Origin of the sequence: Streptacidiphilus albus JL83, from assembly GCF_000744705.1 — a bacterium.
In the GTDB taxonomy this organism is placed as follows: domain Bacteria; phylum Actinomycetota; class Actinomycetes; order Streptomycetales; family Streptomycetaceae; genus Streptacidiphilus; species Streptacidiphilus albus.
Map to the genome: position 1 here is coordinate 8518231 of NZ_JQML01000001.1, position 55152 is coordinate 8573382.

54 protein-coding genes, 1 pseudogene and 1 riboswitch (2 of these 56 cut by a window edge) are annotated in these 55152 nt (G+C 72.7%); of the genes and pseudogenes, 34 read left to right on the plus strand and 21 right to left on the minus strand.

Annotated features, from left to right (window positions below):
* The 7 genes from BS75_RS36985 to BS75_RS37015 form a co-directional block, all read left to right on the plus strand.
* A protein-coding gene (locus BS75_RS36985) for an acyl-CoA dehydrogenase family protein (protein WP_034091341.1) crosses the window boundary here: on the plus strand, nucleotides 1-785 show its 3' portion. Its footprint begins 394 nt before the window's first position; only the last 785 of its 1179 coding nucleotides appear in the window; the start codon falls outside the window, past its left edge; its stop codon occupies nucleotides 783-785.
* Between the two features lie 381 nt (nucleotides 786-1166).
* Nucleotides 1167-1691 carry a fluoride efflux transporter FluC gene (locus BS75_RS36990; protein WP_042437884.1) on the plus strand — a complete coding sequence of 175 codons (525 nt, stop codon included), beginning with the start codon at nucleotides 1167-1169 and terminating at the stop codon, nucleotides 1689-1691.
* A complete protein-coding gene (locus tag BS75_RS36995; protein ID WP_081983004.1) occupies nucleotides 1688-2140 on the plus strand; it encodes a DUF190 domain-containing protein in 453 nt (150 codons plus the stop codon). The genes BS75_RS36990 and BS75_RS36995 overlap by 4 nt, the downstream gene beginning before the upstream one ends.
* Complete coding sequence (crcB, locus tag BS75_RS37000) at nucleotides 2140-2508, plus strand: fluoride efflux transporter CrcB (RefSeq protein ID WP_034091342.1); 369 nt, start codon at nucleotides 2140-2142, stop codon at nucleotides 2506-2508. Before BS75_RS36995 ends, crcB begins: the two co-directional genes overlap by 1 nt.
* A gap of 101 nt (nucleotides 2509-2609) precedes the next feature.
* Nucleotides 2610-3587, plus strand: a complete 978-nt coding sequence (locus BS75_RS37005; RefSeq protein WP_052070174.1) for a serine/threonine-protein kinase — start codon at nucleotides 2610-2612, stop codon at nucleotides 3585-3587.
* Between the two features lie 68 nt (nucleotides 3588-3655).
* A complete protein-coding gene (locus BS75_RS37010) occupies nucleotides 3656-4765 on the plus strand; it encodes a nitronate monooxygenase (protein ID WP_034091343.1) in 1110 nt (369 codons plus the stop codon).
* The gene (locus tag BS75_RS37015; RefSeq protein ID WP_034091344.1) at nucleotides 4762-6333 is read left to right on the plus strand and encodes an acyl-CoA synthetase; all 1572 of its coding nucleotides are present in this window, start codon (nucleotides 4762-4764) and stop codon (nucleotides 6331-6333) included. The genes BS75_RS37010 and BS75_RS37015 overlap by 4 nt, the downstream gene beginning before the upstream one ends.
* A 57-nt stretch (nucleotides 6334-6390) precedes the next feature.
* Here the strand turns inward: BS75_RS37015 and BS75_RS37020 are convergent, their stop codons facing one another.
* The gene (locus tag BS75_RS37020; RefSeq protein WP_081983005.1) at nucleotides 6391-7272 is read right to left on the minus strand and encodes a chitosanase; all 882 of its coding nucleotides are present in this window, start codon (nucleotides 7270-7272) and stop codon (nucleotides 6391-6393) included.
* 296 nt (nucleotides 7273-7568) lie between these two features.
* Between BS75_RS37020 and BS75_RS37025 the strand changes: the two genes are divergently transcribed.
* A complete protein-coding gene (locus BS75_RS37025; RefSeq protein ID WP_034091346.1) occupies nucleotides 7569-8135 on the plus strand; it encodes a DJ-1/PfpI family protein in 567 nt (188 codons plus the stop codon).
* Nucleotides 8136-8151: 16 nt separating this feature from the next.
* Here BS75_RS37025 and BS75_RS37030 read toward each other — a convergent pair whose 3' ends face one another.
* The gene (locus BS75_RS37030) at nucleotides 8152-9594 is read right to left on the minus strand and encodes a glycoside hydrolase family 47 protein (protein ID WP_034091347.1); all 1443 of its coding nucleotides are present in this window, start codon (nucleotides 9592-9594) and stop codon (nucleotides 8152-8154) included.
* A 134-nt stretch (nucleotides 9595-9728) separates the two neighbouring features.
* On the opposite strand from BS75_RS37030, the gene BS75_RS37035 reads away from it, so the two are divergent.
* Nucleotides 9729-10511: an FAD:protein FMN transferase gene (locus BS75_RS37035; RefSeq protein ID WP_034091348.1), complete on the plus strand. Its 783-nt coding sequence runs from the start codon at nucleotides 9729-9731 to the stop codon at nucleotides 10509-10511.
* A gap of 19 nt (nucleotides 10512-10530) precedes the next feature.
* On the opposite strand, the gene BS75_RS37040 is transcribed toward BS75_RS37035, so the two are convergent.
* Nucleotides 10531-11889, minus strand: coding sequence for an NAD(P)/FAD-dependent oxidoreductase (locus tag BS75_RS37040; protein ID WP_034091349.1), 1359 nt, complete (start codon nucleotides 11887-11889; stop codon nucleotides 10531-10533).
* A 157-nt stretch (nucleotides 11890-12046) separates the two neighbouring features.
* Here BS75_RS37040 and BS75_RS37045 point away from each other — a divergent pair, with 157 nt between their 5' ends.
* The 5 genes from BS75_RS37045 (at nucleotide 12047) to BS75_RS37065 (ending at nucleotide 16422) form a co-directional block, all read left to right on the plus strand.
* A complete protein-coding gene (locus tag BS75_RS37045) occupies nucleotides 12047-12805 on the plus strand; it encodes a HipA family kinase (RefSeq protein ID WP_034091350.1) in 759 nt (252 codons plus the stop codon).
* A complete protein-coding gene (locus BS75_RS37050; protein WP_034091351.1) occupies nucleotides 12802-13185 on the plus strand; it encodes a DUF3037 domain-containing protein in 384 nt (127 codons plus the stop codon). Before BS75_RS37045 ends, BS75_RS37050 begins: the two co-directional genes overlap by 4 nt.
* A 38-nt stretch (nucleotides 13186-13223) precedes the next feature.
* Entirely contained in the window at nucleotides 13224-13688 is a 465-nt protein-coding gene (locus BS75_RS37055; protein WP_034091352.1) for a MarR family winged helix-turn-helix transcriptional regulator, read from the plus strand.
* A 92-nt stretch (nucleotides 13689-13780) separates the two neighbouring features.
* Entirely contained in the window at nucleotides 13781-15220 is a 1440-nt protein-coding gene (purB, locus tag BS75_RS37060) for an adenylosuccinate lyase (protein WP_034091353.1), read from the plus strand.
* A gap of 176 nt (nucleotides 15221-15396) precedes the next feature.
* Nucleotides 15397-16422, plus strand: a complete 1026-nt coding sequence (locus tag BS75_RS37065; RefSeq protein ID WP_034091354.1) for a terpene synthase family protein — start codon at nucleotides 15397-15399, stop codon at nucleotides 16420-16422.
* A gap of 19 nt (nucleotides 16423-16441) precedes the next feature.
* Here the strand turns inward: BS75_RS37065 and BS75_RS37070 are convergent, their stop codons facing one another.
* Entirely contained in the window at nucleotides 16442-17203 is a 762-nt protein-coding gene (locus tag BS75_RS37070; RefSeq protein WP_034091355.1) for a class I SAM-dependent methyltransferase, read from the minus strand.
* A gap of 71 nt (nucleotides 17204-17274) precedes the next feature.
* Nucleotides 17275-19668 (minus strand): terpene synthase family protein, encoded by a 2394-nt coding sequence (locus tag BS75_RS37075; RefSeq protein WP_063771486.1) that lies wholly within the window; start codon nucleotides 19666-19668, stop codon nucleotides 17275-17277.
* A 270-nt stretch (nucleotides 19669-19938) separates the two neighbouring features.
* Here BS75_RS37075 and BS75_RS37080 point away from each other — a divergent pair, with 270 nt between their 5' ends.
* The 3 genes from BS75_RS37080 (at nucleotide 19939) to BS75_RS37090 (ending at nucleotide 24142) form a co-directional block, all read left to right on the plus strand.
* Nucleotides 19939-22710 carry an ATP-binding protein gene (locus tag BS75_RS37080; RefSeq protein WP_052440051.1) on the plus strand — a complete coding sequence of 924 codons (2772 nt, stop codon included), beginning with the start codon at nucleotides 19939-19941 and terminating at the stop codon, nucleotides 22708-22710.
* 111 nt (nucleotides 22711-22821) lie between these two features.
* Nucleotides 22822-23568, plus strand: coding sequence for a YoaK family protein (locus BS75_RS37085; protein WP_034094540.1), 747 nt, complete (start codon nucleotides 22822-22824; stop codon nucleotides 23566-23568).
* 94 nt (nucleotides 23569-23662) lie between these two features.
* On the plus strand, nucleotides 23663-24142 hold the full coding sequence (locus BS75_RS37090) for a peroxiredoxin (RefSeq protein WP_034091356.1): 480 nt from the start codon (nucleotides 23663-23665) through the stop codon (nucleotides 24140-24142).
* Nucleotides 24143-24163: 21 nt separating this feature from the next.
* Here the strand turns inward: BS75_RS37090 and BS75_RS37095 are convergent, their stop codons facing one another.
* On the minus strand, nucleotides 24164-24973 hold the full coding sequence (locus BS75_RS37095) for an HAD family hydrolase (RefSeq protein ID WP_034091357.1): 810 nt from the start codon (nucleotides 24971-24973) through the stop codon (nucleotides 24164-24166).
* Nucleotides 24974-25061: 88 nt separating this feature from the next.
* Nucleotides 25062-25439, minus strand: coding sequence for a winged helix-turn-helix transcriptional regulator (locus BS75_RS37100; protein WP_034091358.1), 378 nt, complete (start codon nucleotides 25437-25439; stop codon nucleotides 25062-25064).
* Nucleotides 25440-25545: 106 nt separating this feature from the next.
* On the opposite strand from BS75_RS37100, the gene BS75_RS37105 reads away from it, so the two are divergent.
* Nucleotides 25546-25911 carry a DoxX family protein gene (locus BS75_RS37105; RefSeq protein WP_034091359.1) on the plus strand — a complete coding sequence of 122 codons (366 nt, stop codon included), beginning with the start codon at nucleotides 25546-25548 and terminating at the stop codon, nucleotides 25909-25911.
* Nucleotides 25912-25988: 77 nt separating this feature from the next.
* Here BS75_RS37105 and BS75_RS37110 read toward each other — a convergent pair whose 3' ends face one another.
* Together BS75_RS37110 and BS75_RS37115 are read right to left on the minus strand one after the other, a co-directional pair.
* The gene (locus tag BS75_RS37110) at nucleotides 25989-26813 is read right to left on the minus strand and encodes a pentapeptide repeat-containing protein (protein ID WP_034091360.1); all 825 of its coding nucleotides are present in this window, start codon (nucleotides 26811-26813) and stop codon (nucleotides 25989-25991) included.
* Between the two features lie 212 nt (nucleotides 26814-27025).
* Entirely contained in the window at nucleotides 27026-27667 is a 642-nt protein-coding gene (locus tag BS75_RS37115) for a VOC family protein (RefSeq protein ID WP_034091361.1), read from the minus strand.
* A 667-nt stretch (nucleotides 27668-28334) separates the two neighbouring features.
* On the opposite strand from BS75_RS37115, the gene BS75_RS37120 reads away from it, so the two are divergent.
* Together BS75_RS37120 and pgm are read left to right on the plus strand one after the other, a co-directional pair.
* A complete protein-coding gene (locus BS75_RS37120) occupies nucleotides 28335-29561 on the plus strand; it encodes a S53 family peptidase (RefSeq protein WP_034094541.1) in 1227 nt (408 codons plus the stop codon).
* 174 nt (nucleotides 29562-29735) lie between these two features.
* Entirely contained in the window at nucleotides 29736-31382 is a 1647-nt protein-coding gene (pgm, locus tag BS75_RS37125; RefSeq protein ID WP_034094542.1) for a phosphoglucomutase (alpha-D-glucose-1,6-bisphosphate-dependent), read from the plus strand.
* Nucleotides 31383-31412: 30 nt separating this feature from the next.
* On the opposite strand, the gene BS75_RS37130 is transcribed toward pgm, so the two are convergent.
* Nucleotides 31413-32168: a DedA family protein gene (locus BS75_RS37130; protein WP_063771485.1), complete on the minus strand. Its 756-nt coding sequence runs from the start codon at nucleotides 32166-32168 to the stop codon at nucleotides 31413-31415.
* Between the two features lie 320 nt (nucleotides 32169-32488).
* Here BS75_RS37130 and BS75_RS45210 point away from each other — a divergent pair, with 320 nt between their 5' ends.
* The 3 genes from BS75_RS45210 to BS75_RS37145 all read left to right on the plus strand — a co-directional run bounded on the left by BS75_RS45210 (nucleotide 32489) and on the right by BS75_RS37145 (nucleotide 36009).
* The gene (locus BS75_RS45210; protein ID WP_052070179.1) at nucleotides 32489-34177 is read left to right on the plus strand and encodes an LCP family protein; all 1689 of its coding nucleotides are present in this window, start codon (nucleotides 32489-32491) and stop codon (nucleotides 34175-34177) included.
* Between the two features lie 59 nt (nucleotides 34178-34236).
* A complete protein-coding gene (locus BS75_RS45215) occupies nucleotides 34237-34725 on the plus strand; it encodes a DUF1003 domain-containing protein (RefSeq protein WP_052070182.1) in 489 nt (162 codons plus the stop codon).
* Nucleotides 34726-34815: 90 nt separating this feature from the next.
* A riboswitch (M-box (ykoK) riboswitch) is annotated at nucleotides 34816-35001 on the plus strand.
* Nucleotides 35002-35277: 276 nt separating this feature from the next.
* Nucleotides 35278-36009 (plus strand): MgtC/SapB family protein, encoded by a 732-nt coding sequence (locus BS75_RS37145; RefSeq protein ID WP_034091362.1) that lies wholly within the window; start codon nucleotides 35278-35280, stop codon nucleotides 36007-36009.
* A gap of 30 nt (nucleotides 36010-36039) precedes the next feature.
* Here the strand turns inward: BS75_RS37145 and BS75_RS37150 are convergent, their stop codons facing one another.
* From BS75_RS37150 to BS75_RS37165, 4 genes are all read right to left on the minus strand, one after another.
* Nucleotides 36040-37044: a Gfo/Idh/MocA family protein gene (locus tag BS75_RS37150; protein WP_034091363.1), complete on the minus strand. Its 1005-nt coding sequence runs from the start codon at nucleotides 37042-37044 to the stop codon at nucleotides 36040-36042.
* A gap of 283 nt (nucleotides 37045-37327) precedes the next feature.
* The gene (locus BS75_RS37155) at nucleotides 37328-38260 is read right to left on the minus strand and encodes a helix-turn-helix transcriptional regulator (protein ID WP_152645828.1); all 933 of its coding nucleotides are present in this window, start codon (nucleotides 38258-38260) and stop codon (nucleotides 37328-37330) included.
* Between the two features lie 366 nt (nucleotides 38261-38626).
* Nucleotides 38627-38905: a hypothetical protein gene (locus tag BS75_RS37160; RefSeq protein ID WP_034091364.1), complete on the minus strand. Its 279-nt coding sequence runs from the start codon at nucleotides 38903-38905 to the stop codon at nucleotides 38627-38629.
* Nucleotides 38906-39311: 406 nt separating this feature from the next.
* Complete coding sequence (locus BS75_RS37165; RefSeq protein WP_034091365.1) at nucleotides 39312-39563, minus strand: hypothetical protein; 252 nt, start codon at nucleotides 39561-39563, stop codon at nucleotides 39312-39314.
* Between the two features lie 325 nt (nucleotides 39564-39888).
* Here BS75_RS37165 and BS75_RS37170 point away from each other — a divergent pair, with 325 nt between their 5' ends.
* From BS75_RS37170 to BS75_RS37185, 4 genes are all read left to right on the plus strand, one after another.
* A complete protein-coding gene (locus BS75_RS37170; RefSeq protein ID WP_034094547.1) occupies nucleotides 39889-40446 on the plus strand; it encodes a hypothetical protein in 558 nt (185 codons plus the stop codon).
* Entirely contained in the window at nucleotides 40446-41150 is a 705-nt protein-coding gene (locus tag BS75_RS45220; protein ID WP_052070184.1) for a hypothetical protein, read from the plus strand. Before BS75_RS37170 ends, BS75_RS45220 begins: the two co-directional genes overlap by 1 nt.
* A 105-nt stretch (nucleotides 41151-41255) precedes the next feature.
* Nucleotides 41256-41561: a hypothetical protein gene (locus BS75_RS37180; RefSeq protein ID WP_034091366.1), complete on the plus strand. Its 306-nt coding sequence runs from the start codon at nucleotides 41256-41258 to the stop codon at nucleotides 41559-41561.
* Nucleotides 41562-41577: 16 nt separating this feature from the next.
* The gene (locus BS75_RS37185; protein WP_034091367.1) at nucleotides 41578-42024 is read left to right on the plus strand and encodes an HIT family protein; all 447 of its coding nucleotides are present in this window, start codon (nucleotides 41578-41580) and stop codon (nucleotides 42022-42024) included.
* A gap of 49 nt (nucleotides 42025-42073) precedes the next feature.
* Here the strand turns inward: BS75_RS37185 and BS75_RS37190 are convergent, their stop codons facing one another.
* The gene (locus BS75_RS37190; protein WP_034091368.1) at nucleotides 42074-42751 is read right to left on the minus strand and encodes a TetR/AcrR family transcriptional regulator C-terminal domain-containing protein; all 678 of its coding nucleotides are present in this window, start codon (nucleotides 42749-42751) and stop codon (nucleotides 42074-42076) included.
* Nucleotides 42752-42855: 104 nt separating this feature from the next.
* On the opposite strand from BS75_RS37190, the gene BS75_RS37195 reads away from it, so the two are divergent.
* Nucleotides 42856-43320 carry an ester cyclase gene (locus BS75_RS37195; protein WP_034091369.1) on the plus strand — a complete coding sequence of 155 codons (465 nt, stop codon included), beginning with the start codon at nucleotides 42856-42858 and terminating at the stop codon, nucleotides 43318-43320.
* Between the two features lie 103 nt (nucleotides 43321-43423).
* Nucleotides 43424-43825 carry a VOC family protein gene (locus tag BS75_RS37200; protein ID WP_034091370.1) on the plus strand — a complete coding sequence of 134 codons (402 nt, stop codon included), beginning with the start codon at nucleotides 43424-43426 and terminating at the stop codon, nucleotides 43823-43825.
* Between the two features lie 40 nt (nucleotides 43826-43865).
* Here the strand turns inward: BS75_RS37200 and BS75_RS37205 are convergent, their stop codons facing one another.
* The gene (locus tag BS75_RS37205; RefSeq protein ID WP_034091371.1) at nucleotides 43866-44552 is read right to left on the minus strand and encodes a helix-turn-helix transcriptional regulator; all 687 of its coding nucleotides are present in this window, start codon (nucleotides 44550-44552) and stop codon (nucleotides 43866-43868) included.
* A 149-nt stretch (nucleotides 44553-44701) separates the two neighbouring features.
* Between BS75_RS37205 and BS75_RS37210 the strand changes: the two genes are divergently transcribed.
* Nucleotides 44702-45208 (plus strand): DinB family protein, encoded by a 507-nt coding sequence (locus BS75_RS37210; RefSeq protein ID WP_034091372.1) that lies wholly within the window; start codon nucleotides 44702-44704, stop codon nucleotides 45206-45208.
* 7 nt (nucleotides 45209-45215) lie between these two features.
* Nucleotides 45216-45569: a hypothetical protein gene (locus tag BS75_RS37215; protein WP_034091373.1), complete on the plus strand. Its 354-nt coding sequence runs from the start codon at nucleotides 45216-45218 to the stop codon at nucleotides 45567-45569.
* A 33-nt stretch (nucleotides 45570-45602) separates the two neighbouring features.
* Here BS75_RS37215 and BS75_RS37220 read toward each other — a convergent pair whose 3' ends face one another.
* Complete coding sequence (locus BS75_RS37220) at nucleotides 45603-46817, minus strand: FAD-dependent oxidoreductase (protein ID WP_081983006.1); 1215 nt, start codon at nucleotides 46815-46817, stop codon at nucleotides 45603-45605.
* 101 nt (nucleotides 46818-46918) lie between these two features.
* Between BS75_RS37220 and BS75_RS37225 the strand changes: the two genes are divergently transcribed.
* Nucleotides 46919-47500, plus strand: a complete 582-nt coding sequence (locus BS75_RS37225; protein ID WP_034091374.1) for a TetR/AcrR family transcriptional regulator — start codon at nucleotides 46919-46921, stop codon at nucleotides 47498-47500.
* Between the two features lie 11 nt (nucleotides 47501-47511).
* Here the strand turns inward: BS75_RS37225 and BS75_RS37230 are convergent, their stop codons facing one another.
* From BS75_RS37230 to BS75_RS37240, 3 genes and pseudogenes are all read right to left on the minus strand, one after another.
* The gene (locus tag BS75_RS37230) at nucleotides 47512-47817 is read right to left on the minus strand and encodes a DUF5808 domain-containing protein (RefSeq protein ID WP_034094550.1); all 306 of its coding nucleotides are present in this window, start codon (nucleotides 47815-47817) and stop codon (nucleotides 47512-47514) included.
* 221 nt (nucleotides 47818-48038) lie between these two features.
* Nucleotides 48039-48793: pseudogene (locus BS75_RS43665) on the minus strand (N-acetyltransferase).
* Between the two features lie 310 nt (nucleotides 48794-49103).
* Nucleotides 49104-49727, minus strand: coding sequence for a GNAT family N-acetyltransferase (locus BS75_RS37240; RefSeq protein WP_034091375.1), 624 nt, complete (start codon nucleotides 49725-49727; stop codon nucleotides 49104-49106).
* Nucleotides 49728-50104: 377 nt separating this feature from the next.
* Here BS75_RS37240 and BS75_RS37245 point away from each other — a divergent pair, with 377 nt between their 5' ends.
* Nucleotides 50105-51079, plus strand: coding sequence for a hypothetical protein (locus BS75_RS37245; RefSeq protein WP_034091376.1), 975 nt, complete (start codon nucleotides 50105-50107; stop codon nucleotides 51077-51079).
* Nucleotides 51080-51294: 215 nt separating this feature from the next.
* The gene (locus tag BS75_RS37250; RefSeq protein WP_439654048.1) at nucleotides 51295-53331 is read left to right on the plus strand and encodes a glycosyl hydrolase family 18 protein; all 2037 of its coding nucleotides are present in this window, start codon (nucleotides 51295-51297) and stop codon (nucleotides 53329-53331) included.
* A 75-nt stretch (nucleotides 53332-53406) separates the two neighbouring features.
* On the opposite strand, the gene BS75_RS51730 is transcribed toward BS75_RS37250, so the two are convergent.
* Nucleotides 53407-55152 carry the 3' portion of a glycoside hydrolase family 6 protein gene (locus tag BS75_RS51730; RefSeq protein ID WP_034091377.1) on the minus strand. The gene runs 255 nt beyond the window's last position, so 1746 of the gene's 2001 nt are visible here — the last part of the coding sequence; the start codon falls outside the window, past its right edge; it ends in the stop codon at nucleotides 53407-53409.

The following is a 55152-nucleotide window of genomic DNA, read 5'->3' on the forward strand; positions in this document are numbered from 1 at the left end:
GCACCGACCTCGCGGCGCTGAAGACCCGCGCCGTGCTCGACGGCGACTCCTACGTCGTCAACGGCCAGAAGATCTGGACCACCAACGGCGACACCGCCGACTGGGTCTGGCTCGCGGTCCGGACCGACCCCGAGGCGCCACCGCACAAGGGCATCAGCATCCTGCTGGTGGACACCACCGACCCGGGCTACTCGACCACCCTGATCCGGACCCTGGCCGGACACGACACCACGGCCAGCTACTACCAGGACGTCCGGGTCCCGGTCGGCCGCCGGGTGGGCGCGGAGAACCAGGGCTGGCGGCTGATCACCAACCAGCTCAACCACGAGCGGGTCACCCTCGCCGCCCACGCCACCATGGCCAACCGGGCGCTGGACGAGGTCCGCGCCTGGGCCGCCGCGACCGAGCTCTCCGACGGCCGCCGGGTGGTCGACCTGCCCTGGGTCCGCCAGCGGCTGGCCCGCACCCACACCCGGCTGGACGCCGTGAAGCTGCTCAACTGGCAGATGGTCGACGCGGTCCGGCGCGGCGCGCTGACCCCGCAGGACGCCTCGGCGGTCAAGGTCTACGGCAGCGAGGCGCGCCGGGACGCCTACGCCTGGCTGATGGAGGTGGTCGGCGCGGCCGGCCCGCTGAAGGAGGGCTCCGCCGGAGCGGTCCTCCAGGGCAACCTGGAACGCGGCTACCGCAGCGCCGTGATCTTCACCTTCGGCGGCGGCAACAACGAGATCCAGCGCGAGATCATCTCCTGGATCGGCCTCGGCATGCCGCGCGTCCGGCGGTAGCGCGGGGGATCCGACGGGGTGCGTGGGCCGTCCGGCGCGGGGACCGCTATCCTCGTGACTACGGCGGAGGGGCTCGCCGTCAACCGCGACCGGGCGACCGGTCGCCAACGGTCCCTACCTGGCGGTCGCCTGTCCGGCGACCCGGACGACACAGGTAGGAGAGACATGCCCCGATCACAGCACCTGCGGCCCGGCCGCCCCGGGCGGGCCCCTGCCTTCCGGAGGGCCGATGCCCGGACGTGACCCAGCAGGGGGGCAGGTCCGCGCCGACCTTTCCCCCGGCCAGCCCCTGCCCGTCGACCCGGCCCCGGACCGGGGCCCCGACGACCCGGCCCCGGCCCCGGCTCCGGCCCGGCCCCGGCCCCGACTCCGGCCCCGGACGTGTCGCAGGCGCAGCGAGCCCGGCGGCAGTGGGACGTGCCGGCGGTCGTCGCCCTCGGCGGCGGACTGGGCAGCGTGGCGCGCTACGGGCTCGCCCGCGCCTGGCCCACCCCGGCCGGCGGCTTCCCCTGGGCGACCTTCACCACCAACGTCCTGGGCAGCCTGGCCCTCGGGCTGCTGATGGTCTACGTGATCGAGGTCTGGCCGCCCTCGCGCTACCGGCGCCCCTTCATCGGGGTCGGCATCATCGGCGGCTTCACCACCTTCTCCACCTGGATGAGCGAGAGCCGGGGGCTGATCGCCACCGGGCACCTCGCCCTCGCCGACGCCTACGCGCTGACCAGCCTGGTCGCCGGCCTGGCCGCGGTCTGGAGCGGCATCGCCCTGGCCCGGCGGCTGTCCGGGCTGCCGGTGCGGCGCGGCCCCAGCCGCCGCAGCCAGGCCGGGCGCACCGCGACCGCCGCCGCGGCTGCGGCCGCCGCCGCCGCCGCCGAGGACCGATCCGCCGAAGGAGCACCGCGATGACCCCGCACCTGCACCGGCACCGGGCCGACGCCCCTGAACCCGGCCCCGGTTCCGAAGCCGTTCCCGGGCCCGGCGTGCGTGCGGAACTGCACGGCCGGGCGCTGCGCCTGACCGTCCATCTGGCCGACGGCGAGCAGTACCACCACCGTCCCGTCTACAGCGAGATCGTGCACCGGGCGCACCGGGCCGGGCTGGCCGGGGCGAGCGTCTTCCGGGGGATGGAGGGCTTCGGCCGCACCGCCCGGGCGATCCACACCACCCGGCTGCTCGACCTGGCCGACAACCTGCCGCTGCTGGTGGTGATCATCGACACGCCGGAGCGGATCCAGGCCTTCCTGCCCGAGCTGCGCGAGGTCAGCCCGCACAGCCTGGTCACCGTGGAGGAGGTCGGGCTGGTCCCGCCCGCCGACCCCGCCGCTCCGTCGCCGTCCCCCCGGAGGAACCGCTGATGCCCGTCCTGATGGTCTTTCTCGGCGGCATGATCGGGGCCCCGGTGCGCTTCCTGACCGACAGGTTCGTCCAGTCCCGCCACGACGGCGTCTTTCCCTGGGGCACCTTCGCCATCAACGTCTCCGGCGCCTTCATCCTCGGCGCCGTCGGCGCCGGCGTCGCCCACCACCACCTGGGGGCGAACGTCAGCCTGCTGCTGGGCACCGGCTTCTGCGGCGGCCTGACCACCTTCTCGACCTTCTCCTTCGAGACCGTACGGCTGATGGAGGACGGCTCGCTGGCCGAGGCCGGGCTGAACGTCGTCGGCAGCCTGGCCTTCGGGCTGGGGGCGGCGGCCCTCGGCTTCGCCCTCGTCGGCTGGCTGTGACCGGACCGCTCCGCACCCCCTTCGGAGCCGTGGCCGTACCCTGATCGGGAAAGGGGGGCGGCGGCGCAGGGGATCGGACATGTGCCCGCCACAATCGGACGGTGGAGCAAGGAACACTGATCCAGAACCGGTACCGGCTGATCGGCCTGCTGGGCCGGGGCGGTATGGGGGAGGTCTGGCGGGCCGAGGACGAGGCGCTGGGGCGCAATGTCGCGGTCAAGTGCCTGCGGGCCGGTGTGGCCGTGCACGACCCCAAGCAGGCCGAGCTGCAGCGCGAGCGGTTCCGGCGCGAGGCCCGGGTCGCGGCCGGACTGCAGCACCCCGGCATCACCGTGGTCCACGACTTCGGCGAGTCGGACGGGGTGCTGTTCCTGGTGATGGAGCTGGTGGACGGCCGCGACCTGGGCCAGATCCTGGACGACAGCCCGGGGCGGCGGCTGTCCGTGGACGCGGCCGTCAACACCGCCCGGCAGATCGCCTCGGCCCTGGCCTACACCCACGCCCGCAATGTGATCCACCGCGACCTCAAGCCGCCGAACCTGATCCGCACCAGGGACGGGGGGTTGAAGATCTGCGACTTCGGGATCGCCCGGCTCGGCGGCGGCGTCGGCATCACCGCCCGCTTCGGGGACGGCAGTCCGGTCGGCACGCCGTGCTACATGTCCCCGGAGCAGATCGACGGCAGCGACCTCGACGCCCGCAGCGACCTCTACTCCTTCGGCTGCGTGCTCTACGAACTGCTGATCGGGCACCCGCCGTTCTCGGTCGGTGACCCGCTGTTCATCATGCTGGACCACCGCGACACCCCGCCCCGGCCGCCGCGCGAGCTGCGCCCGGAGATCCCGGAGCCGCTGGCGCGGATCGTGCTGGACCTGCTGGCCAAGCGGCCGGAGGACCGGCCGGCGGACGCCATGGCGGTGCTGCGCAGCCTCAACCCGGTGGCCGCGACGCTGCGTGCCCGCCCGGCCGAACTGCCGGACTGGGCCCGGGGGATGGGTCCGGTCCCGGTCTCGCTGCTGCGGCTCGCGCCGGAGCTGCGGAGCGTCTCCGAGCTGACCCGCAGCTGGCCCCGCGGCTGACGGACTGAATCTGACTATCAGTCAGATAATCTCTTCCGGTCTGGCGACCGCTGCGTCATGCTGCCGCCATGAGGACGGAACTCAGCGAACGGCTCGGTATCGAGCACGCCATCTTCGGCTTCACGCCCTTCCCGGCCGTGGCCGCCGCGATCACCAGGGCCGGCGGACTCGGCGTCCTCGGGGCCGTCCGCTACGGCGCGGCCGAGGAGCTGGCCAAGGACCTCGACTGGATGGACGCCCATGTCGGCGGCCTGCCCTACGGGGTCGACGTGGTGATGCCGGCCCGCAAGGTCGAGAACGTCACCGTCGCCGACGTCGAGGCGATGATCCCCGAGGGGCACCGCGCCTTCGTCCGGGAGACCCTGGCCCGCTACGGCGTCCCGGAACTGCCCGAGGGGCAGCGGGCCGGCTGGCGGATCACCGGCTGGATGGAGGAGGTCGCCCGCTCCCACGCCGACGTCGCCCTCGAACACCCGATCAGCCTGCTGGCCAGCGCGCTGGGCCCGCCGCCCGCCGACATCATCGACCGCGCCCACGCCGCCGGGGTGCCGGTCGCGGCGCTGGCCGGCAGCGCCCGGCACGCCCGGCGCCACGCCGAGGCGGGCGTCGACATCGTGGTCGCCCAGGGCCACGAGGCCGGCGGCCACACCGGCGAGATCGGCACCATGGTGCTGGTCCCCGAGATCGTCTCCGCCGTCTCCCCGCTGCCGGTGCTCGCGGCCGGCGGCATCGGCAGCGGCGCCCAGGCCGCCGCCGGGCTCGCCCTCGGCGCCCAGGGGGTCTGGCTCGGATCGGTCTGGCTCACCGTCACCGAGTCCGAGCTCGCCTCGCCGGTGCTGCGGGCCAAGCTGCTCGCGGCCGGCTCCGGCGACACCGTCCGCTCCCGCTCGCTCACCGGCAAGCCCGCCCGGCAGCTGCGCACCGAGTGGACCGACGCCTGGGACGCCGCGGACGGCCCGGGCACCCTGCCGATGCCGCTCCAGGGCCTGCTGGTGGCCGACGCCCTCAGCCGGATCCAGACCTATGAGGCGCCGGAGCTGATCGGCACCCCGGTCGGGCAGATCGTCGGCCAGATGTCCGCGGAGCGGCCGGTCGCGGCCGTGGTGGACGAACTCACCCGGGGCTTCGAAGACGCCGTCGCCCGACTCGAACGGATCGCAGGGAGGGCTCACCGATGAACGACACCGGATCCACCGCCCCCGCCGTCGGCTTCTGGGCCCAGGCCGCCGCCGACCCCGGCCGGCCCGCGCTGGTCGCCCCCGACGGCACCCCCTGGACCGCGGGCGAGCTGCTGGCCGACGCCAACCGGCTGGTGCACGGGCTGCGCGAGGCCGGGCTCGGGCGGGGCGACGCCTTCGCGGTGGTCCTGCCCAACGGCCCGGAGCTGGTCACCGCCTTCCTCGCGGCGACCCAGGCCGGCTTCTACCTGGTCCCGGTCAACCACCACCTGGTGGGCCCGGAGATCGCCTGGATCGTCGCCGACAGCGGCGCCAAGGTGCTGATCGCCCACGCCCGCTACGCCGAGGCGGTCACCGCCGCCGCCGACGGGGCCGGACTGCCCAAGGAGCACCGCTACGCGGTGGGCGAGCTGCCCGGCTTCCGGCCCTGGGCGGAGCTGCTGGCGGACCGCTCCGCCGACACCCCGGAGGCCCGGACCGCCGGCTGGGTGATGAACTACACCTCCGGCACCACCGGCCGTCCGCGCGGCATCCGCCGTCCACTGCCCGGGATCCCGCCCGAACACCCGGGCCTCGGCGGCTTCCTGGGCATCTTCGGGATCCGCGCGGGCGGGGACGACGTCCACCTGGTCTGCTCGCCGCTCTACCACACGGCGGTGCTCCAGTTCGCCGGCGCCTCGCTGCACCTGGGCCACCCGGTGGTGCTGATGGACCGGTGGACGCCGGAGGAGATGCTGCGGCTGATGGACCGTCACCGGATCACCGATACCCATATGGTGCCCACCCAGTTCCACCGGCTGCTGGCGCTGCCGGCCGAGGTCCGCGCCCGCTACGACGTCTCCGCCATGCGGCACGCCATCCACGGCGCCGCCCCCTGCCCGGAGCACGTGAAGCGGGCGATGATCGACTGGTGGGGCGAGTGCGTCGAGGAGTACTACGCGGCCAGTGAGGGCGGCGGCACCTACGCCACCGCCCGGGAGTGGCTGGAGCGCCCCGGCACGGTCGGCCGGCCCTGGCCGATCAGCGAGATCGCGGTGCTGGACGAGGCCGGCGAGCCGCTGCCCAGCGGTGAACTCGGCACCGTCTACCTGAAGATGAACACCGGTGGCTTCAGCTACCACAAGGACGAGGAGAAGACCCGGCAGAGCCGGGTCGGCGGCTTCTTCACCGTCGGCGACCTGGGCTACCTGGACGCGGACGGCTACCTCTACCTCCGGGACCGCAAGATCGACATGATCATCTCGGGCGGGGTGAACATCTACCCGGCCGAGGTGGAGTCCGCGCTGCTGGCCCACCCGGCGGTGGCCGACGCCGCCGCCTTCGGCATCCCCAACGACGACTGGGGCGAGGAGGTCAAGGCCGTGGTGGAGCCGGTGCCGGACCACGTTCCGGGCCCCGGGCCGGAGTTGGCGGCGGAGATCCTGGCCCACTGCGAGCGGCTGCTGGCGAAGTACAAGTGCCCGCGCTCGGTGGACTTCGTGGTGGAGCTGCCCCGCGACCCCAACGGCAAGCTCTACAAGCGCCGGCTGCGCGACCCCTACTGGGAGGGCCGGACCCGGCAGGTGTGAACCTGCCGGGCCGGGCCCGAGGCCGGCGGAGCCGACGTCAGCTCGGCTGACGTCCACTCACACCGGGCTGCCGGAGCTGCGCTTGGGGATGGTGAAGTCGAAGTCGGCGCCGACCTTCAGCGGCAGCGGCAGGGTCCACTCACCGGCCGAGGCCATCGCCTGGAGCGCCTGCACCCGGTCGACCGACGAGGGCCAGTCGGACTTGCGGCCGGGGGTCTTCGGGTTCTTCAGGTGGGCCGTGCGGACCACGTTGAACTGGGCCAGCCAGGTGTGCTCGTTGACGCCGGTGGCCGGGGTGCCGCCCTCGTCCTTGGTGGTCTCGGCGGCCAGCACCAGCAGCCCGTCCGGGCTGTCCGGGGCGCCGTCCGGGCCCATCTCCACGGCGGTGTCGAAGAAGTCGGCCACCCCGAGCGCGGTGGTCAGGCCGACCTTCTTGGCCTCGGCCAGCGCCGGGTCCAGGTAGTAGGTGTGTGCCTGCTCGAACTGGGCCTGGATGAACACCGGGTCCTTGGCGGCCTTCTGCCAGGCGGCGACGAATCCGCTGAGGCCGGTGTGGGCGTCGCTGCCGGCGTCGGCGAGCTTCTTCAGCGCCGGCAGGTAGCTCGCCAGCGGGTTGTTGGGCTCCTGGGAGTCGTAGTAGCTGACCAGGTTGACGTCGTCGCTGGTCTGGGTGCAGAAGCCGATGTAGCCGGCGGTGTAGCCGCAGCCGTCGTTGTAGTCCTCGATGTCGGCGAACCCGCTGGTGATGTCGCCGTTCTCGAAGACGTTGGTGATCTCGTCGACGGCGTACTGCTGGTCGGTGCTGAGGCTGAGGGTGGCGGCGGCGGCCTTGGCCGCGGCCGGGCGGGCGGCGGCGTTGGCGGGGACCAGGGAGGCGGTCCCGATCCCGGCTGCCATGACCATGACAGCAGTACAGGCGGCGCGTGTGCGGAGGCTCATCAGCGGGGGTTGCCCTTCGCGTGGGGAAGTCGGCGACTCTCGTTAGGAAAGCTTCCTAACGAGGTTTCATCAAGCTTCGTCCGCTGTCGGATTCCTGTCAAGAGTCTGGACGGGGCGCGGATCCGACCGGGTGCCGTGCCGCTGCTGCCCGTTCCGCCGCTGCCCGGAAGCAGTCGGCGCGGGAGCGTGTAAGCCTGGTCCGAGCGTGGCAGGAAGCAGGCAGTCAGCAGTAGGTGCACGCAGTAGGTGCACCCGGCAAGGACCGAGAGCGACGGACGAAGGGTTGGCCCCGGACCATGGCAGCAAGGATCCTGATCATCACCGGCGACGCGGCGGAGTCACTGGAGGTCCTCTACCCCTACCAGCGGCTCCGGGAGGAGGGCTACGAGGTCCACCTCGCCGCGCCGCAGCGCCGCACGCTGCAGTTCGTCGTCCACGACTTCGTCGACGGCTTCGACACCTACACCGAGAAGCCCGGCTACACCTGGCCCGCCGACATCGCCTTCGCCGACGTCGACCCGGCGGAGTACGCCGCCGTGGTGATCCCCGGCGGCCGGGCCCCCGAGTACCTGCGCAACAACGCCGAGGTGCAGCGGATCGTCCGGCACTTCTTCGAGTCGGACAAGCCGGTCGCGCAGATCTGCCACGGTCCGCTGATCACCGCCGCGACCGGCAGCCTGAGCGGCCGCCGCAGTGCCGCCTACCCCGCCCTGGCCCCGGACGTCCTCGCGGCCGGCGGCGACTTCGTGGACAGCGAGGCGGTGGTGGACGGCGTGCTGGTCTCCGCCCGCGCCTGGCCGGACCACCCGGCCTGGATGCGCGCCTTCCTGGAGGTGCTGCGGAGCAAGGCGCCGGTGCAGTAGTCGCCCGGACGGGGGATCAGCCGGGCAGCAGGCCCCGGAGCACCTTGCCCTCGGTGGACAGCAGGCCGCGGCGGTAGTCGAAGCGCGGCGTGCCGGAGAACATCAGCCACAGGTACTTGAGGTTCTCCGCGAACCAGTAGGCCGGGGTCAGGTCGCCCGGCTGCATCCCCCGCACCGTCACATCGCCGCAGACGGTGTAGCCGCCGGCCACCCGCTGGCTCTCCGCCATCGAGCGGAACCAGCGGTAGGCCGTCTGCCGGTAGTACCCGTCCCCGGTGATCCGCCACAGGTCGAAGGCCGAGTTGGGGTACTCGGGCCGCAGTTGGTTGCCCCGGTCGACGGCGGCCAGGTCGGTGTAGTCCAGGGTCTCCGGCAGTACCGGGTGCCGGTCCAGCGCGGCCGTCCAGGAGCGGTAGTAGTCGGCGCCGGTCTGCAGGAAGCCGCCCTTGCCGAGCAGTCCGGCGTAGAAGGCCGCGAGTTCGGACTGTCGGGGCGGGCCGACCGGGCGGCCGGTCCGGTGGTCCACCGAGCGGAACCAGAGCAGGCCGTCGGCCCGCACCGACTGCCGGGCCAGCACCGGCCTGGTCAGCAACTGGAACCAGTCCGTCAGTTGACGGTTCTTCAGCAGTGCTCCGCCGCCCCAGAGGTACTCGTAGAAGGAGTCCACCGGGGGATTGGGCGCGACCGAGGCCGGGTCGACCCAGCGCCCGGTCTCCGCGTTCAGCGAGGTGCCCAGCAGGTCGAGCGAGCTGCGCCGGTCCAGCACCGCCGTGTAGGCCCGCATCGAGGCGTCGAGGTAGCGGTCGTCCCCGGTCAGCCGGGACAGCTCGCCGAACTCCATCACGCTCGTCCCCGCCTGGGCCAGCGCCACCGTGGTGCCCTGTACCGCCCCGGTGCGCAGGTTGACCGTGGTGTACGGGATGCCGGTGGGGGAGCGGGTGAACGCGGGCAGCAGTCGGTCGGCGAACTCCCGGGCGCGCGCCAGCAGGCTGCCCCGGCCGGTCGCGTGGTAGCCCGCGACCAGCCCGCCGACCAGCCGGATCACCGCCTCGAAGACCTCGACCTCGGCGTCCTGGGCCGGGTCGAGGTGGGCCTCGATCCAGTCGCAGGACTCGGCCAGGTCGGTGTCCAGCCCCATCAGGTAGAGGGTGTCCAGGGCCTCGACGATGGACAGGCCGAAGGTCCGGCCCGGCGCGAAGAAGTCGTGGTGCCTGCCGCTGACCGGGCACACCTCGTCGTAGCCCCAGGCCGCGGCGGTGTAGCCGCGCCAGCCGTGCAGGAACTCCGTCCGTACTTCGGCGGCGATCCGGGCGCCGTCGGGGAGCGGCGCGGCGGCGGCGCGCGGCACGGCGACGGGGCGCGGCACGGCGGTGGCTCGGCCGGCGACGGCGGGGACCAGTGCGGCTCCGGCGGTGGCGGTGAGCAGCGAGCGGCGGGTGAAGGTGGAGTTCGGGCCCATGGTGTGTGGACGATAGTGTCGCGCTCACCGCGCAGCGCGGAGCCCGCCGTCCGGCGTGGCGCGGGTGAACCGGGGCTGAGCTGGGACGATGCTGTCCGTGGGGGACCACGGGTCACCCGTTGGGAGGACGGACCATGGCCGGAGCGGGGCTGCGCCACGCCGAGCAGGTGATGGGCACGGTGGTGTCCTTCGACATCCGGGACGCCGGCGCCGCGGGCGTCGACGCGGAGGCCGGGCTGCGCCGCGCCGTCGACTGGCTGCACCGGGTCGACCGGGTCTTCTCCACCTACCGCCCGGACAGCCAGATCAGCCGGCTGGGGCGGGGCGAGCTGGAGCTCGCCGACTGCGACCCGGAGGTCGCCGAGGTGCTGGAGCTGGGCGCGGCGGCCGAGCGGGACGGCGACGGCCGGTTCAGCGTCCGGGCCGGCGGGCTGCTCGACCCGTCCGGCGTGGTCAAGGGCTGGGCGGTGGAGCGGGCCTCGCGGATCCTGCGGGAGGCCGGCTCGCGGCGGCACTGCGTCAACGGCGGCGGGGACATCCAGACGGCGGGCGAGCCGGAACCGGGCCGTCCCTGGGGCCTCGCGGTCGCCCATCCGCTGCACCCGGGGGCCTTCGCGACCCTGGTCCGGGGACAGGACATCGCGCTGGCGACCTCCGGCACGGCCGAGCGCGGCGGGCACATCCTGGACCCGCGCACCGGCCGGCCGGTCGGCGGCAACCTGGCCTCGGTGACCGTGGTCGGCCGCTCGCTGACGGCGGTCGACATCGCGGCCACCACCGCCTTCGCCCTGGGCGCCCGGGCCAGGGACTGGCTGGAGGGGCGCCCAGGACTGGAGGGCTTCGCGGTGCTGGACGACGGCCGGGCCTGGTGGACACCGGGCTTCGGCGCCTACGCGCAGCTGCCGGAGCAGTCCTGAGGTCGCGTCGGCGCGGCTGCTACTGGCGGACGTTGAGCGAGGCCACGTGCTCCTTGATCTGTTCCTTCGTCAGATAGGTGTCGGTGTACTCGAAGTCCTTGAGCGTCGCGGGCCGCCGCAGCTGGAAGCCGGTGCGGACGAAGTCGTCGCCCGCGGTCGCGTTCAGCAGCCAGTTGGTCATCACCCGGACCTTGGCCACATTGGTCCGCAGCGCCATCAGGTGGTAGCCGCGGGCCACGCCCTGCGCGGCCACACCGGTGAGCTCGATGCCCATCGGCTTGGACACCGCCTGGGCGCCGCCGAGGTCCACCACCAGGCCCAGGTCCTTGTGGAAGTACGGCTGCATCGGCCCGCCCCGCAGCGCGGCGGCGACGTTGTCGGCGGCCACCTTGCCCTGCCGCTGGGCGTGCTGGGCGGTGGGCGGGCAGACCGCGCCGTCGCCCTTGGCCAGGTCGGGCACGGCGGCGGCGTCGCCCAGGGCGAACATCCCGTCGCACTGCGGGACGCTCATGTCGGCGGTGGTGGCCAGCCGCCCGCGCACGGTGTCGGCGTCCAGGGTGGCGATCAGCGGGCTGGCGGCGACGCCCGCCGTCCAGATCAGGGTCCGGCAGGGGATGTTCCGGCCGTCGGTGAGCTTCACCGAGGTGTCGGTGACCTCGGCCACGGACACGCCCAGCGACACCTCGATCCCGCGCCTGCGCAGCAGGTCCAGCGCGGTGCTGCCGAGCTTGTCGCCGAGCTCGGGCATCAGCTTGGGCGCGATGTCGACCAGGTGCCACTTGATCAGGTTGGGGTTGAGCCGCGGATAGCGCTTGATCGCGTAGCTGGTGACCCGCTGGAGGCAGGCGGCCGTCTCGGTGCCGGCGTAGCCGCCGCCGACGACCATGAACTGCAGCCGGGAGATCCGCTCGTCGCGGTCGGTCGCGGCGTCCGCGAGGTCGAGCTGGGAGATCACGTGGTCGCGCACGTACGCGGCCTCGGCCAGGGTCTTCATCCCGCGCGCGTGCTGCACCAGCCCGGGGATGTCGAAGGTGCGGGTGACACTGCCCGGGGCGAGCACGATGTAGTCGTAGTGCTCGTAGACGGTCTCGTCGGTGATCTTCTTGATCACGCAGACCTTCGCCCGGGGGTCGATGCCGATCGCCCCGCCCGGGATGATCCGGGTACGGTGCAGCATCCGGCGCAGCGAGACCGCCACCGACTGCGGGGTCAGCACCCCGGCCGCGACCTGCGGCAGCAACGGCAGGTAGAGCTCGTAGCTGAACGGGGCGACGATGGCGATGTCCGCCTCGCTCGGAGCGAGCCGGCGTTCGAGCCTCCGGGCGCACTCGACTCCGGCGAAACCGCCGCCGACCACCAGGATCCGAGGTCGTTCCATCGTTACCGTCCTCACAGGTTCTGATCGAAGGCTCTTCCCCCACACGCTCCTGCCCGCCACCCTTGCACGCACACCCCACCGCTGCCACTGCTGGAGCCACGGCTGTGCCGTACGGGTGCGGGCGGGCTCCGACGGGCCAATGGGTAGGGTGGGGGCCATGCTGCGTGAGGTACGGGCCGTCCGCTATGTGACAGCCCTTCGGGAGGGCGGGTCGCTGCCGGGACTGGTGGCGGCCGACGACGGAGCGCTCTATGTCGCCAAGTTCCGCGGCGCCGCCCAGGGCCGCAAGGCGCTGGTCGCGGAGGTGGTCGCGGGCGAGCTGGCGCGCCGGCTCGGCCTGCGCGTCCCCGAGCTGGTCCGGGCCGAGGTGGATCCGGTGATCGCGCTGGGCGAGCCCGAGCAGCAGGTCCAGGAGCTGGTGCAGGCCTCCGGCGGGACCAACCTCGGGATGGCCTTCCTCTCCCGGGCCTTCGGCTTCGACCCGCTGGCCTTCCCGGTCGACCCGCTGCTGGCCGGGCGGGTGGTCTGGTTCGACGCGCTGATCGGCAATGTCGACCGCTCCTGGCGCAACCCCAACCTGCTGGTCCGTCAGGGCGAGCTGTGGCTGATCGACCACGGCGCCAGTCTGATCTTCCACCACAACTGGCCCCGCGCCGCGGCCTCCGCGCGCCGCCCCTTCGACGCCGGCGACCATGCGCTGCTGCGCTTCGGCCCCCGGGTCGCGGCGGCCGACGCGGAGTTGGCCGGGCTGGTGACCGAGGCCCTGCTGGACGAGGTGCTGGCGCTGGTGCCGGAGCAGTGGCTGGCGGACGAGCCGGGCTTCGGCTCGGCGGACGAGGTACGGGCGGCGTACACCGCGCAGCTCGCCGAGCGGGTCGCCGGACCGCGCGACTGGTTGCCGGAGGTGGGCGCGTGAGCGGCCCGGTGGTGTTCGAGTACGCCCTGGTGCGGGTGGTGCCCCGGGTGGAGCGCGGCGAACAGTTGAACGCCGGAGTGCTGGTCTACTGCCGTCCGGCCGGACTGGTGCGGGCGCTGATCCTGCTGGACGAGGAGCGGCTGCTGGCGCTGGACCCGGAGGCCGACGTCGCCGCGGTGCGCAGCGCGCTGGGCGCGGTCGCCGCGGTCTGCGCCGGCGGCGGTGCGGCCGGCCAGGCGGGCGAGGACGACCCGGGTCGCCGCTTCCGCTGGCTGACCGCCCCGCGCAGCACCGTGGTCCAGCCGGGGCCCGTGCACTGCGGACTGACGACGGATCCGGAGGGCGAGGCGGCGCGGCTGCTGGAGCAGTTCGTGCGCTGACGGCGTCCGGGCGACGGCCCGGCGGTTAGCATGGGCGGATGACAGTACTGTCCGAGGGCGCCGCGGAAGCCAGGGCCCAGGGGTGGCGGGCGCTGGCCGCGCTGCACGCCCGGATCGAGGGCGAGATCGAGCGCGCGCTGCAGTCCGCGCACGCGCTGAGCGTCAGCGAGTACTCGGTCCTGGACGTGCTCTCCCGGCAGGACACCTGGCACATGCGGATGCAGCAGCTGTCGGCGGCCGTGGTGCTCAGCCAGAGCGCGACCACCCGGCTGGTGGCCCGGCTGGAGGAGGACGGGCTGCTCACCCGGTACCTCTGCGCGACCGATCGGCGCGGCATCTTCACCGAGGTCACCGCCGCCGGCCAGGAGCGGCTGGCGCAGGCCCGGCCGACCCACGACGCGGCGCTGCGCCGGGCGCTCTCCGCCGCCGAGGAGGTCCCCGAGCTGGCCCCGCTGGTGCGCGCCCTGGACGCCGCCTGCGGCGCGGTGCCCGCGGCCGGCTGAGCCCGCGACCGGCCGAGCCTTCGTCCGGTCGAGCCTTCGTCCGGTCGAGCCGCCGACCGGGCGGTGAGCGGCTCCGACCTGGACTGTTAGGCTTGCGAAGCGTGAGCGCGAAGCCGAATATCCCCGATGTCCTGGCCGCCCGATACGCCTCCGGCGAGCTGACCCGACTGTGGTCCCCCGAACACAAGGTCGTACTGGAGCGGCAGCTCTGGCTGGCCGTCCTCAAGGCGCAGGCCGACCTGGGGATCGACGTGCCCGAAGGAGCCGTCGCCGACTACGAGCGCGTCGTCGACCAGGTCGACCTGGCGTCCATCGCCGCCCGTGAGCGGATCACCCGGCACGATGTGAAGGCCCGCATCGAGGAGTTCAGCGACCTCGCCGGGCACGAGCAGATCCACAAGGGCATGACCTCGCGGGACCTCACCGAGAACGTCGAGCAGCTGCAGGTGCTCCAGTCGCTGGAGCACGTCCGCGACCGCACGGTGGCGCTGCTGGTCCGGCTGGCGACCCTCGCCGCCGAGCACAGCGAGCTGGTCATGACCGGCCGCTCGCACAATGTCGCCGCCCAGGCCACCACCCTCGGCAAGCGCTTCGCCTCGGCCGCCGACGAGATCCTGGTCGCCTTCCAGCGGCTGGAGGAGCTGATCGCCCGTTACCCGCTGCGCGGGATCAAGGGCCCGGTCGGCACCTCCCAGGACATGCTCGACCTGCTCGGCGGCGACCAGGACAAGCTGGCCGAGCTGGAGAGCCGGGTCGCCGGGCACCTCGGCTTCCGGCAGGGCTTCACCAGCGTCGGCCAGGTCTACCCGCGCTCGCTCGACTACGACGTGCTCTCCGCGCTGGTCCAGCTCGCCGCCGGACCGAGCAGCCTGGCCAAGACCATCCGGCTGATGGCCGGCATCGAGCTGGTCACCGAGGGCTTCAAGGAGGGCCAGGTCGGCTCCTCCGCCATGCCGCACAAGATGAACACCCGCTCCTGCGAGCGGGTCAACGGCCTCGCGGTGATCCTGCGCGGCTACGCCTCGATGGTCTCCGAGCTCGGCGGCGACCAGTGGAACGAGGGCGACGTCTCCTGCTCGGTGGTCCGCCGGGTCGCGCTCCCCGACGCCTTCTTCGCCTTCGACGGCCTGCTGGAGACCTTCCTCACCGTCCTCGACGAGTTCGGCGCCTTCCCCGCCGTGATCGCCGCCGAACTCGACCGCTACCTGCCGTTCCTCGGCACCACCAAGGTGCTGATGGCGGCGGTCCGGTCCGGTGTCGGCCGGGAGACCGCGCACGAGGCGATCAAGGAGCACGCGGTCGCCTCGGCGCTGGCGATGCGGGCCGGGGTCCGCGAGAACCAGCTGCTGGACCGGCTGGCGGCCGACGAGCGGATCCCGCTCGACCGGGCCGGCCTGGACGCGCTGCTGGCCGACAAGCTGTCCTTCACCGGTGCGGCGGCCGCCCAGGTCGCCGAGGTCGTCCGCCGGGTCGGCGAGGTCGCCGCGGCCCACCCCGAGGCCGCGAAGTACACCCCGGGCGCCATCCTCTGACCTCCGGCGCAGCCGCTCGCGGTGGAGCGACCGGTGGCTCGAACGTGTGAATAGGGTGCTCCGCTCCGCCGGGGCTGCCGGGATCCGGCGGCCCCGGGCCCGATGATCGACGGACCCGTCCCCGCGCTCCGCGCGGTGGGCGGGTCCTTCGCCTGCCCGGCCCCGAGGAGCCCGCCGTGATCCCCACCGCCACCCCGGTCACCCCACTGCCCGGGACGGGACTGCCGCTGTCGCTCGCGCTGCCGACCGGGCGGCTGCCCGCGCCGCACGACCACCCCCGGCGGCAGCAGGTCAGGGCGGAGCACGACAGCTGGTTCCGGGCGCGGATGGCCGGGGTCGGGCTCCCCGCCGAGCAGCGGCTGTTCGGCCAGTGCGAGGGCGTCAGCCTGATGTGCCGGGTGCTGCCCGACGCCGACGCCGACCGACTGCTCGGCATCTGCCTCGCCGCCTCCGTGCTGTTCCTGCTGGACGACGTCACCGACGGCGACTCCGCCGAGACCTCCCGCGCCGACCAGTACCTCGCCGCACTGGCTGGCGGCTCGGTCGCGGCCACCGGCTCGGCGCACCTCCGGCTGTTCTCGCAGACCCTGGCCCGGGTCCGGCAGGGCGTGTCGCCGCGGCTGTGGGCCCGCTTCACGGCCGGCTTCGCCGAGGTGGTGCGGACCGCCGCCGCCAAGTCGGCCGTGCCGGTCCCCGACTACGCCGGCTATCTCGCGGTCCGCCGCGCCGACGCCGCCTTCGACCTGGTCGGCGTCGCCATCGAGCACGGCCTCGGCCTGGAGCTCGACCTCGACCCCGCGCTCCTCGACGGCCTCCACGACGCCTGCTTCGAACACACCATCCTGGTCAACGACCTGCTCTCCTACCGCAAGGAGTACGCCGCCGACGAGCCGATGAACGCGATCGGCGTCCTCCGGCGCACCCGGGGGCTCGGCCTCCAGGCCGCCGTCGACGAGCTCTGCGCCCGGCTCGCGGCGGCCGAGGCGGCGTACTTCGCCGAGGCCGAGGCGCTGCGCGCGGCCCACGCGGACCGGCAGCCGGCGCTGGGCCGGTACCTGGACGCCTGGGCGCAGATGCTCAGCGGCAACCTGGCCTGGTCCCTGGCCTGCCCGCGCTACCACGGCCCCGGCGGCGGCTGGACCGAGGGCGTGCCCGACCGGATGGTGCTCTACCCGGACCGGACGGAGTTCGCGCGCGGCTGACGGCGGCGCGGACCGGGCGTCAGACCGGCTTGCGGGCCTCGATCAGGAACCGGGTGGTGTGCGCGACGAAGGACCCGTCGGCCTGGATCTGCTGGTGCAGCGCCCGCAGCTGCGGCCGGTACTGCTCGACGGTGAAGCCGGGGACCATCCAGATCACCTTGCGGAGGAAGTAGACCACCGCGCCGATGTCCAGGAACTCGGTGCGCAGCTGCTCGAAGCGCAGGTCGGTGACGGTGAGTCCGGCGGCCTCGGCCGCCGCCCGCGCGTCGTCCGGGTGCCGGCCGCGCCGGACGGCGGCCGGCAGCGGGCCGAGGAAGTACTCGACCAGCTCGAAGACGCTGGCCGGACCGACCTGCTGGGAGAAGTAGCTGCCGCCGGGCTGCAGCACCCGGGCGATCTCGGTCCACCGGGTGGCCACCGGATGGCGGCTGACGACCAGGTCGAAGGCGTCCTCGGCGAAGGGCAGCGGCAGCTCCTCCGACTCGGCCACGACCGCCACGCCCAGCGGGTGCAGCAGCCGGGTGGCCTTGGCGATGTTCGGCGGCCAGGACTCGGTGGCGACCGTCAGCGCGGGCAGCCGGGGGACGCCGGCCAGCACCTCGCCGCCGCCGGTCTGCAGGTCGAGCGCGGCCCGGGCCAGACCCATCCGCTCGCCCATCGCGGCGGCGTAGCCCCAGCTGGGGCGCTGCTCGGTGGCGCGGCCGTCGAGCCAGGAGAAGTCCCAGCCGTCGACGGACACCGTGTCGGCCTCGGTGACCAGGTCGTCGAAGGTGCGTGACATGCCGCCATCCTGGCACCGCGTTCGGGGCGGGGCCACCGGATTTCCGGTCGGCCCCGCCCCGAACGGCCAGGTCAGCGCGGGCCGACCGGGGCGGGGGCCGGCTGCCAGAAGCGGACGGCCGAGGTGCCGAGCGAGGCGCCGAACTCCGAGGCGCCGAACTCCGGGGCGGCGGGAGCCGGGATGCCGAGGGCCGACAGGCCGAGCCCGGGCGACGGGGGCGCCTCGTAGACCCGGCGGAGGGTGGCCTCGTCGTAGCGGAAGCAGTCGCGGTGCCAGACCAGGATCCCGGCGAGCCAGTTGCGCAGCTCCTGGGCGTAGCCGTCCAGGGTCAGCCGGGCCTCGGCCGAGAGGTCGAAGTCCTCGTACATCACCGGGAACTCGAACTCGATCACGTGCTCGAACTGACGGACCCGGGAGGCCATCAGGTCGTTGACGATGCGGAGCGCCTGGAACCGGTCGCAGTCGAAGAACTGCTCCACCACCAGCACCCCGTTGTGGAGCTCGCCCTCGTACTGGATCTCCTTCTGGTACGAGAACATGTCGTTGAGCAGGCAGGCGGCGTCCGCCGCGGCGTTCTCCATGGCGGTCAGCGGCCGGGAGCGGTAGACCTCCGGCGGCACGGTCCGGCCGTGGCCGATCCGGCACAGACTCATCGTCAGGTCCGAGCCGAAGGTCCGGCGGCGCATCTCGATGTAGTCGACCGGGTCGGGCACCCGGTTCTCCTTCTGGTTGGCCAGCTCCCACAGCCAGCTGTCGATCATCACCTCGACGGTGGTCCGGAAGGCGGCCCGGGCCTCCGGGCCCATCGGTCCGGCGGTGCGGGTCCACAGGTCGGACAGCCCGCGCTCCAACCCGTTGGCCGGGAGCAGCGCGGGGACCAGGTCGAGCGGCATGAAGCCGAGCAGCCGCTCGTTGCACAGTTTGGCGGCGGCCTGGTCGGGGCTGCGGCCGAAGACGACCGGATAGTAGTCGTCGGCGTAGGTCCCCCAGGCCAGCCAGCCGGAGGTGACGTCCAGCTCCTCGGCGGCGGCGTCGGGGTGGATCCCGGCCGCGCACAGCGGCAGGTCGATGTCGCGCAGCCGCCGTTCGTCCCAGACCTGCGGGACGTCGTCGAAGATGCCGACCCGCCGGGCCCAGTCGACGAGGTGCTCCCGGGCGAGGTCGAGGTGCGGGTTGAGCTCCACCGTGAACGGCAGGTAGAACTCGGGCAGCGGCAGGTGGCCCACCGGCGTGAACGGGACGTGGGTGTGCTTGCGGAGGGCGAGGTCCACCCCGGCCGGCAGCCCGGCGGGGCCGGCCGGCTCCGCCGCCAGGGCCGGGACCGAGGCCAGCGAGGCGGCGAGCCGCGCGGCCGAGGTGCCCAGGCCCAAGGGGCCGTCCAGCAGCCGTCCGAGCGCGGCGGCCCCGTCCGGGAGGGCGGCCCCGTCCGGGAGGACCGCCCCGGCGGCGGAGGGGAGCACCGCTGCGCCCGGGCCGCCGCCGTTCATGTAGCGGCTGGAGCGCAGGTGCCACTCGTGGCCGCCCGACTGCCAGTCCTGGAGGCCCCGGACATAGGTCATGACGTCCAGACAGGACTTGGGGTCCAGGCCGTGCTCGGCGAAGAGCGGCGGCAGTTCGGTGAACACGGTGTGCTCGAACTGCTGCAGCCGGGAGGTGAGCAGGTCGTTGACCGACTCGGCCGCCTCCTGGGTGGTGCAGCCCAGGAACTCCTCCAGCACCAGCACCCCGTTGGAGAGTTCGCCCTCCTCCTCCACCTCGCGCTGGTAGGAGAAGAGGTCGTTCCGCAGGTGGACCGCGTCCGCGAAGGTGTCCCTGAGCACCAGCAGCGGACGGCTGGCCGAGACCTCGGCCGGGACCTCCGCGCCCACGGCGTGCTCGACCAGCCCGGCCGACCAGGGCGCGCCGCCGACCTTGCGGCGCATCTCGATGTACTCGACCGGGTTGGCGATCCGGCCCTCGTTGATGTTGTCGAGCTCCCAGAGGGACTCGTCCAGCAGGTGCTCGGTGCTCTCGATGAAGCGGCTGCGCCAGCCCGGCGACATCCCCGGCGCGGTCCGCGCCCACAGGTCGGCGAGGCCGGCCTCGACCTGGTTGGTCGGCTCCAGCGCGGGGGCGCCGCCGTCGGCCGGCATGAAGGCGGACAGCCGGTCGAGGTAGGCCTTGGCGCCGGCCATGTCCTTGCTGCGCTTGTAGATGTCCAGGAAGTGGTCGTCGAAGAAGAAGACCCACACGTACCAGTCGGTGACCAGGGCGAGCTCGGCGGCGTCGCACTCGGGGTGGGTGTACGCGCAGAGCAGCGCGTAGTCGTGCGCGTCGAAGGCGCGCTCGTCCCAGATGCCCGAGCCCTCGATCATCGTCATCTCGCGTGCCCACGCCTTGGAGTGGGTACGGGCGCTCTCCAGATGGGGGTTCAGCCGCGCTGGGTACGGCATGTAGAACTCGGGGAGCTCGAACGGCTGCGGCATCGGCTGCCAGGCCTTTCCTGTGAGGGAGCGCCCGGTCGGGCGCGTCGGTCGGCGTCAAGGCAGGGGGACCGGTGCGGTCCGGTGATCTCTGTTCAGCAACACGTTAGGTCCGGTCCACCCGGTTGGAGCCCAACCCCGGTCGCTCTCCCTCGAATTGGTGAATCCGTCGGCAGGGCGGATTCGAACCCGGAAATGCGGGCATGGGCAGCGGTCACTCCGTCAACTGCGGGAACACCACTGCGATGCAGGTCAAAGCGGTAGGGTGCGTGGATGGCAGCACACCGGACCGCCAGTAGTGGACTGCTGGAGCGCGGGCGCGAACTCAGGATCCTCGGCGAGGCGTTGGACAGCCTCGCGGCCGACGGCCCGGCCGCGGGCATCGCCGAGCGGCTGCTGGTCTTCACCGGCGCGGCCGGCCTCGGCAAGACCAGCATGGTCGCCGAGGTGCAGACCCAGGCCGAGCAGCGCGGACTGCTGGTGCTGTCCTCGCGCGGCGGCGAGCAGGAGCAGCGGTCGGCCTTCCACGTCGTCCGGAGCCTGCTGCGACCGCTGCTGGCCCAGGTCGACGCGGAGGGGCAGCGCGCCCTCCTCGGCAGCTGGTACGAGATCGTCGCGGGCGCCGTCGGCCTCGGCACGGAGGGGGACTCCGGCTCCGCCCCGCCGGACCCCCAGGGTGTCCGCGACGGGCTGGACTGGGTGGTCACCAACCTGGCGGTCTCCCGCGGGCCGCTGGTGCTGACACTGGACGACGCCCACTGGGCCGACGCCGAGTCGCTGGCCTGGCTGGCCTCCTTCGCCGCCCGGGTCGAGGGGCTGCCGCTGCTGCTGGTGTTCGCCTACCGGCCGAACGAGATGCCGGCCGGCGCCGAGGCGTTCGTCGCGCTCCCGGGCCGCAGCGGCGTCAGCCCGCTGGGGCTGTCCGCGCTCACCCCGGAGGCCGTCGGCGAGCTGGTCCGCACCATGTACCGGACCGAGCCGGGGGAGGAGCCCGCCGCCGAGGTCGCGGCCGCTGACCCGGCGGGCGGCCCCGTGGTCGAGGACGCCTTCTGCCGCGAGGCCTGGGCGGTCACCGGCGGCAACCCGTTCGAGACGGTGGAACTCGTCGCCAAGGCCCGTGAACTCGGGCTGCCGCCGGACGGGACGGCCTGTCCGCAACTGCGCGAGCTCGCCTCGGCGACCAAGGGCAGCGGCCTGGTCGCCAGGCTGGAGCGGCTCGGCACCCGTGCGGTCCGGCTCGCCTGGTCGGTCGCGATCCTCGGCATCCAGACGCCGCTGGAGCTGGCCGCCGCCCTGGCCGGACTGACCCGGTCCGAGGCCGTCGAGGCGGCCGGGCAGCTGCGCGCGGCCCGAATACTGACGGGGTCCCAGATCCTGGAGTTCGTCCACCCGTTGATCGCGACGACGGTCTACCGGGGGATTGCCGAGGAGCTCCGTACCGAGCTGCACGAGCAGGCCGGCTGGGCGGTGCTGAACGCCGGCCTCGGCCCGATCGCGGCGGCCCGGCACTGGCTGGAGGTGCCGCCGCGCGGCAATGCCGCCGTGGTCGAGCAGCTGCGCTTCGCCGCACGCCAGTTCATGAACGCCGGGGCGCCCGAGTCGGCCCAGCGCTGCCTCAGTCGGGCGGTGGAGGAGCCGCCGCCGCTCGACCAGCGGGCCTGGGTGCTGTTCGAACTCGGCCACTCGACCCTGCTCTACGACCCCGCCGCGACCGTCGGCCACCTGCGCGCCGCCCTGGACCAGCCCGGCCTCCCGCTGGAGCTGCGGGAGAACATCGCGGTCTGGCTCGCCCAGTCGCTGTCCCACAGCAACCATCTGAAGGAGGGCGCCGAGGTGGTCGCGGCGGCCGCCGAGACGGCCGGCTCGGCGGCGGCCTGGCTGCGGTTCCAGGTGTGGAACCTGATGTGGTGCGCCTTCGACGCCGACGAGGAGGGCTCACCGGCCCGCTCCGCCCGGCTCGCGGAGCTGGCCCGGCGGGTCGAGGACGACATCGCCGGGACGGCCGTCGGCAGCGTCGCCGGGACCGGGGACTCGGTCGCCGGCCGGTACGTCCTGGGGCTGCGGGCCTGGGACGCGGTGGTGCGCGGCGAGCCCAAGGAGACCGTGCTCCACTACGCCGACCTGGCCCTCGACGGCGGGCTCAGCTGGACCGACCCGGAGTGGGCCTTCGAGGTGCCGGTGCTCGCCGCCCTCACCTACATGTACTGCGACCGGGTCGACCGTTACGAGGCGCTCTTCGCCAAGGGGATCGCCGAGTTCGAGGACGCCGGCTGGCGCGGCGCCCACCTCGCCTTCGGCCACACCATCCTCGGCTACGCCCGCTACCGCACCGGCAACCTCGCCGAGGCGGAGGAGAGTGCCCGGCTCGGCCTCGACATAGCCAACCGCGTCGGCCCCGGCCTCCCGGTCCACTGGTTCGCGGTCGGGACGCTGATCACGATCCTGGTCGCGCGCGGCGGCGCGGACGAGGCGGCGGCGCTCGCCCGGCGCTACGACTTCCACGCCCCCTACTCGGCGGCCGTGGTCTTCCCGGACTCCCCGACCGTGCTCGGCGGACTGCTGTACGCCCTCGGCGACCAGGCCGGCGCGGTCCGGGAGTTCACCGCCGCCGGCGCCCGGCTGGACGCCCGGGAGATGCGCAACCCCGGCTGGTGCGGCTGGCAGCAGGGACTGGCGTCCGCGCACGCGGCCGAGGGCCGGCTCGACACCGCCCGCGCCGTCGCGGCGGAGGCGCTGCTCCGGGCGGAAGGTTTCGGCACCGACTCGGCGGTCGGCACGGCCCTGCGCTGCAGCGCCGAGCTGGCCGAGGGGGAGGCCCGAGTCGACCTGCTGACCCGTGCGGTGGAACGGCTGGAGCGCTGCTCCGCCCCGTACGAGCTGAGCCGGGCCGCCCTCGACCTCGGACGGGCCCTGGGCGCCGCCGGTCGGGCCGAGGAGGCCGAGGCGCAGCTCGGCCGCGCGGCGGAGCTGGCGGCGGCCTGCGCCGCCGACGTCGTGGCCGACGAGGCACGGCGGGAGCTGGCGGAACTCCTCGCGTCCGGCTGACGGCTGACGGCTGACGGTCTCGGGAGCGCGGGGCCGGGATCCGGGGTGCGCGCTCGGTGTCACCGTATGATCGGCGGCACCGAACCGACCGTCAGGACCTGGAGCCGACCAGTGAAGAAGCACCTCATCGACGCCTGGCGCACGCTCTTCCCGGCCCCGGGCGACCGGCACGGCCCGCTGCCCTCCGTGCTGATCTGGCTGACCGTGGTGTCCGGCCTCGTCGACGCGGTCAGCTACCTGCTGCTCGGCCACGTCTTCGTCGCCAATATGACCGGCAACGTGGTGTTCATGGCCTTCGCCCTGGTCGGGGTGGACGGCTTCTCGCTGTCCGGGACCTTCGCCGCCTCGGTGGTCGCGCTCGGCGCCTTCGGGGTCGGCGCCGTCTACGGCGGACGGATGGTCAACCGCCACAGCGATCACCGGGGTCGGCTGATGCTCTCGGTGACGGCCGCCGAGGCCGTGCTCTTCCTGGCCGCCTACCTCGTCTGGCTGCTTGCCGCCACCCCGGGCAGCGGCTGGTGCCGCTACCTGCTGATCGTGCTGCTCGGTCTGGGCATGGGGGCCCAGAACGCGGCGGTCCGCCGGCTCGGTGTCCCGGACCTGACCACCACGGTGCTGACCATGACCATCGCCGGGATCGCGGCGGACGGGCGGCTCGCCGGTGGCGCCGACAGCAAGCTGGGACGGCGGGCGCTGTCCGCCGCCGCGATCTTCGTCGGCGCGCTGGGCGGCGGGCTGCTGGCGGTCCATGCGTCGAAGTCGCTGCCGATGCTGGTGGCCGCCCTGATCGCGGCTGCCGCCGCCGCTCGGCTGTCGGGGCACGCCCGGTCCACCGAGCCGTGGACCAAGCTGCCCTGAGCGGTTCCGACTGCGGCCGACCGCCGTACCATCGGCTCCGAAGGTCTACCGAGCCGTCCCCGCCCGCCCCGTTCCGACCACAGGAGAGCCCGCCATGGCCAAGTCGCCCGAGATCGGCCGGACCGCCCCCGACTTCACCCTGCCGTCCGTCCACCTCGTCGACGGCGAGGTCGTCCGCGGCGAGCGCACCCTCTCCGAGGAGCAGGGGCACCCGGTCGTCCTCGCCTTCTACCCCGGCGACGACACCGCCGTCTGCACCAAGCAGCTCTGCTCCTACTCCTCCGGCCTGGAGGCGTTCACCGACCTCGGCGCGACCGTCTGGGGGATCAGCACCCAGGACCTGGACAGCCACGAGAGCTTCGCCCGCAAGCACGGCCTGCGGATGCCGCTGCTCGCCGACACCGGGCGGGAGGCGGTCGCCGCCTACGGCATCGGCCTCGGCGGCCTGGTCCGGCGCTCGGTGTTCGTGATCGACGCCGAGGGCGTGCTGCGCTGGAAGCACGTGGCCGCCCTCGGGCTGACGTTCCGTGACGTCTCGACGCTGACGGAGCAGCTGGCGGCCCTGTCGAAGTGACCCGCCGGAGCTGACGCCGGCTCAGGACCGGCCGGGGAAGAGCAGCTCGACGATCCCGGCCACGCCGTCCTCGTCGTTGGCCGGGATCACCCGGTCGACGGCGGCGAGGACGGCGGGATGCGCGTTGGCCACGGCGTAGGAGGTCCCGGCCCAGTCGAGCATGGGCAGGTCGTTGGGCATGTCGCCGAAGGCCGCCACCTCGGCCGGGGTGATGCCCTGCCGCCAGGACAGCTCGGCCAGCGCGGCGGCCTTGTTCACCCCCAGGCAGCTGGCCTCGACCAGTCGCTCGCCGTTGGAGTGGTAGGCGGTCACCAGCCCGTCCAGTGCGGGCGCGGCGAGGGCGAGCAACTCGTCCGCCGAGAGCGTCGGATGGCGGCCGATGAGCTTGGGCGCGGGCCGGCCCAGCAGCTCGGCGTCGTCCAGCCGCTGCACGGTCACGTCGGCGTCCCAGGCCCCGGCCTGGTAGCGGTCGTCGCCGGCCAGCTCGTCGGCGTACTCGACGGCCAGGCCGATGCCCGGCGCGACCTCCCGCAGCCTGCGGGCCGCCTCGGCCAGCTCGCTCGGCCGGATCGGACGCTCGTCGACCACGCTGCCGCTGTGCAGGTCGTAGATCAGCGCGCCGTTGGAGCAGATGGCCAGGCCCCGGTGGCCGAAGGCGCTGACGATGTCGCCCATCAGCCGCGGCGGACGCCCGGTGACGAAGACCAGTCGGGCGCCGGCGCGTTCGACCCGGGCGAGCGCGGCGACGGTGCGCGCGGAGATCGAACCGTCGGAGCGCACGATGGTGCCGTCGAGGTCGGTGGCGACAAGGCGGGGGGCGGAAGGGCTCATGGAGATCCAGTAAAGATCATTAACTTGCTCGGGGCAAGGGTTCCGCCGGGCATCTCGCCCTTCGACACGGAAGTTCACGGGAAGGGGATCACTCGGCCTGGGGGCCGTAGGCGGCCCGGCTCTCCTGGATCTGGGCGTGGTGCTCGACGGCCCAGCCGGCGAGGGCCAGTGCGGGAGGGATGAGGCTCCTGCCCATGGGGGTGAGCGCGTACTCGACGCGGGGCGGGACCTCCGGGTAGGCGGTGCGGGAGACGAGGCCGTCGCGTTCGAGGTGGCGCAGCGTCAGCGTCAGCATGCGCTGGGAGATGCCGGGGACGAGCCGCTGCAGCTCGGTGAAGCGCAGCCGCCCCTGGTCGAGGGTGGCCACGACGAGGAGCGTCCACTTGTCGCAGATCCGGTCCAGGACCGCGCGGACGGTCCGGCCGCCGTCTCCCCGGATCAGGCAGGTGTGCTCGTACTGCGACATGACAGCTCCCGGTGGGTTGCGCACATCCGTGTGCCTTTTGCAGGCCGTCCGACAGTGACCCATGATGAGGCCACTCACGGTCGGCCATCGACAACAAGGGGTCCCGATGCACGTCGCCTACTGGATCGTCGCCGGGCTCCTCGGGCTGTTCTACCTGTATGCCGGCGGCAAGAAACTGCTCCAGAACCAGGAACAGCTGCGGCCGATGATGGCCTGGGTGGACCGGGCGCCGATGCCGCTGGTGAAGGCGATCGGCGGGCTTGAGGTACTCGGCGCGCTCGGGCTGGTCCTCCCTCCGCTCACCGGCATCGCGGCCGGGCTCGCCTTCGCCGCGGCCGTCGGCCTGGCCCTGGTGCAGGTCGGCGCGCTGGCCCTGCACCTGTCCCGGGGCGAGGCGCGGCTGGTCGGACTGAACATCGGGGTGCTGGCGGCGGCCGCGGTCACGGCCTGGCTCGGAACCGTCTGGCTCTGACCGCAGGGGCGGCCCGGCCGCTCACCGCGCGACTGGCGGATCACCTGGGGCGTCGGCCGGTGACGGCGGCGGCCCCGTCACCAGTGGCCGGGGCGGTCCAGCGCGGCCGGGAGCCGGGTGTCGCGGTCGCCCTTCGCGGCGTTGAGCTGGGCCTGGGTGAGGAAGATGCTGCCGGTGAGGTCCGCGCCGCCGAGACGGGCGTCGCGCAGGTCGGCCCCGATCAGGTCGGCCAGCCGGAGGTCCGCGCCGCGCAGGTCGGCGCCGATCAGATAGGCCCCGCGCAGGTTGGCGCCGCGCAGGTCCGCGCCCTTGAGCCGGGCTCCGATCAAGTCGGCGCCCCGGCGTTCCCGTCGGCGTCCCGGAGCCTGGGCCCGGACCAGTTCGCTGGTGCGCAGCAGCAGCGCGTTGACCCGCTCGCGGTGGGCCGGGAGGTCCAGGGCGGCCAGCGCCTCCGGACCGCCCTGGGTGAGGTCCTCGGTCTCGGCGCGGAGCTGGGCGAGGTCGCTGTGCAGCGGCCGGGCCGGCTCCAGGGTGAGCGCCTCGGTCAGGTACCAGAGCAGTTCGTGGAGTTGGCGCATCAGCGGGAAGGCGTCGAACATCCGGCGGGCGGTGTCGGCGTCCTGCCGCCAGTCCCGGCCGCCGAAGGTGAGTTGGGAGACCTTCTGGCCGGCGCCGAAGCAGTCGTAGACGGTGCAGCCGGTGAAGCCGCTCTGCCGCAGTCGGGCGTGGATGCCGCAGCCGAAGTCCGGCTGGAGGTTGGCACAGGGCGTTCCGGCGGGCTTGCTGACCGCGAAGTCGGAGGAGGCGGTGAACACGAGGGCGACACAGCACAGCCCGAAGCAGTTGCCGCAGTCCGCCCTCAGGTCGGACGGGCCGGTTCCCGCACTGTCGTTGTCGTCCACCTGTGCCGCTCTCCTCGTCGGACGGTTCTCCGCCACCATCCGGTGGTGCACTGAGTACACCAAACACCGGCGGTCCGCGTCCACGCGGCAGGGCACCGGAGGACGCGGATCGCCGCAGGTCGGGCCTGCGAGGGGTTACTCGGCGGCGTCCTGATGGGGGTACATGGACAAGGGGCGGGTGGCTGCGGAGTTGCCGGGGGGTGGAGGACCGGTCAGATCACGATCGGGCCGTTGGCCGTGGCGAACTCGACGCTGACCAGCCCGGTCTCCTCGCCGTCGGACCAGGTGACCTGGGTCTCGTCGAGCGGATGGTCGTGGTCGGCCAGGGTGCCCAGGAAGTCCTCGACGATCTTCGGGTCACCGGAGATCAGCAGCCCGTCGATCCTGGTCGCGGTGCGCGGGGAGGCCGAGGGGATCTCCTCGGGGTCCACCAGCCACTGCAGGAAGTAGGGCAGCTGCGGGTCCTCGATCAGGTCGCGGACGCCGATCTGGCGCCAGCGCAGGTCGAAGCCGTCGGGGCGGACCCGGTGGCCGTCGTCGGCGGTCCGGCCGAGCCGGGCCTCGATCGGGGCGATGTCGTCGACGCCCACCACCCAGCCGAGCCAGCCACCGCCGGCCTCGGCCCGCTGGGCGACGGCGCGGCCGAAGAGCGCACGGTCCGCCGCCGGGTGGTCGAGGGTGGTCACCACCTCGACATAGGTGCCGCCGGCCAGCGGGAGCACGAAGTTGCGGGTTCCGAAGCGCGGGTGGACACCCCCGTCCGTGAACGATGCGCCGAGCGCCGAGCCGAGCCATTGGACCGTGGAGACGAAGCTGTCCCGGGCCACTGCGTAGGAGACGTGGTCGAGTCGCATAGCGCCATCATGACCCCGCTGACCTGCGGCGCACCTCCTTGTGCGGTCGCCACGCCGGGGCGGCCCGTCCCGTTCCCGCGTCTGGCGCAGCGCCGGGAGGGTTCCGGCGCGGGTCCGGGCCGGCGCACGAGCGGGCCGCGGGTGGCGCGGGAGGAGGGCGGGGCGGCTGGGACGGCCGGGACGGAGCACCCGCGCATCGTGACCCGATCGTGTCCATGGCAGCCTCCCGGGCGTCGCCGGCGGCCGGCGTCCGACCGCCGCGCACCGCTGATGGATCGTCAGGCGGCCCGTCCCGATGCGCTCCTGCGGGCGGTCGGGAGACCGTCCGCATACGGGCTTTCCGGGGTCCCGGTCGGCCCCGCCGGGGGTCGTTCCCGGGGTCGGTCGCGGGCTTCGAAGGGGCATTTGACCTGCGGTGACCGATAGGTGACGGGAAGGCGGCCGGTGGCTGACGGCCAAGCAGACGGTCGGGTTCCCGTTGGGTCTTGTCGAGTCATTGTCAACTCACTATGGTTCTCGCCAAGCTGCCACCCCGGAACGGGGAGGCAGCGGGTTCCCCCTGCGGACCACCCCTCGTAGGAGTTGCCCAGCCTTGCGCGGCCGCACCACGCATGTCCCCGGTCCAACCATTCCTGGAGGCAGTACGTTGCGTACCAACCCGCTGACCATGTCCCCCCGCCGGATCATCCTCCCGCTGCTCGGCACGGCCGCGCTGGCCTTCAGCGGCCTCGCCGCGGCCGCTCCCGCCGGGGCGGCGACCACCGCCGCGCACGGCACGGCCTCCTGGGTCCGATCCTGTGCCATGGTCCGCACCGCTGGTGAGATGGCCTGCAATGCGCTGCGCGTCACCAACACGACCGAGCACGTCCACGCGATGGGGATCACCCCCAACGCCACCCCCTCCGGCTACGGCCCCAGCAGCCTGCTGAGCGCCTACAACCTCCCGGCCGGCGGCGGCAGCGGCCAGACCGTCGCCATCGTCGACGCCTACAACGACCCCAACGCCGCCACCGACCTGGCCACCTACCGCTCCCAGTACGGGCTTCCCGCCTGCACCGTCGCCAGCGGCTGCTTCAAGCAGGTCAGCCAGACCGGCAGCACCACCTCGCTGCCCACCGCCAACGCCGGCTGGGCCGAGGAGGAGTCCCTCGACATCGACATGGTCTCGGCGATAGCCCCCGACGCCCACATCATCCTGGTCGAGGCCAAGTCGGCGACCACCGCCAACCTCGGCACCGCCGTCAACGAGGCGGTCGCCCTCGGCGCCAAGTTCGTCTCCAACAGCTACGGCGGCTCGGAGTCCAGCTCCGACCCGAGCTACGACACCAAGTACTACAACCACCCCGGCGTCGACATCACCGCCAGCTCGGGTGACGACGGCTACGGCGTCGAGTACCCGGCCGCCTCGCAGTACGTCACCGCGGTCGGCGGCACCTCGCTCAGCACCGCCTCCAACGCCCGCGGCTGGACCGAGTCGGTCTGGTCCACCTCGTCCACCGAGGGCGCGGGCTCCGGCTGCTCCGCCTACGACGCCAAGCCCAGCTGGCAGAAGGACACCGGCTGCTCCAAGCGGACCGTGGCCGACGTCTCGGCGGTCGCCGACCCGGCCACCGGTGTCGCGGTGTACGACAACTACGGCGGCGACCCGGGCTGGGAGGTCTTCGGCGGCACCAGCGTCGCCTCCCCGCTGATCGCCTCGGTCTACGCGGACGCCGGCGCCTCCAGCGCCAACTACGCGGCGGCCGGCCTCTACGCCGACCCGTCCGGCCTGTGGGACGTCACCACCGGCTCCACCGCCAGCTGCTCCCCGGCCTACCTCTGCACCGCCGAGGTCGGCTACGACGGCCCGACCGGGCTGGGCACCCCGGACGGCCTGGGCGCCTTCAAGGGCTGATCCAGGGCTCCTGACCCGCAGTCGACAGCCGGGTCCCGACCGCGTCCAGCGCGGTCGGGACCCGGCTGTCGTGCGCCGGGCGGCGCCCCGGCCCCGCCGCACCCTGCGGTGAGACCCGGGCGTCAGTTCGAGGCCGTAGCATGAGCACAAATCAGGCCCTCCCGAGGAGCGATGATGGTGCATCCGCGAGCAGGACAGCCGGCGCGACCCAGTGACCTGGTCGACATCGCCAGACTGGTGACCGACTACTACACCCTCACCCCCGACCCGGCCGACCCCGCCCAACGGGTCGCCTTCGGCACCTCCGGCCATCGGGGATCCGCCTCGGCCACCGCCTTCAACGAGGACCACATCGCCGCGACCAGCCAGGCGATCTGCGAGTACCGCGCCGCCCGGGGCACGACCGGCCCGCTGTTCCTCGGCATCGACCCGCACGCCCTGTCCGAGCCCGCGCGCGCCACCGCGCTGGAGGTCCTCGCCGCCAACGGCGTCACCGTGCTGCTCGACACCGAGGACGGCTACACGCCCACCCCCTCCGTCTCGCTGGCGATCCTCGCCCACAACCGGGGGCGCACCGACGGCCCCGGCCTGGCCGACGGGATCGTGGTCACCCCCTCGCACAACCCGCCCGCCGACGGCGGCTTCAAGTACAACCCGCCGCACGGCGGCCCGGCGGACGGGGCCGCGACCGGCTGGATCCAGGACCGGGCCAACGCGATCCTGGAGAAGGGCGGCGCCGAGGTCCGGCGGGTCCCCTACAGCCGTGCCCTGGCCGCCGACACCACCGGCAGGTACGACTTCCTCGGCGCCTACAGCGCCGCCCTGCCGTCCGTCGTCGACCTGGACGCCGTCCGCTCGGCCGGGGTCAGGATCGGCGCCGACCCGCTCGGCGGAGCCTCCGTCGGCTACTGGGGGCGGATCGCCGAGGAGCACCGGCTCGACCTCACCGTGGTGAACCCGGAGACCGACCCCACCTGGCGCTTCATGACCCTGGACTGGGACGGGAAGATCCGGATGGACTGCTCCTCGCCCTACGCGATGGCCTCGCTCATCGAGCGGCGCGCCGACTACCAGATCGCCACCGGCAACGACGCCGACGCGGACCGGCACGGCATCGTCACCCCCGACGCCGGGCTGATGAACCCCAACCACTACCTGGCCGTCGCCCTCTCCTACCTCTTCACCCACCGTCAGGACTGGTCCCCGGCGGCCGGGATCGGCAAGACCCTGGTCTCCTCCTCGATGATCGACCGGGTCGCCGCCGACCTGGGCCGGAAACTGGTCGAGGTCCCGGTCGGCTTCAAGTGGTTCGTCGACGGGCTGCTCGGCGGCGAGGTCGCCTTCGGCGGGGAGGAGTCCGCCGGGGCCTCGTTCCTGCGCCGTGACGGCAGCCCCTGGACCACCGACAAGGACGGCATCCTGCTGGCGCTGCTGGCCTCCGAGATCATCGCGGTGACCGGGCAGAGCCCGTCCCAGCACTACACCGCGCTGACCGCGCGCTTCGGGGACCCCGCCTACGCCCGGGTCGACGCCCCGGCCACCCGCGAGCAGAAGGCCGTCCTGGCGGCGCTCTCGCCCGAACGGGTACCCGCCGGCGACCTGGCCGGCGAGCCGGTCACGGCGGTGCTCACCCGCGCGCCCGGCAACGGCGCGGCCATCGGCGGGCTCAAGGTCTGCACCGAGAACGCCTGGTTCGCGGCGCGCCCCTCCGGCACCGAGGACGTCTACAAGATCTACGCGGAGAGCTTCCTCGGCCCGGACCACCTGACCCGGGTCCAGGACGAGGCCCGGCAACTGGTCGCCGAGGTGCTGGCGGACTGAGCCGTCGGCCGACCCGGCCCCGGCGGCGCGCTACCGGCGCGCGTCGCCGGGGCCGGGCTGCTCCGTCGGCGGTGTGTCGGCCCCGGGCGTGTCGGCCCCGGAGGTGTCGGCCCCGGTCCTGTCCGGGGCCGGGTCCGACGGCCCCTGCGGGCCGGACTGCGGTCGGGGGCGGCGGCGCTGCAGCAGGGCCGGAAGCATGGACACCAGCACCACCGTGCCCACCAGCGGCAGCAGGTAGTTCTCCACGCCGGGGACCGCCGCGCCCAGCCAGAACCCGGCCAGCACCAGGCTCTGCGTCCAGGCCAGCCCGCCGACCACCTGCCACAGGGTGAAGGTCCGCACCGGGACCTGGAGCATCCCGGCCGCCGGGCCGAGGACGCTGCGCACCATCGGCACGAAGCGGCTGATGACGATCGCCTTGCGGTAGCCGTAGCGGGAGAGCATCTCCTCGCTGCGGGCCAGGACCGCCTTCAGCTTGCGGCTGTTCATCTGCGTCAGCGCGGCCTGGCCGCCCCGTCGGCCCAGGTAGTAGCTGAACTGGGTGCCGGCCAGCGAGCCCACCGCCGCACAGAGCAGCACCTGCCACAGCGTCAACTGCGGCCCCTTGGTCACCTCGGTGGCGCAGAAGACTCCGGCCGGGAAGAGCAGGGTGTCGCCCGGCACGAAGAATCCGACGACCAGTAGACCCGACTCCATGAAGGTGACGACGAGGACGGCGAGTGCTCCGAAGGAGGAGAGCAGCGAGGAGCCGCTCGTCGGGTTCACGGCCAGCAGGGCCGCGTTCACGGAAGGATCCAGTTCACCCGAGAACCATAACCAGACCATTCGTGTGCCACGTCGCCCCACGGGTTGAGCTTGTCCCCGAGCCGGAGCCAGGGCTGGTTCCGGGGGCTCGTCCCAGGGGATGAGGGCGGGGCGGGGAAAAGCCGGTACCGGTGGGGGAAGACAGCGGCCTGCCGGGTCTGTCCCCGGACTAGGCCGGTCGGACGACTGCGCACGGCGCCGCGGGGCGCTCCCGGTCGGGGCGCCCGGGCGATCCGCATACAGTTGCTACATTGCGCAACCATGCAAATAGCGGCGGGTGCGCAGAGGGAGCGACGGGGAGCATGGTGGCTGATGGCGGCCCGGGGGCCGGCGAGGCTCGCGAGGACGGCGCCGACGAGGGCGCTGCGGGCGCTGCGGCGGGTTCGGCAGGCGGCGGCAGCGGGCGCAGCGAGGCCCGGGCGGCCCGGCGGCGGCGCCGGTTGAAGATCGTCGGCGTGGGTGCGGCCGGGGTGCTGGTGGTGGCCGTCGGTCTGGGGGCCTACGGCTACGAGCGGATCTTCGGCCGGATCCAGTCGATCAGCCTCTCCGGGCTCACCCACCGTCCGGCCGCGTCGAAGCCCAACGCCGAGGGCCAGACCCCGCTGAACATCCTGGTCCTGGGCTCGCAGACCCGGGACGGCCAGCACGGCGTCAATCTCGGCAACTCCTCCAAGAACGGCACCAACCTCTCGGACACCGCGATGCTGGTGCACCTGAGCGCCGACCGGCGGTGGTCGGTGGTGGCCTCGATCCCGCGCGACCTGATCGTGCCCAGGCCCCAGTGCAACGCCCGGATCGGCATCGGGAACCGGACCAGCGCCACCCTGGTCCCCGGCTCGGACGGCGACATGTTCGACGCGGCGATGAGCCTCGGCGGGCCGAGCTGCGCGGTGGCGACGGTGGAGGAGACGACCGGGATCCGGGTCGACCACTTCGTCGAGATCGACTTCAACGCCTTCCAGCAGCTGACCGACGACGTCGGCGGAGTGCAGGTGTGCGTGCCCCCGCCCGGGATCAACGACCCGGACTACAGCGGTCTGGTGCTGGGCCCCGGCGTGCACACGGTCAGCGGCCCCCAGGCGCTGGAGTTCGTCCGGGACCGGCACGGCATCGGTGACGGCACCGACCTGGGCCGGATCCGGATGCAGCAGATGTTCACCTCCTCGCTGTTCCGGAAGCTCAGCAGCAACGGGACGCTGACCGACCCGGTCACCCTGTTCCGGATCGCGAGCGACGTCGCCGCCAATCTGACGGTGGACAGCGGACTGGACTCGCCGACGGCCATGGTGTCGCTGGTCGGGAGCGTCAAGGACCTCAACTCCCGGTACATGCAGTACATCACCGCGCCCTACGAGTTCGACCCGCTGGACCGGAACCGGGTGGTCCCGGGGCAGGACTTCGCCCAGGTCTGGAACGACCTGCGGGCGGACGAGCCGCTGCCGGGCTCGGCCGCCGCCACCGCCTTCGGGACGACGGCCGGGTCCGACCCCGGGGCCGGGGCGGCGCCCGCGGCTTCGCCCTCGCCCTCGACCTCCCCGACCGGGGTGCCGCTGTCGGCGGTCGAGGTCACGGTCGACGACGGCACCGGGACGCCCGGGCTGGCCGCCAACGCGGTGGCCGCGCTCGACGCCCAGGGTGTGCGGGCGACCGTCGGCGGCGACGTCCCCGGCTCCAATCCGACCACCGAGATCACGTACCCGGCGGGACAGGCGGCGGAGGCCGGGGCGCTGGCGGCGGACATCCCCGGGGCGGTGCTCCGGGCGGACCCCGGCGTCCAGCGGCTGACCCTGGTGCTCGGTGGCAACGCGCCGGCCAATCTCACCAACACGCCCACGCCCGGGCCGAGTTCCAGTGCCGTCGGTTCCGCCTCGCCGAGCGTGGGCGCGGAGAGCCGGAGCGGCGACGAGAGCATCTGTTCCAGCCTGCCCACTCCGGTCGACTACGGGGGCGCTCCCGGCGACCAGCAGCCCCTGCCGGGGGTGGCAGGATGACGCCGGGGTCTCCCCACCGCATGGTAAGCGCCGCAATTCTCATGACGGAGAGTCAGCTCATGTCGACGTCCCACCGTGTCCCGCATCCGCGCATCGCCGACCGCAAGGCCCGGGGTCCGGTCAAGGTCGTCGACCAGATGCCGCGCGACAGCGCGATCACCCGCTTCAACACCAGGGTGGCGCTCATCGTCACCCAGGCCGTCGGCAGCATGTGGTGCGCCTACGCCTTCGCGCTCTTCGACCTGATCAGCCTGCCTGACGCGATCAAGGCCGGGTTGGCGGCGGTGGTCTCCTGGGTGGCCCAGACCTTCCTCCAGCTGGTGCTGCTGTCGGTGATCATGGTCGGCCAGAACGTCCAGGCGGCGGCCGCCGACAAGCGTTCGGAGGCGACCTTCGAGGACGCCAGTGCGACCCTGCACGAGGTGGCCTCGGTGCAGCTCCAGTTGGCGGCGCAGGAGGCCCTGCTGGCCCGGATCGCGGAGAAGCTCGGCCTGGACCCGGCGGCCGTCGCCGACGCGGCTGCGGGCGGGGCGGGCGAGTCCTCCTGACGCAACGTCACACCCCGTCGCCGGATGGGACCGTTATATCCGGATTGACGGGTGTGCGGCGGTTGGGCATCATGGGCGTGTTGCTGAGACAAGACACCTCGTTCGGTGAGGCGTCTTCACGGACACAGGCCACTGATCCCACCCGTCGAGAGACGCTCCGGATCAGGACACCTCTTCCCGACCTAAGGGTTGAGGCCAAGTGGCTGCGCATGCGGACCCTTCGGGGGCTCGCGCTACGCCGTGGAGTGCCAAAGCTCTGACGAGTTGGGGTGTGCCGGGAGTGCTCTGCCCTCCTGGCGTTCCCCCTGCGGTTCGGACGCCACCGGTGCGTTCCCGACCAGAGGGAGGCGAGAGACATGGATTGCCGTCGGAGCGGTCCGGGCCGTGAGCGGCCGCAGCACCCATGCCCGTCCGCGTCCCCGGTCGGCAGACGCTAGCCCTGCGCGCCTCCCTCGCGGCGGCGGCGATCCTGGCCATCATCAGGATCGCCCGGCGTCCCCACCGCCGTTCCACCCCTGACCACCGTCCGACCCCCGACGAGGAGGTGCCGCCGTGCACGCCCTGACCACCACCGAATTCCTGCTCCGCCTGGCCACCGGCGTCGGCTGCGGCGCCCTGATCGGCGTCGAACGCCAGTGGCGGGCCCGGATGGCCGGCCTGCGCACCAACGCGCTGGTGGCGGCCGGCGCCACGCTGTTCGTGCTCTACAGCGTCGCCGTCCACGACATCGGCAGCCCCACCCGGGTCGCCTCCTACGTGGTCTCCGGCATCGGCTTCCTCGGCGGCGGGGTGATCCTCCGCGACGGGGCCGGCGTCCGTGGCCTCAACACCGCCGCGACGCTCTGGTGCTCCGCCGCCGTCGGTGTCCTGGCCGCCTCCGGCCAGCTCGCCTTCGCCGTCCTCGGGACGCTCGCGGTGCTCGCCATCCACGTGGTGCTGCGACCCGCCGGACGGCTGCTCGACCACGCGCCCGCCGCCGGCACCGACCCCGACTCCCAGGTCCACGCCACCGTCCACCTGGAGTGTGACCGCCGCTCGGAGACCCACATCAGGGCGCTGCTGCTGCAGGCGCTGACCTCCTCCGGACTGACCCCGACCGGTCTGCGGGCCCGCCGGGAGCAGGCGGACTGCACCAGCCTCCAGGCCACGGTCGCGGTCAGCGGCGACGTCACCCAGGCGCTGGAGCAGGTGATCACCCGGCTCTCGCTGGAGGCCGGCCTCCGCGACCTGCACTGGCACCTGGACGAGAACGGCCCGCACCCGGAGCACCAGGGACTGGCCTGAGCCCCGCCGTGCCGGCTCCGACCGGGCCGGCTAGACCTGGGGGGTGGGGGTCTCGCCGCGCGGCCGCATCCCGGCGGCCCGGTAGATGTCGTCGATCAGGCCCATGGTGACCACGGCGTCCTCGGCCGGGGTCAGCACCGGGCCGCCGTGCAGCACCGCCTCGGTGAAGGCGCGCAGCTGGTAGCCGTAGGTCGGGCCGCCGTGCACCCGTTCCCGGCGGGTGCCGGCCGGGGTTCTGACGGTGAGCCGGTTCCAGATGTGCGGCGCCAGGTAGTTGGTGATCCTCAGCTCGCCGCTCTCGCCGACGACCCGGGCGGTGAAGTCCAGCAGCCGGTGCGACCACATCGAGGCGGTGATCCGGCCGCTCGCCCCGCCGGGGAAGCGCAGCTCGGCGGTCATCGCCCGGTCGATGTCCGGGCTGCGCAGCGTGGCCCGCGCGCTCAGCACCTCCGGGGTGCCCTGGCCCAGCAGCCGCAGGCAGTGCAGGGCGTAGCAGCCGCCGTCCATCAGCGCGCCGCCGCCCAGGTCGTAGCGGTAGCGGATGTCGCCGAAGAGCGGCAGCGGGAAGCACATGGAGACCTCCACCGAGCGCAGCCCGCCCAGCTCGCCACCGGCCACGATCTCGCGCATCCGCTCGGCCAACGGGTGGTAGCGGTAGTGGAACGCCTCCATCACCACCAGCCCGGACGCCTTCGCCGCCGCGGCCACGGTGGCGGCCTCGGCCGCGTTGGCGGTGAACGGCTTCTCGCAGAGCACGTGCTTGCCGGCCTCCAGCGCCCGCAGCGTCCACTCCGCGTGCAGGGCGTTGGGGAGCGGGTTGTAGACCGCGTCGATCTCCTTGTCGTCGAGCAGGTCCTGGTAGGAGGCATGGACGACCGGGATCCGGTGCTTCACCGCGAAGGCCCGGGCGCGCTCGGGGTCGCGCGCCGCGACGGCGGTGACCACGGCCTCCGGGACCCGCTCGGCCGGCCGGATCAGGGCCGAGGGCGCGATGCGGGCGGCGCCGAGGACGCCGATGCGGAGCTGGGAGGTCATGCGCGGTTCCCCGATCATGGGTGCGGGCCGGTCCGGTGCCGCCCCCGTGGTGCCGAGGCCGACGGCGGAACGCCACGGCCGTGGGGACCGCGTTCGGACTGGCGGTACGACAGGAAGGCCCTGCCATCGGGGGGATGTGGCAGGGCCTTCCAGAAGATACTAGCGCGCGCGGGTCCGCTGCGACAGGTGCTGCGTCGGGTACTTCTACGGGTCTGCGCCGGTCCGTGGTGCGGCGGGGGAGCGAGGCGCCGGAGTTGCGGGTGATGCGGTGGCACGGTCGGAGTCAGGCCGGGACCGGCTCCCGGCGACGGCCCTGCCGCCCCTCGGGAACGGCCTCCAGCAGGGTGTGCGGGGACCAGTCGACCATGCCCTCCGGCAGCTGCCGCGGGGTGAAGCCCATGGCGGCCTTGAAGACCCGGGTGAAGTGCGACTGGTCGTGGAACCCGGACCGGGCCGCGATCTGCGCGAGCGGCAGACCCGCGTCCTTCCAGTCCAGCGCCTGCTGGATCCGGCGGATCTGGGCGATCTCCTTGGGGGAGCGGCCGACCTGCTCGCGGAAGCGCCGCTCCAGGTGCCGACGGCTCCAGTTGGCCGAGGCGGCCAGCTCGTGGATCGGGATCCGTCCGCCGCTGCGCTGCAGCTCCCGCCAGACCCACTCCACCTCGCGGTCGACCACCGGGCCGTCCAGGATCCGGGCGGTGAACAGCCGGTCCAGCAGTCGGAACCGGTCCTCCCAGGTCGGGCACTGGGCCAGGCGGTCGTCCAGCGAGCGCAGCCCGGGACCGAGCAGTTCGGAGGGCGCGAGCCGCAGCTCCGACCACTCGTGCATGGGCACACCGAACAACCGGTAGGCCCCCATCGGGGTGAGCGTGGTGACCAGCCCGTGGACCCGGCCCGTGTGCCGTCCGACCACGGCGGTCAGGCTCACCGGTCCGACCACGGACACCGCCGTGAGACTTCGGCCGGGGTCGACCAGGTCCACCATCCGCACCGGGGCGCCGAAGCCGAACATCAGCTTCACCGTGCCGTCCGGTGCCACCAGTCGGGTCCGGGGCCACTGCCCGACCATCGGGCCCAGCCGGAAGCCGCGGTAGCCCAGGACGTAGCCGTTGAGGCGGGCGTCGACGGGGCGCCGCTGGGCCACGCTGCTCTCCGTGTCACCGGGGACGAGCAGCGAGGTGCGGGCACCGGGGACTGCCGATCCCGACGAAGACACAGTCGCTTCCTCCACTGGTGGGTGACCCTCTGTCGTCAACCCTAGTCCGGCCGGACCCGTGGGTGTCCGTCAGTACACATTCTCCGCCGTTTCCCGAACCGGGTCTGTCGCATTTATGCAAGACGATGACCATGGAGTTGCCGCAGTCTGTTCGGAGAGCCGGTGATCAACGACGGTGCGCCGGCGCCGGTCGGCCGACCCGGCGGAAGGGCCCTGCCATCGAGGGGATGGCAGGGCCCTTCGAGCTCTCCGGCCGGCCGCCCGGCGCCGGTTCCGGCCCCGCCGTCCGGCCGCGGTGGCGCTCCGCGGCCGGGGAAGGGGTCCGGAACCGGTCCGCGGGTCGGCCGACCGGTGTCCGACGTCGCGTCAGTTGACGTAGAGGTAAGCCGTTCCCAGGATGCCGGAGCCGGTGTCGGGGTTGCTCATCGGGATCCACACGCAGTAGTAGTCGGTCCACTCGTGGGCCGACTCGCCGGCCAGGCCGTGGGCCTGGCAGATCTCCTGGTAGAAGGACTCCGAGTTCAGGGTGTAGCCGGGGGCCGGCGCGGGGGGCGCGGCGTCGGCCAGGGCGGGCGAGGCGGTCGCGACGACCGCGCCGAGTGCCAGGGCGGAGAGGGCGGTGGCGATCCTGGTGCGTCGGGTCATGGTCCTGGTTCCTCCTTCTCGGGGGCGGGGACGGGCACCGGCGAGTGCTGACGCCGGTCGTCGAGGCGGTCGACGTCGCAGCTGTCACTCGACGGTGACGGTGGGTCAGAGCTGGGGCGAGCGAACCGTGGGGCGGCCGGCGGTGCCCGGGGACTTCCGGGCGGCCGGGGCCGGTCGCGGGCAGCGCGAGTTGATCGGGCTCGCGGTGACCGGGACCGGCTGCCCCCTGGCGGGGCGGCATGCTGAATCTCGCCGTCCGCGGGGGCGGTGGCGCTCCGCGTCCGGGGACGCGCCGAGATCTGCTGCCGTCGTGGGGTGAACGGTCGGCCGGCCGAGAGGTCTGCCGGCGAGCGGCCGTCCGGGCAGCCTGAAGCAGCCCGGATCGGGCCGTTCGGGGCGGGACGGGTCAGTTCACGTAGAGGTCGGCCACGCCGTTGATGCCGGAGCCAGGGGAGCCGGTGATCGGCGTCCAGGTGCAGTAGTAGGCCGTCCACTGGTGGTTGGTGACACCGTTGGCGCCGAAGTAGTTGCACTCGTCCTGGTAGAAGTACTGGCCGTACAGGGTGTAGCCGGCGGCCTGGGCGGGGCCGGCGGTGGCGACCACCGCGCCGAGGGCCATGGTGGCGAGTGCTGTTGCGATCTTGGAGCGTCGGTTCATGCTCGCGCATGCCTTTCAACGGGGGGAAAGGGACTGAACGCAGCCGCGCCATGGCTGATGAGGCGGAGACTAGTGATCGGGTTGATGACGCGTCAAGTGGTCTGGACCAACTCGGACCGGCTTCCTCGGTACACGTTCCGCCGGGCCGTTCGGCCGGTTCCGTCGGCCGGCGTCGGGGGTGCCGGGGGCGGAGCGCGGCTGGCCGAAAGTCCCCGTTGCCGGGGCCCGCGCTGTTTGCGCCGGGCCGATCCGGAAAGCCGTTAAGCGACGGGGGCGGGAGGACGCGAGTCCGGAGCGGGCCGGTGACGGTCCCGAGGGGGACGACATGTCGACAGCGGCGATCGGTTGGACCGCGGCGGCGGGGCTGGGCGCGGTCGCGCTGGTCCTGCTCGCAGGGCTGCTGCTGTCACGTCGGCGTCGGCGTCGGCTCCAGGCCAGGTTCGGTCCCGAGTACGACCGGGTGCTGCTCGCCCACGGCGGCGACGCCCGACGGGCCCGGCGCGATCTGATCCGCCGCGAGCGGCGGATCGGCGCACTCCGCCTCCGGGCGATCGACGACGTGTCCTGGGAGCGCTACTCGGCCCGCTGGAGCGCGCTGCAGGAGCGTTTCGTCGACGCTCCGGCCCAGGCCGTGATCGATGCCGACGAACTCCTCGACGCGATGCTGCGTGAGCAGGGCTACCCCGACGAGGACCGGGAGCTGGCCCTGACGCTTTACCAGAACCGGGCTCTGGCAGGCTATCGGCGGGCGCGGAACGCAGCGGGACGCGCCCGGCGCGGCGAGGCGACCACCGAGGAGCTGCGGGAGTGCTTCGTCCACGCCCGGGGCTCCTTCGAACTCCTCGCGCACCAGTCCAGGTTCACCACCGGCAGGAGGGCATGATGGCCGACCCCCGATTCCCCGAACGGGGAGACGACATATCCGAACTGGTCCGCAACCGGCAGCAGCGCCGGCCGGGGCCGGCCGACGACGATTCCGACGATTCCGGCGCGGCCGCGGCCGCGGTGGAGACGGGAGCGGACACGGCGCGACCCGAAGCCGTGCAGCCCGAAGCCGTGCAGTCGGAAGCCGTGCGGTCGGAGGCGCGAAGGGCGGACCTGGTGAAGGCGGACGATGTGAAGGCGGACCTGGTGCAGACGGATCCGAAGGACGGCGCGGACGCGGCGGTGGAGCGGGCGGGTTCGGCCGGCTCGGAGCCGGACCCGGGCGCGCGTTCGGACGCCTACGCGGCGTTCGGGCAGCCGCCGGTCCCGGCGAAGCCGCCGGTTCCGGCCGCGGCGCGGACCGCCGGGGCGGACCCGCTGCTCCAGGAGGGGACTGCGGAGGCGCTGCGGCGTACCTGGCGGCGGATCCAGCACGACTTCGTCGACAACCCGAACAAGGCGGTGGCCGAGGCGGACAGCCTGGTCCAGCACACGGCGGCGCAGGTGGCGGCGGAGCTGGAGAAGCTGCGCACCGAGCTGCGGGACAGCTGGAACACCGAGGGCCGGTCCGGCGCCGCCGACGACCGCCGCCGGACCACCGAGGAACTGCGCCTGCTGCTCCAGGAGTACCGGAAGCTGCTGAACAAGCTGCTCGATCTCTGAGGCCGCCACCCGGTCGAGCCCCCGACGCCTGTCGATCCAGTACCCGGCATGTCCATTGATCAGAGGTCAGACATGACTCCGGAGCGACAGGGGTAGGGGCTCGCCATGGCTGAGATTCTGGTGGAGGAGAACTTCACCCGCATAGACGGTGCGGACATGAACGTCATCCTCGACATCCTGGGCGACCTCGACCTGGAGGCCGAGCCCACGGCGCCGCGCCGCAACGACCGGGGGAAGAACTGGAATCTGACGATCCACTGGCTGCGGCGGGGGCCGATTCCCGAGGACACCCTCACCGGCCTGCCGGCCGCCCTCGCCAAGATCAAGGATCATTTTCTCGCCGTGGGAAAGATCCCGCCCGCCCAACTGATCCTCCGCGGCCCGGACGAGGGGCTGCTGCGGACGCTCTAGCGGAGGAAGCCAGGAGATGACCGCGCCGTCCTGCCGGACCTGCGCCCATGAGGCCGCCCCGGGCGGGCTGCCGCCGCGGGAGCGTATCGCCGGTGACGACCACTGGCGGGTCGCCCACGCCCTGGGCACGTCCCTTCCGGGCTGGCTGGTGCTGATCCCGCGCAGGCATGTCACCGCCGTCGCCGGGCTGACGGATGCCGAGGCGGCCGGGCTCGGGCTGTGGCAGGTGCGGCTCTCCCGGGCCCTGGAGCGGCTGACGGGCTGTCCGAAGACCTATGTCGCCCAGTTCGCCGAGGCCGAGGGCTTTCCCCATGTCCACTTCCACCTCGTTCCGCGCCAGGTGGACCTGCCGCCGCGGCTGCGCGGACCCGGTGTCTTCGGCCTGCTCGGCGTGGGCCCGGACGAGGCCGTCACCGCCGAGCGGATGGACGAGATCGCGCTGGCCCTGCGGGCGTTGCTGTAGCCGCCGGGTGCGGCCGCCGCCGCTCGGCGCCGCCGCCCAGTGCCGCCGCTCACTGCCCGCGCGCCGCGGCGAAGCCGCTGATCAGCGCGGTCAGGCCGAAGGTGAAGCGCTCCTCGTCGTCGGTTCCGGCGCCGGTGTTCGCGGCCTCGACCAGGAGTGGCAGCTCCTCGGGGTCGAGTCCGGCCAGGAAGTCCGTCGACCCGGTCCCGCCCCCCTCGTTCACCGGAGCGGTGTCCACCTCGGACGCGGCGTGGGCGACCACGAACAGGGTGAGCGAGTTGAACGCGTGCAGTGCCTGCCCCAGCGGGAAGTCGGCGCCGCGCAGTATCTCCAGTCCGCGCTCGACCGCCGTCAGCGTGCCCGGGGTCGCGGCGGGGCGGGAGGAGACCAGCGGCAGCGTTCCGGGATGCAGCAGCAGGGCGGCCCGCAGCGACCGGGCGTAGCCGCTCAGTGCGTCCTGCCAGGGAGTCGTTCCGTCCTCGCCGCCCCGGGCCTCGGCGACGGACCGGCCGGCCTCCGCGATCACGCGCTCGACCAGGCCGTCGAGCAGGGCGTCCTTGTTGGGCACGTAGTGGTAGAGGGTCATCGCCTCGACGCCGAGCTCCGCGCCCAGCCGGCGCATGGACAGCGCGCCGGGGCCCTCCTGGTCGACCAGGGCCAGCGCGGCGTCCAGGACCTTCTCCCGGGTCAGTCCGGCCCGCTCGCCCCTGCTCCGCTTCACGGTCATCTCTCCGGGCCTCCACTGTCGGCTTGACATTCTTACGGCGTAAGGGCACTCTACTCGACAAGGAGTTCTTACGCCGTAAGAATGCATCAGGGGAGGGCGGGACCATGGGTACCGAGGACAACAAGCAGGTCGTGCTGGACTTCTTCCAGGCCGTCAACGAGGTGCGGGTGGAGGATCTGCCGAAGTACATGTCGGCGGACGTGATCGACCACAACAAGATCATTTTCGGCGAGGAGGACGAACCCGGCGCGGCCTTCGAGGGCTTCCGCCAGCAGCTGATCGCCTTCGGGCAGCACATCGGGGAGACCGCGGAGGGCACCGGCGAGCGCTACGGCATGATCCCGGAGGAGCTCATAGCCGCCGGCGACCAGGTCGTGGTCCGGATGACCATCCGAGCCCTCCACTCCGGCTACCACCCGCGGATGCCCGAGCCGACCGGGCGCAGCTGCGCTGTCGAGTCCATCTGGATCCTGACCATCGCCGACGGGAAGATCTCCGAGATGCGCGCGGTCACCGACCGGCTCGGCATGTTCCTCCAGCTCGGCTGGGACTGGCCCACCGCCGGCTGAGGCCGCCCCGGGCTCCGGGGCGGCCGCCGAGGGGTGAGCGGAGTGCGGGCCGGTGTCCGATTCGTTCAAGACCTGGGGCAGGGTGGCGGCCTAGCCTGGGTCCATGACTCCTCAGCTCCGACTTGATCTGATCGGCCTGGTCGTCGACGACATGGCCGCCTCGCTCGCCTTCTACCGCCGGCTCGGGCTCGACCTGGTGGAGGGGGCGGAGCACGAACCGCATGTCGAGATGATCCTGCCCGGCGGCCTGCGGCTGGCCTGGGACACGGTCGAGGTGGTCCGCTCCTTCGACCCCGGGTGGACGCCCCCGCAGGGCGGCCACCGCACCGCGCTCGCCTTCGCCTGCGAGGAGCCGGCCGATGTGGACAAGGTCTACGCCGAGCTGGTGGGCGCCGGCTACCACGGGCACAAGGAGCCCTGGGACGCGGTCTGGGGGATGCGCTACGCGATCGTCCACGACCCCGACGGCAACGCCGTGGACTTCTTCGCCCCGCTGCCGCAGTAACTCGCAGGTAACTCACAAGCAGCTCGCAGTACGGCTCGGCTCAGCCCTCGCCGGCCAGCAGCCGACCCAGCGGCACGCCGGTCAGCGCCCGTACCTCGCGGGCGAGATGGGCCTGGTCGGCGTAGCCCGCGTCGGCGGCGACCTGTACGAACGGGATGCCGGTGCGGGCCGGGCCGAGGGCGCGCTGCAGCCGCAGCACCCGGGCCAGGGTCTTCGGTCCGTAGCCGAACAGGTCCAGGCAGCGTCGGCGCAGCTGTCGTTCGCTCAGGGCCGCCTCCTGGGCCAGCTGTTCCACCCGCAGCCCGCGCCGCAGTCCGGAGAGCACGGCAGCGCCCACCGGGTCCGGTGCGGCCGGCAGGGGCAGGACCAGGGACTCCAGCGCCGTGCCCCGGTGCTCCGCCTCGGAGACCCGTTCGGCCAGTTCGCGGACCTGTCGGCCCGGCCAGAGCTGGTCCAGCGGCACCCGACGGTCCCGCAGCTCCCAGGCCGGCAGGCCGAGGACGGCGGCGGCCGTGCCGGGGGCGAAGCGCAGCCCGGCGTAGGACTCGCCGATCCGTCCGGCGACCAGGAGGGCAGTGGTGTCCGGGCCGGAGACGCTCAGCTCGCCGTCCTTCCAGATCACGTCCATGCAGCCGTCCGGCAGCACCCGGGCCGGGGCCGACGACGTGACCTGCTGCGTCCACACCACCGCGCCCGGGACCGACAGCGCCGCGTGTTCCTGGTACATGCGGCCATTATCGCGCTGACGTCGCCGTCGCCGTCGCCGTCGCCGTCGCCGTCGTCCGTCCGACCACCCGGAATATGGCTGGTGGTGCCGGCGCGGGTGTCCGTATCCTGGCCGACGGCCCAAGATCGGCAGTGTCGAGAGGAACCGCAGTGACCACCGAACGCATCGGTCCGCCGTCCATCGCGGGGGAGCGGGAGATGCTGCGCAGCTTCCTCGACTACCACCGGGCGACGCTGGCGATGAAGTGCGACGACCTCTCCGACGAGGAACTGCGCCGACAGGCGTCCCCGCCCTCCACGCTGTCGCTGCTCGGGCTGGTCCGGCACATGGCCGAGGTCGAGCGGACCTGGTTCCGGATGGTCATCAACGGCGAGACCCTGCCGCTGGTCTGGTCGGACGAGCGCGACTACCAGGCGGCGTACGACGCCACCGGCGCCACCCGCGCGGAGGCCTTCGACGCCTGGGAGGCGGAGGTCGAACACTCGCGCCGGATCGAGCTGGCCGCCGAGTCGCTGGACGTCACCGGCTACAGCGCCCGCTGGGAGGAGGAGGTCTCGCTCCGCCTGGTGATGCTGCACCTGATCCACGAGTACGCCCGCCACAACGGCCACGCCGACCTGCTGCGCGAGGCCGTCGACGGCACGGTCGGGGCCTGACCCCGGCGTGACCACAGCCGTCTGGATCCTGTCGCTGCTGCTCGTCGCCGAGTTCGTGCCGGCTCCGGTCAACCTGTGGACCGGCCGCAACCTGCCGCTGTTCCAGCGCTTCACCGGCTTCGCGCCCGGGATCGCGACCAGGGTGTTCGCCCCGGTCGAGCTGCTCGGGGCGGTGCTGGTCGCGGTCGGTCCGACGGTTCCGGCGGCGGGCCTGGCCGGTGCGGCGGTGCTGAGCGCCGGCTGCGCCGTCTACCTGGTGCGGCTGGCGGTGCCCGGCCGCCGCGACGCCTCCGGGATCTTCGCGTTCCTGCTGTTCGGCGCCTGGGCCGTGGCCCTGCTGGTGCTGCAGCTGCTTCGCTGACGGAGCGTCCGAGGCTCCGCCCGGCAGCGGGGCTCAGCGGAAGGACAGCTCGGCCAGCTGGTGGGCGGCCTTCCGACGGACCGCCGGAATCCGGGTGGCCAGGCGGATGCCCGTGTCGCGCAGCGCCCGTGCCGGGCGGCTGCGGAGGGTGGCCGCCCGGGTCATCCGGTCGGTGAGCGCGACCACCTCCTCCGCGACCGGGCGGCGGGTGGTCTCGTAGGCGTCCAGCACCGGCTCCGGCTCTCCGGCCAGTACCCGCGCCAGCAGCCGGCCCAGCAGCACCGCGTCCTGGATGCCGGTGTTCATGCCCTGGCCGCCGGCCGGGCTGTGGACGTGCGCGGCGTCCCCGGCCAGCAGCACCCTGCCGGAGCGGTAGTGCTCGGCCAGCCGGTGGTGCACCCGGAAGCGGGAGCTCCACAGCAGCTCGCCGACCTCGAACCGGCCCCGTACCCCGCAGCTCTCCAGCACGGCCCGGACGTCCTCGACGCCGGGGTGCTGCGGGGCCTCGGCGACGGTGCCGACCACCCGGTAGCGGTTGTCCGCACCGCCGTCGGGGAGCGGCACCACCACGGTCACGCCCTCCGGGGCGAGGAACCCGCTCGCCCGGTCCCGGCTCAGCGGCCAGTCCATCCGGACATCGGCGAGTACGAAGGAACTGGCGTAGGCGTCCCCGAGGAAGCCGATCCCGGCCTGTTCGCGAACGGTGCTGTGCATCCCGTCCGCGCCGATCAGGTACTGGGTGCGCAGGGTGCCGGACACGCCCTCGGCGTCGACGTAGCCGACGGTGACCCCGGTGCCGTCGTCGGTGTGCCCGGTGACCCGGCAGTGGCGGACGACCTTGCCGCCGACGGCCAGGAACCGGGCCAGCAGCACGGCCTCGGTCACGTCCTGAGGAACCGTCAGGGCGAACGGGTAGGCCGTGGGCAGCTCGCCGAAGTCGAGCGAGGCCAGTGTCCGGCCGCCGCTGCTGAGGGTGAAGGTGGGAACCACCAGGCCGTGCTCGCAGAGCTCGTCGGCGAGGCCGATCTCGGCGAGCACCTCCAGCGTCCGGGCGTGGACCAGGCAGGCCCGGGAGGTGTTGGCGCCCTCGGCCTGCTGGTCGAGCAGCAGGACGTCGACCCCGGCGTCGGCCAGGACGACGGCGGCGGACAGCCCGGCCGGGCCGGCGCCGACGACGACCACCGAGGCGGAGTCCGGCACAACGGAGACGGTGGTGCTGGAAGGTGCGGTGGTGGGTCGGCTGTTCATGGGAACTCCCTCTGCCAACGTCCGTGGGCCAACGCCTGTTGGCACAACCGTAGACCCGCCCCGGCTGGATAGTCAACGGGCGTTGGCCTACGATTGTTGGCATGAGTACCGACACGACCGGTCGCCGTTCCGACGCGACCCGGGCCGCGATTCTGGAGGCCGCCCGACGGCGGTTCGCGGCCGAGGGGTTCGCCAAGGCGACCATCCGGGCGATCGCCGCCGACGCGGAGATCGACCCCTCGATGGTGATGCGCTACTACGGCAGCAAGGACGGGCTGTTCGCCGCCGCCGTCGACATCGACCTGCGCCTGCCCGACCTCGGCGCGGCCGACCCCGAGACCTTGGGGGAGGTGCTGCTCCAGCACTTCCTGGACCTCTGGGAGCACCCCGCCAACGGCGGCACCCTGCTCACCCTGCTGCGCTCGGCCGTCACCGACGAGGCGACCGCCGTGCGGTTCCGTCGGGTCTTCGGCGAGCAGGTCGCGCCGGCGGTGCTCCGCTTCGCGGAGCCCGCCGATGCGGAGCGCCGGGCCGGCCTGGTCGCCAGCCAGTTGCTCGGTCTGGCCCTCTGCCGCCACGTGCTGCGACTGCCGCCGGTGGTGGCCATGAGCCAGGCCCAACTGGTCGCCGATGTCGGCCCGGTGATCCAGCGCTACCTGAGCTCGCCGCCGGCCTCCTGCTGAGCGCCCGCGTCCTACTCGGCGCCGGGGCGCTCGGGATGCTCGGAGCGCTCGGTCAGGGCGGGGCGCAGCAGCCGGGCGAGGTTGACCCCGTAGCCGATGCCGAAGCTGTGGGGCGTGAACAGGGTCTCGTTGTCCGGGTCCCAGAACTCGGCGCGGACCCTGGCCGGGGTGGGCGGCCGGAAGTCGTAGGGCAGCCCGAGGATCCGCCCGTGCCAGGTGCGGTCCTCGCCGGCCTTGCCCAGTTCCTTCGCGACGGCGGCCCCGGCCAGGGCTCCGACGGCCACCAGCACCAGGTTCATGGTTCGTTCGTTGGTCATGGTCCGACTGTAGGCCGGGCGCCGGGCCGGGGACATCGTGCTGCCACCCCTCCGGGTGCCGCGCCCGTGCCTGGCCCGCGCGCTACTCCGCGACGCACACTCACCCGCGCGGCTCGGCATGGCTAGGAGCGTGAGTCAGTAATGGACAACTGGCCGGGTGATCGTGATCGGCGGGAGGTCTGCCCAGCCCTCGGCCGTGGTGGAGATCGACGTCGGGTCGATCAGGTCGGTCCAGCTGAGCTGAGGGAGTGCCGGATCCAGACGTTCGGCTCGACGTAGCTCACCACGTCCCGATCCGGAAGACAGTGCGCCGGAACAAGGCCGCTTGGCACCAGGACGGGGCCCTCGATGTCGAAGGGCATACCGGTCCAGCCGCGCCACTGCACCATGGACCCGGTGACCGTCATGGAACACGGTGCGATTGAATCGATCACACCGCCCGCCCGGACATGGGTCCGCAGCCAGGGGTCGGCAGGCAGGCCGTCCGCCCGGGTGCGCAGCGCGTATTCGCGCATCGGGGTACCGGGTTCGAGGTGTTTGCCGGTCGGCCGGACCGGAGCGACGAGCTCGACGAAACCGCGCGAGCGCGCGTTCTCACGCATCGCGGCAAGCATCGTCGCGGAGAGACCATGACCCAGCTGGTCGGCCCGCACAGTGACGTCGATCGCGCTGACAGTGTCTACGCTCGTTCCAGTCCGCTGGTCCCGGAACGCCCAGACCAGCACCTGGTCCCGCCCGCCGGCAGCTCGCCGCGCCCTTCCTGGTGCAGTGCGAACGGGACGCTGTGGCCGCGGGCCACAACCACGCCGTCCGGGTCGGTCGCCACCAGAGTGAACTCCGGAAAGACCTCACTGATCTGCCCGAAATGCGATCGTCCGACCAGGTCGTTCAGGATGAACTCCGGCCAGGTGTCAGCGAACCAGAGCGACGTGGCCAACTGCGGCCGCTCGGCGAGGGTGGTGATGACGACGTCCATGTGGCGCATGCTAGCGCGCCTACGGGTTCCCCTGCCCGACAGATATGTAGGCGCCACCGCTGCCCATCCTCGTGATCTTTCGTGCGGGATGATGGCGGCGTTGTGGGGATGGGCTGTTCGAGGACGATGGGCTTGCCGAAGATGCTGTCCCCCGGGCAATGGGCACGCTCCGAGTGGAGAAGCGTGTCGGGTCGCACCCGCGCGTCCGCGTCCAGGGCGACGGTGGAGGGGCACGGGAAGCTCTTCGAGCGCTGGAGCGCGGTTGAAGGTGGCATGGCCAGTCATTCGCCGGGGTTCCCGGCAGTGGCGTTCAGGCGGCGGTCGTGCGCCCGAGGTAGGTCAGCGGGCCCGGGGCCGGGACGGCGAGTTCGTGGAAGCCCAGCCGGTCGTAGAACGCCCGGGCCGGGGCGTTGGCGGTGGCCATCCCCAGGTGGACGCGCGGCACGCCCCGGGCGTGCAGCGCCGCCAGGAACGCCGTCATCAGCTCCCGTCCGTGGCCCCGACGCTGGTGGTCGGGCAGCAGGTCGATGTGGAGGTGGGCCGGGTGGTCGGCCAACTCCCTTACCAGCATCCGTTCCGGACGGTGCATCAGGTCGACCATCACCTCGGCGGGGGTTTCCGCCGTTCGGTCGGAGCGCGGGTACCGAAGCGCCAACCCGGGCAGCCACTGCGCTCGGTAGCGCTCGACGAAGAGCGGCGTGTCGGCGGTGCCGACGATGTAGCCCACGGCACGTTCACCGTCGTCCAGCACGAAGGCCAACTCCGGTTCCAGGTAGGCGTAGGGCGCGGCGAAGATGCTCGGCAGCAGCTCCAGGTCGGGGTAGAGGTGCCGCGAGTCGCCGCCCTGGTGCGCGGTCCGGACGCAGATGTCGAACAGGGCGTCCCGGTCATCGGGCTGGTACGGCCGGACGAAGGCCCGCGAGGTAGTGGTCATGGGCCGATGATGATCTATCTGGGAGCGCTCACACAAGGCCCGCGCGACCCCCGTCCTGAGGGCAGGCGCCCCGGGTCCGAGCGGGTGCACGGCGGTGGGGGGAGTAGCCGCGCTCGGGGCCGAGCGACCGCCTTCGCCGGGCCGATATGGAGGCCGGCCGACTACGTTGCCCGGCGCAGTCGGAGCGGCCGCCGGCCCCGGCCCCGGCCCCGCCCACCTGCACCGGGAGGATGGGACGGATGAGGTCGGCCGAAGGGGGTTGACGGTCCATCAGGCCAGCTGGACGCTCAGCAGGTCTCCCGCTTCCGCGCCCGGTGGCCGGTACGGCACACCTGCGGCGCCGGTCGCGTCCGTGCAGCCGAGCCGTTGGAGTCCGTATGAGTGTGCCGATCTTCGTCAACAACGCGGTCCTGGACTACGACATCACCTTCGTCGACGGAAGTTCGATCAGTGACACCATCCGGACCGGGTCGCACGACGACCCGGTCTACGCGTACTACGAGGGCCTGGCCGAGCCGCAGGGGACGACCCTCAGCGGCTTCCAGCACCAGAAGGACGCGGAGAAGCAGGCGGTCAACATTCTGGCCAACACGCTCTACGCGCACCTCGGGTGCACGACCGCCGCAGAGTACCGGAAGGCGATCCGGACGGTGCGCAAGGGCACGGTCACGATGTTCTCCACGATGGGCCCGTGTCACTCCTGCCGCGCGGTGATCAAGGCGTTCCTGGCGGACTTCCCGACGCTCACCATGGTCGTGGGCTACCGCAACCGGGTCGGCAAGGGCCAGGAGACCGCCGTGCAGATCAAGGCCGGGTCCGGGCTGTTCGGCGCCTACGGTTACGGCGACGCGGTGGAGCGGCCCAACCACGACTGGGAGAAGACCTTCACCGGTACGCCGCTCCCGGCCACCACCGTCGAGTACGCGGTCCAGTTCACCAAAGGGCCGCTCAGTGAGGGGGAGTTGACGGCGGTTGCCGCTCAGCCGTACACCGCGTACATCTACCGGGTGCCGACCGGGCACGACTACGACGCCGACACCGTCGCCCTGGACCGGGTGGCTCGGGCGGTGCGCGACACCATGGACGAGAAGGAGGACAGCGGGATGACGGTGGCGTCGTTCCGCCGGTTCATCGCCAACGTCGGCTCCGGCACGGTCACGCTGACCTGCGAACAGGGTCCGACGGCGGACGGTCGGGCCTCGCTCGCCGCGTTCGTCCGGGACTTCCCGAAGGTGGACGTGGTCGTCACCTACCCGGGCGCCGCCGCCTCCGGCGGCGGCCTCGGCTACGCGGACGCGACCCGGGCGAGCAGCACCGTGCCCTGGCGCAAGGTGTTCGAGGCGGCCGGCTGACCGCAGCGGCGACTCCGCCGACCCCGCCCCGGCGACCTTGGTGCGTACTCGCACTCCGGTCGCCGGGGCTTCCCAATTGCCCGAATGTATGCGAACCAGCCCTGTGACCAGTGCAGTTGACGGCCAGTCAGAGAACATTGGTCCAGACCCTTGACGCTCCTCTGTGGTCTGGACCAATCTACAGTGACCGGTACATGACTCCCAGGAGGTCGCACGTGCCAGAACGCAGACGCATCGGACTCACACTCGCGGGGGCGGCGGTGGCAGTCATCGGACTTGCCGCCTCCATGCTCGGTACGGCCGCAGGCGCGACCGTCGCCGCGTCCGCCCCCGCCACCAACACCACCGGGGCCGCCGCCACCAGCGGCGGCATCAAGGTCGCCTACTACGACCAGTGGTCGATCTACCAGAACGCCTTCTACCCCAAGGCCCTCGACACCGAGGGCATCGCGGGCAAGGTGAACTACCTGATCTACGACTTCGAGAACATCGACCCCACCAACCTCACCTGTTTCGAGACCACCAAGGCGACCGACCCCGACCCGGGGGGTGAGAGCGACCCGAACGCCGGCGACGGCGCTGAGGACGCCACCGCCGACTACCAGACCGAGTACAGCGCCGCCAACGCCGTGAACGGCACCGCCGACGTCTACAACCAGCCGATCGCGGGCAACTTCCACCAGCTCCAGGAGCTGAAGGCGAAGTACCCGAACCTGAAGATCCTGCTCTCCATCGGCGGCTGGACCTACTCCAAGTACTTCTCCGACGTCGCGGCCACCGCGGCGTCCCGGCAGAAGTTCGTGTCCTCCTGCATCAGCATGTTCATCGAGGGCAACCTGCCGGTCGAGGGCGGCTTCGGCGGCAACGGCACCGCCAAGGGCATCTTCGACGGCTTCGACATCGACTGGGAGTACCCGGCCTCGGCCAACGGCCACCTGGGCAACCACTACTCCGCCGCGGACACCGCCAACTACACCGCGCTGCTGGAGGAGTTCCGCAACGAGCTGAACACCCAGGGGGCGACCGACGGGAAGACCTACGACCTGTCCGCCGCGCTGCCCTCCGGCCAGGACAACATCAATCTGATCCAGACCAACCAGATCGCCCAGTACCTGAACTTCGGCGACCTGATGTCGTACGACATGTACGGGGCCTGGAACGCGACCGGTCCGACCGACGAGCAGGACCCGCTCTACGCCAACCCCAACTCGCCGGAGGCGCCGGTCGCGCCTGGAAAGGAGACCTTCAGTATTGACAACGCCGTCAGAGCCTGGACTGTTGGTGATCCGGCGTACGGGATACCAGGCGGCTTCCCGGCCAGCAAACTGACCCTCGGCCTACCCTTCTACTACAGGGGGTGGACCGGCGTGCCGGCCGGTTCGCAGCACGGGCTCTACCAGACCGCCACCGGCGCCTCGGCTCCGCAGACCCTCTCCGGCGACGTGCCCGGGGTGGCGATGTACAAGGAAGTCGAGAACATCGTCGCCAACCCGGCGGACACCTACTGGGACCCCGTGACCGATGCCGCCTACTTCTACGACGGGACCACCTTCTACGGCGGTGAGGACGCCGAGTCGATCCAGGCCAGAGCTGACTACGCGCACTGCAACGGCCTCGGCGGGTTCATGATGTTCTCGCTCTACGACCTGGACCCGGCGACCACGCTGTTCAACGACGCGGTGAGCGACATCAACGGCTCGGCCAGCAGTTGCCCGGGTGCTCCGTCCTCCTCCGCGTCGGCCTCGGCGTCCGCTTCGGCTTCGGCATCGGCTTCGGCCTCCGCGTCCGCTTCTGCCTCGGCTTCTGCCTCGGCGTCCGCTTCTGCCTCGGCTTCGGCGTCCGCTTCGGCGACTGCGACCCCGCCGTCCTCGGGTCTGCTGGTCAACGGCGGCTTCGAGACCGGCAGCCTGAGCCCGTGGACCTGCCAGACAGGCAGCGCGGTGGTCACCACCCCGGTCCATTCCGGGAGTCACGCGCTGCAAGTGGCTGCGGGTTCGTCCACCACGGGCGAGTGCGACCAGACCGTCACGCTGCAGCCCAACCACAGCTACACGCTGACCGGTTGGGTCCAGGGCAACTACGCCTATCTGGGTGTCAGCGGTGGTGCCACTGCCAGTACCTGGGCCAGCCCCAGCAGTTGGCAGAAGCTGACGGTGCCGTTCACCACCGGATCCAGCGGCACGGTCACCGTGTACGTCCACGGCTGGTACGGCCAGGGCAATGTCTTCGCCGACGATCTCGCCGTGAACTGACGGAAGGTCAGCAGTACCGGCGGTAGCCCGCTGAGGGCGCCGGCGCGGGAGGTCCGCGCCGGCGCCCTCGTCCGTTCAGGCGGCGGTGCAGCTGAGCGTGGGCGCGGTGTTGGCGCCGGTGTAGCTCCCGCCGAAGCCGAAGCTGGTGCTGCCTCCGGCGGAGATCGCCCCGTTGTAGGACTCGGCGGTCACCGTGACCGAGCTGCCGGTCTGGGTGTAGGCGCCGTTCCACAGGTTGGTGATCTGCTGGTTGCCGGGCCAGGTCCAGCTGACCGTCCAGGACTTGGTGGCGGCGGTGCCGGTGTCGGTGACCGTCACGTTGGCGTTGAAGCCGCTGCCCCAGTCACTGCTGATGCTGTAGGCCGCGGTGCAGCCGCCGCTGCCGCCGCCGGTCGAGCCGGCCGCGGTGGTGCCGGTCACCGCCGCCGAGGCGGCGGAGACATCGCCCGCCGCGTCCCGGGCGTCCACGGTGTAGCTGTAGGAGGTGGACGCGGTCAGGCCGGTGTCGGTGTAGCTGGTGCCGCTGGTCACCGTGGCGACCTTGGTCGCCCCCCGGTAGACGTCGTAGCCGGCCACGCCGGCGCTGTCGGTCGAGGCGGTCCAGGAGAGCGAGATGCTGCTGCTGGTGGTGCCGGTGACGGTCAGTCCGGTTGGGACCGACGGGGGAGTGGTGCCGGTGGTGGCGCCGAGGGACGGGTAGGCGTTGGCGACCAGGCCCTGGAACTCGGCCGCGAACCACTGTCCGGCCGGGACGTCGTAGCCGGGGATCGCGTCGGTCGGGTAGGTGTTGCCGTTGCCGTCGGTCTGGGTCCCGTTGGGGTCGCAGTGGGCGTCGCCGTGGGCGTGGGTGGCGGTGGGGTAGTCGCCGTCCGACTCGCCCGGAGGCTTGATCCAGACGAAGGCGATGATCGGGTCGCTCGACCCGTAGGGCTGAGCCGTCGGCCGGGCGCCGATGCCGGCCCCCTCGACATTGCACCAGTCGCCGCGGAACGGCCGCTGGTCGATCTTGTTGGCCGCGACGTAGGCGGTGGCGGTGGTCGGCGTCGTGTTGAGCGCGGTCGGCCGGGCCGCGCCGCCCCAGCCGTTGCGGGAGGTGTCGATGAGCATCCCGACCGTGCTCGGGAAGCCGGCCGTGACCAGCGCGGTGTGCATGGCCTCGTCGTAGGTGTGCTCGTCGAAGTAGGGGTTGTACTGGTAGAAGTTCACCGAGTCCAGCGGCGAACCACCGACCTGGAGCGTGGAGTTCGGCAGGTACGGCTCGTCGGTCGGGGTGTAGTTCGCGGTGTCGCTGATGAAGCCGTCGACGCTGGCGAAACCGGCCGTGGTGGCCTTGGCGACCTTGGCGTACTCCTGGGCGGCCGGGGTCATGTTGGTCGGCCAGCCGAGCCAGCCCGAGTGGCCGATGTCCAGGTAGGTGTAGAGGTTGGTGATCGGGTGCAGCTCGTTGAGGGCGTACTCGATCCCGGCCTCGTAGTAGGGCGTGGCGGTGGCGCAGGCCGGCTTGCTCTGGTTGGTGACGGCGTTGGGCAGCGAGTCCGGCTCGATGATCGCGGAGATCCGCAGGTTGCTGTAGGCGCTGTTGCCCAGCAGTGCGGCGATCGGGTCGATGTACTGGGTCTCGTACTCGGTCAGGCCGGCCGCGGTCGCCGGGATCTCGCCGTTGGAGGCCAGGGCGGCGCAGTCGCGGCCGGGCAGGTCGTAGACGACCACCTCGAACAGCACCGGGGTGGAACTGGTCGCGGACTGGGCCTCGGCATTGTTGAGCTGGGCCTGGAGGCCGAGGTGGGTGCTGTCCCCGGCGATCGCGCCGATGTGGTCCAT

Excerpts from the sequence above, each read along its gene's own strand:
- BS75_RS37030 (WP_034091347.1), bottom strand. The coding sequence starts at position 9,594 with ATGGGCCCGAACTCCACCTTCACCCGCCGCTCGCTGCTCACCGCCACC.
- BS75_RS37010 (WP_034091343.1), top strand. The coding sequence starts at position 3,656 with ATGAGGACGGAACTCAGCGAACGGCTCGGTATCGAGCACGCCATCTTC.
- BS75_RS45220 (WP_052070184.1), top strand. The coding sequence starts at position 40,446 with ATGGCCGACCCCCGATTCCCCGAACGGGGAGACGACATATCCGAACTG.
- BS75_RS37190 (WP_034091368.1), bottom strand. The coding sequence starts at position 42,751 with ATGACCGTGAAGCGGAGCAGGGGCGAGCGGGCCGGACTGACCCGGGAG.
- BS75_RS37120 (WP_034094541.1), top strand. The coding sequence starts at position 28,335 with ATGTCCCCCCGCCGGATCATCCTCCCGCTGCTCGGCACGGCCGCGCTG.
- pgm (WP_034094542.1), top strand. The coding sequence starts at position 29,736 with ATGGTGCATCCGCGAGCAGGACAGCCGGCGCGACCCAGTGACCTGGTC.
- BS75_RS37090 (WP_034091356.1), top strand. The coding sequence starts at position 23,663 with ATGGCCAAGTCGCCCGAGATCGGCCGGACCGCCCCCGACTTCACCCTG.
- BS75_RS37040 (WP_034091349.1), bottom strand. The coding sequence starts at position 11,889 with ATGGAACGACCTCGGATCCTGGTGGTCGGCGGCGGTTTCGCCGGAGTC.
- BS75_RS37205 (WP_034091371.1), bottom strand. The coding sequence starts at position 44,552 with ATGTACCAGGAACACGCGGCGCTGTCGGTCCCGGGCGCGGTGGTGTGG.
- BS75_RS45210 (WP_052070179.1), top strand. The coding sequence starts at position 32,489 with ATGGTGGCTGATGGCGGCCCGGGGGCCGGCGAGGCTCGCGAGGACGGC.
- BS75_RS37070 (WP_034091355.1), bottom strand. The coding sequence starts at position 17,203 with ATGTCACGCACCTTCGACGACCTGGTCACCGAGGCCGACACGGTGTCC.
- BS75_RS36995 (WP_081983004.1), top strand. The coding sequence starts at position 1,688 with ATGACCCCGCACCTGCACCGGCACCGGGCCGACGCCCCTGAACCCGGC.
- BS75_RS37100 (WP_034091358.1), bottom strand. The coding sequence starts at position 25,439 with ATGTCGCAGTACGAGCACACCTGCCTGATCCGGGGAGACGGCGGCCGG.
- BS75_RS45215 (WP_052070182.1), top strand. The coding sequence starts at position 34,237 with ATGTCGACGTCCCACCGTGTCCCGCATCCGCGCATCGCCGACCGCAAG.
- BS75_RS37220 (WP_081983006.1), bottom strand. The coding sequence starts at position 46,817 with ATGAACAGCCGACCCACCACCGCACCTTCCAGCACCACCGTCTCCGTT.
- BS75_RS37105 (WP_034091359.1), top strand. The coding sequence starts at position 25,546 with ATGCACGTCGCCTACTGGATCGTCGCCGGGCTCCTCGGGCTGTTCTAC.
- BS75_RS37115 (WP_034091361.1), bottom strand. The coding sequence starts at position 27,667 with ATGCGACTCGACCACGTCTCCTACGCAGTGGCCCGGGACAGCTTCGTC.
- BS75_RS37055 (WP_034091352.1), top strand. The coding sequence starts at position 13,224 with ATGACAGTACTGTCCGAGGGCGCCGCGGAAGCCAGGGCCCAGGGGTGG.
- BS75_RS37035 (WP_034091348.1), top strand. The coding sequence starts at position 9,729 with ATGGCCGGAGCGGGGCTGCGCCACGCCGAGCAGGTGATGGGCACGGTG.
- BS75_RS37245 (WP_034091376.1), top strand. The coding sequence starts at position 50,105 with ATGAGTGTGCCGATCTTCGTCAACAACGCGGTCCTGGACTACGACATC.
- BS75_RS37015 (WP_034091344.1), top strand. The coding sequence starts at position 4,762 with ATGAACGACACCGGATCCACCGCCCCCGCCGTCGGCTTCTGGGCCCAG.
- BS75_RS37200 (WP_034091370.1), top strand. The coding sequence starts at position 43,424 with ATGACTCCTCAGCTCCGACTTGATCTGATCGGCCTGGTCGTCGACGAC.
- BS75_RS37185 (WP_034091367.1), top strand. The coding sequence starts at position 41,578 with ATGACCGCGCCGTCCTGCCGGACCTGCGCCCATGAGGCCGCCCCGGGC.
- BS75_RS37160 (WP_034091364.1), bottom strand. The coding sequence starts at position 38,905 with ATGACCCGACGCACCAGGATCGCCACCGCCCTCTCCGCCCTGGCACTC.
- BS75_RS37180 (WP_034091366.1), top strand. The coding sequence starts at position 41,256 with ATGGCTGAGATTCTGGTGGAGGAGAACTTCACCCGCATAGACGGTGCG.
- BS75_RS37170 (WP_034094547.1), top strand. The coding sequence starts at position 39,889 with ATGTCGACAGCGGCGATCGGTTGGACCGCGGCGGCGGGGCTGGGCGCG.
- BS75_RS37150 (WP_034091363.1), bottom strand. The coding sequence starts at position 37,044 with ATGACCTCCCAGCTCCGCATCGGCGTCCTCGGCGCCGCCCGCATCGCG.
- BS75_RS37240 (WP_034091375.1), bottom strand. The coding sequence starts at position 49,727 with ATGACCACTACCTCGCGGGCCTTCGTCCGGCCGTACCAGCCCGATGAC.
- BS75_RS37020 (WP_081983005.1), bottom strand. The coding sequence starts at position 7,272 with ATGAGCCTCCGCACACGCGCCGCCTGTACTGCTGTCATGGTCATGGCA.
- BS75_RS37195 (WP_034091369.1), top strand. The coding sequence starts at position 42,856 with ATGGGTACCGAGGACAACAAGCAGGTCGTGCTGGACTTCTTCCAGGCC.
- BS75_RS37095 (WP_034091357.1), bottom strand. The coding sequence starts at position 24,973 with ATGAGCCCTTCCGCCCCCCGCCTTGTCGCCACCGACCTCGACGGCACC.
- BS75_RS37080 (WP_052440051.1), top strand. The coding sequence starts at position 19,939 with ATGGCAGCACACCGGACCGCCAGTAGTGGACTGCTGGAGCGCGGGCGC.
- BS75_RS37165 (WP_034091365.1), bottom strand. The coding sequence starts at position 39,563 with ATGAACCGACGCTCCAAGATCGCAACAGCACTCGCCACCATGGCCCTC.
- BS75_RS37075 (WP_063771486.1), bottom strand. The coding sequence starts at position 19,668 with ATGCCGCAGCCGTTCGAGCTCCCCGAGTTCTACATGCCGTACCCAGCG.
- BS75_RS37225 (WP_034091374.1), top strand. The coding sequence starts at position 46,919 with ATGAGTACCGACACGACCGGTCGCCGTTCCGACGCGACCCGGGCCGCG.
- crcB (WP_034091342.1), top strand. The coding sequence starts at position 2,140 with ATGCCCGTCCTGATGGTCTTTCTCGGCGGCATGATCGGGGCCCCGGTG.
- BS75_RS37025 (WP_034091346.1), top strand. The coding sequence starts at position 7,569 with ATGGCAGCAAGGATCCTGATCATCACCGGCGACGCGGCGGAGTCACTG.
- BS75_RS37230 (WP_034094550.1), bottom strand. The coding sequence starts at position 47,817 with ATGACCAACGAACGAACCATGAACCTGGTGCTGGTGGCCGTCGGAGCC.
- BS75_RS37045 (WP_034091350.1), top strand. The coding sequence starts at position 12,047 with ATGCTGCGTGAGGTACGGGCCGTCCGCTATGTGACAGCCCTTCGGGAG.